Annotated in this window: 59 protein-coding genes and 1 tRNA gene (1 of these 60 cut by a window edge); 32 read left to right on the forward strand and 28 right to left on the reverse strand. The window is 49.2% G+C overall.

Annotated elements, in window-relative coordinates:
* Positions 1-591: 591 nt before the first annotated feature.
* Together AC04MQ_RS13875 and AC04MQ_RS13880 are read left to right on the forward strand one after the other, a co-directional pair.
* Positions 592-1,029, forward strand: a complete 438-nt coding sequence (locus tag AC04MQ_RS13875) for a DMT family transporter (RefSeq protein ID WP_080602369.1) — start codon at positions 592-594, stop codon at positions 1,027-1,029.
* Positions 1,030-1,375: 346 nt separating this feature from the next.
* Positions 1,376-2,140: a tail fiber protein gene (locus AC04MQ_RS13880; RefSeq protein WP_475392363.1), complete on the forward strand. Its 765-nt coding sequence runs from the start codon at positions 1,376-1,378 to the stop codon at positions 2,138-2,140.
* A gap of 129 nt (positions 2,141-2,269) precedes the next feature.
* Here the strand turns inward: AC04MQ_RS13880 and AC04MQ_RS13885 are convergent, their stop codons facing one another.
* Both AC04MQ_RS13885 and AC04MQ_RS13890 read right to left on the reverse strand, forming a co-directional pair.
* Positions 2,270-2,881: an NADPH-dependent FMN reductase gene (locus tag AC04MQ_RS13885; RefSeq protein ID WP_041577475.1), complete on the reverse strand. Its 612-nt coding sequence runs from the start codon at positions 2,879-2,881 to the stop codon at positions 2,270-2,272.
* A 221-nt stretch (positions 2,882-3,102) separates the two neighbouring features.
* The gene (locus AC04MQ_RS13890) at positions 3,103-3,744 is read right to left on the reverse strand and encodes a chalcone isomerase family protein (protein ID WP_015090876.1); all 642 of its coding nucleotides are present in this window, start codon (positions 3,742-3,744) and stop codon (positions 3,103-3,105) included.
* A gap of 111 nt (positions 3,745-3,855) precedes the next feature.
* Here AC04MQ_RS13890 and AC04MQ_RS13895 point away from each other — a divergent pair, with 111 nt between their 5' ends.
* Positions 3,856-5,229 carry an HD domain-containing phosphohydrolase gene (locus AC04MQ_RS13895; protein WP_475392364.1) on the forward strand — a complete coding sequence of 458 codons (1,374 nt, stop codon included), beginning with the start codon at positions 3,856-3,858 and terminating at the stop codon, positions 5,227-5,229.
* Here the strand turns inward: AC04MQ_RS13895 and AC04MQ_RS13900 are convergent.
* Positions 5,226-5,855 (reverse strand): L,D-transpeptidase family protein, encoded by a 630-nt coding sequence (locus tag AC04MQ_RS13900; protein ID WP_475392365.1) that lies wholly within the window; start codon positions 5,853-5,855, stop codon positions 5,226-5,228. The two genes, AC04MQ_RS13895 and AC04MQ_RS13900, sit on opposite strands and share 4 nt — an antisense overlap.
* Positions 5,856-6,002: 147 nt before the next feature.
* On the opposite strand from AC04MQ_RS13900, the gene AC04MQ_RS13905 reads away from it, so the two are divergent.
* The 9 genes from AC04MQ_RS13905 (at position 6,003) to AC04MQ_RS13945 (ending at position 13,023) form a co-directional block, all read left to right on the forward strand.
* Complete coding sequence (locus AC04MQ_RS13905) at positions 6,003-6,491, forward strand: hypothetical protein (RefSeq protein WP_015090880.1); 489 nt, start codon at positions 6,003-6,005, stop codon at positions 6,489-6,491.
* 37 nt (positions 6,492-6,528) lie between these two features.
* Entirely contained in the window at positions 6,529-6,906 is a 378-nt protein-coding gene (locus AC04MQ_RS13910) for a RidA family protein (RefSeq protein ID WP_475392366.1), read from the forward strand.
* Positions 6,893-7,468, forward strand: a complete 576-nt coding sequence (locus AC04MQ_RS13915) for a YdcF family protein (protein WP_015090882.1) — start codon at positions 6,893-6,895, stop codon at positions 7,466-7,468. The genes AC04MQ_RS13910 and AC04MQ_RS13915 overlap by 14 nt, the downstream gene beginning before the upstream one ends.
* Before the next feature lie 71 nt (positions 7,469-7,539).
* Positions 7,540-8,364, forward strand: coding sequence for an MlaE family ABC transporter permease (locus tag AC04MQ_RS13920; protein WP_041577479.1), 825 nt, complete (start codon positions 7,540-7,542; stop codon positions 8,362-8,364).
* The gene (locus AC04MQ_RS13925; RefSeq protein ID WP_015090884.1) at positions 8,364-9,074 is read left to right on the forward strand and encodes a cell division ATP-binding protein FtsE; all 711 of its coding nucleotides are present in this window, start codon (positions 8,364-8,366) and stop codon (positions 9,072-9,074) included. Before AC04MQ_RS13920 ends, AC04MQ_RS13925 begins: the two co-directional genes overlap by 1 nt.
* Positions 9,071-10,021 carry an MlaD family protein gene (locus tag AC04MQ_RS13930; protein WP_015090885.1) on the forward strand — a complete coding sequence of 317 codons (951 nt, stop codon included), beginning with the start codon at positions 9,071-9,073 and terminating at the stop codon, positions 10,019-10,021. The genes AC04MQ_RS13925 and AC04MQ_RS13930 overlap by 4 nt, the downstream gene beginning before the upstream one ends.
* A gap of 134 nt (positions 10,022-10,155) precedes the next feature.
* Complete coding sequence (locus tag AC04MQ_RS13935) at positions 10,156-10,941, forward strand: substrate-binding periplasmic protein (RefSeq protein WP_475392367.1); 786 nt, start codon at positions 10,156-10,158, stop codon at positions 10,939-10,941.
* Positions 10,938-11,735: a substrate-binding periplasmic protein gene (locus AC04MQ_RS13940; RefSeq protein ID WP_015090887.1), complete on the forward strand. Its 798-nt coding sequence runs from the start codon at positions 10,938-10,940 to the stop codon at positions 11,733-11,735. Before AC04MQ_RS13935 ends, AC04MQ_RS13940 begins: the two co-directional genes overlap by 4 nt.
* Positions 11,736-11,772: 37 nt before the next feature.
* Positions 11,773-13,023: an FtsX-like permease family protein gene (locus tag AC04MQ_RS13945; RefSeq protein ID WP_475392368.1), complete on the forward strand. Its 1,251-nt coding sequence runs from the start codon at positions 11,773-11,775 to the stop codon at positions 13,021-13,023.
* 9 nt (positions 13,024-13,032) lie between these two features.
* Here the strand turns inward: AC04MQ_RS13945 and AC04MQ_RS13950 are convergent, their stop codons facing one another.
* The gene (locus AC04MQ_RS13950; protein WP_015090890.1) at positions 13,033-13,854 is read right to left on the reverse strand and encodes a 2,3,4,5-tetrahydropyridine-2,6-dicarboxylate N-succinyltransferase; all 822 of its coding nucleotides are present in this window, start codon (positions 13,852-13,854) and stop codon (positions 13,033-13,035) included.
* Between the two features lie 12 nt (positions 13,855-13,866).
* Complete coding sequence (locus tag AC04MQ_RS13955; RefSeq protein ID WP_015090891.1) at positions 13,867-14,514, reverse strand: M14 family zinc carboxypeptidase; 648 nt, start codon at positions 14,512-14,514, stop codon at positions 13,867-13,869.
* 44 nt (positions 14,515-14,558) lie between these two features.
* On the opposite strand from AC04MQ_RS13955, the gene lysA reads away from it, so the two are divergent.
* Positions 14,559-15,734, forward strand: a complete 1,176-nt coding sequence (lysA, locus tag AC04MQ_RS13960; RefSeq protein WP_015090892.1) for a diaminopimelate decarboxylase — start codon at positions 14,559-14,561, stop codon at positions 15,732-15,734.
* Here lysA and murI read toward each other — a convergent pair.
* The 3 genes from murI to AC04MQ_RS13975 are packed head-to-tail and all read right to left on the reverse strand — an operon-like array spanning position 15,731 to position 18,253.
* Positions 15,731-16,537 carry a glutamate racemase gene (gene murI, locus AC04MQ_RS13965; RefSeq protein WP_015090893.1) on the reverse strand — a complete coding sequence of 269 codons (807 nt, stop codon included), beginning with the start codon at positions 16,535-16,537 and terminating at the stop codon, positions 15,731-15,733. The genes lysA and murI overlap by 4 nt on opposite strands.
* A gap of 2 nt (positions 16,538-16,539) precedes the next feature.
* Positions 16,540-17,589 carry a guanosine monophosphate reductase gene (locus tag AC04MQ_RS13970; RefSeq protein WP_235046321.1) on the reverse strand — a complete coding sequence of 350 codons (1,050 nt, stop codon included), beginning with the start codon at positions 17,587-17,589 and terminating at the stop codon, positions 16,540-16,542.
* Positions 17,573-18,253: a hypothetical protein gene (locus tag AC04MQ_RS13975; RefSeq protein ID WP_015090895.1), complete on the reverse strand. Its 681-nt coding sequence runs from the start codon at positions 18,251-18,253 to the stop codon at positions 17,573-17,575. The genes AC04MQ_RS13970 and AC04MQ_RS13975 overlap by 17 nt, the downstream gene beginning before the upstream one ends.
* 108 nt (positions 18,254-18,361) lie before the next feature.
* Here AC04MQ_RS13975 and AC04MQ_RS13980 point away from each other — a divergent pair, with 108 nt between their 5' ends.
* Entirely contained in the window at positions 18,362-19,240 is an 879-nt protein-coding gene (locus AC04MQ_RS13980) for an SDR family oxidoreductase (RefSeq protein ID WP_475392369.1), read from the forward strand.
* On the opposite strand, the gene AC04MQ_RS13985 is transcribed toward AC04MQ_RS13980, so the two are convergent.
* The 8 genes from AC04MQ_RS13985 to AC04MQ_RS14020 all read right to left on the reverse strand — a co-directional run bounded on the left by AC04MQ_RS13985 (position 19,232) and on the right by AC04MQ_RS14020 (position 25,006).
* The gene (locus AC04MQ_RS13985) at positions 19,232-19,492 is read right to left on the reverse strand and encodes a hypothetical protein (protein ID WP_475392370.1); all 261 of its coding nucleotides are present in this window, start codon (positions 19,490-19,492) and stop codon (positions 19,232-19,234) included. The genes AC04MQ_RS13980 and AC04MQ_RS13985 overlap by 9 nt on opposite strands.
* Positions 19,493-19,603: 111 nt before the next feature.
* Entirely contained in the window at positions 19,604-20,032 is a 429-nt protein-coding gene (locus tag AC04MQ_RS13990; RefSeq protein ID WP_015090898.1) for an SRPBCC family protein, read from the reverse strand.
* Between the two features lie 9 nt (positions 20,033-20,041).
* A complete protein-coding gene (locus tag AC04MQ_RS13995) occupies positions 20,042-20,998 on the reverse strand; it encodes a hypothetical protein (protein WP_475392371.1) in 957 nt (318 codons plus the stop codon).
* A gap of 57 nt (positions 20,999-21,055) precedes the next feature.
* Positions 21,056-21,799 carry a substrate-binding periplasmic protein gene (locus tag AC04MQ_RS14000; RefSeq protein WP_475392372.1) on the reverse strand — a complete coding sequence of 248 codons (744 nt, stop codon included), beginning with the start codon at positions 21,797-21,799 and terminating at the stop codon, positions 21,056-21,058.
* Between the two features lie 87 nt (positions 21,800-21,886).
* Positions 21,887-22,225: an ankyrin repeat domain-containing protein gene (locus tag AC04MQ_RS14005; RefSeq protein WP_475392373.1), complete on the reverse strand. Its 339-nt coding sequence runs from the start codon at positions 22,223-22,225 to the stop codon at positions 21,887-21,889.
* Positions 22,226-23,197 carry a hypothetical protein gene (locus AC04MQ_RS14010; protein WP_475392374.1) on the reverse strand — a complete coding sequence of 324 codons (972 nt, stop codon included), beginning with the start codon at positions 23,195-23,197 and terminating at the stop codon, positions 22,226-22,228.
* A 7-nt stretch (positions 23,198-23,204) separates the two neighbouring features.
* The gene (locus AC04MQ_RS14015; protein WP_475392375.1) at positions 23,205-24,002 is read right to left on the reverse strand and encodes a hypothetical protein; all 798 of its coding nucleotides are present in this window, start codon (positions 24,000-24,002) and stop codon (positions 23,205-23,207) included.
* 248 nt (positions 24,003-24,250) lie between these two features.
* On the reverse strand, positions 24,251-25,006 hold the full coding sequence (locus tag AC04MQ_RS14020) for a hypothetical protein (RefSeq protein WP_475392376.1): 756 nt from the start codon (positions 25,004-25,006) through the stop codon (positions 24,251-24,253).
* A gap of 128 nt (positions 25,007-25,134) precedes the next feature.
* On the opposite strand from AC04MQ_RS14020, the gene AC04MQ_RS14025 reads away from it, so the two are divergent.
* Together AC04MQ_RS14025 and AC04MQ_RS14030 are read left to right on the forward strand one after the other, a co-directional pair.
* Positions 25,135-25,542 carry a GFA family protein gene (locus AC04MQ_RS14025; protein ID WP_475392377.1) on the forward strand — a complete coding sequence of 136 codons (408 nt, stop codon included), beginning with the start codon at positions 25,135-25,137 and terminating at the stop codon, positions 25,540-25,542.
* 10 nt (positions 25,543-25,552) lie between these two features.
* On the forward strand, positions 25,553-26,023 hold the full coding sequence (locus AC04MQ_RS14030; RefSeq protein ID WP_475392378.1) for a hypothetical protein: 471 nt from the start codon (positions 25,553-25,555) through the stop codon (positions 26,021-26,023).
* Here AC04MQ_RS14030 and AC04MQ_RS14035 read toward each other — a convergent pair.
* Positions 26,010-26,420 carry a hypothetical protein gene (locus tag AC04MQ_RS14035; protein WP_475392379.1) on the reverse strand — a complete coding sequence of 137 codons (411 nt, stop codon included), beginning with the start codon at positions 26,418-26,420 and terminating at the stop codon, positions 26,010-26,012. The two genes, AC04MQ_RS14030 and AC04MQ_RS14035, sit on opposite strands and share 14 nt — an antisense overlap.
* A gap of 125 nt (positions 26,421-26,545) precedes the next feature.
* Between AC04MQ_RS14035 and AC04MQ_RS14040 the strand changes: the two genes are divergently transcribed.
* The 5 genes from AC04MQ_RS14040 to AC04MQ_RS14060 all read left to right on the forward strand — a co-directional run bounded on the left by AC04MQ_RS14040 (position 26,546) and on the right by AC04MQ_RS14060 (position 30,181).
* Positions 26,546-26,854: a DUF2834 domain-containing protein gene (locus tag AC04MQ_RS14040; protein WP_475392380.1), complete on the forward strand. Its 309-nt coding sequence runs from the start codon at positions 26,546-26,548 to the stop codon at positions 26,852-26,854.
* Between the two features lie 336 nt (positions 26,855-27,190).
* Positions 27,191-27,829, forward strand: coding sequence for a hypothetical protein (locus AC04MQ_RS14045; RefSeq protein ID WP_475392381.1), 639 nt, complete (start codon positions 27,191-27,193; stop codon positions 27,827-27,829).
* A 6-nt stretch (positions 27,830-27,835) separates the two neighbouring features.
* Positions 27,836-28,600, forward strand: a complete 765-nt coding sequence (locus tag AC04MQ_RS14050; protein ID WP_475392382.1) for a hypothetical protein — start codon at positions 27,836-27,838, stop codon at positions 28,598-28,600.
* Between the two features lie 59 nt (positions 28,601-28,659).
* Positions 28,660-29,130 carry a hypothetical protein gene (locus AC04MQ_RS14055; protein WP_475392383.1) on the forward strand — a complete coding sequence of 157 codons (471 nt, stop codon included), beginning with the start codon at positions 28,660-28,662 and terminating at the stop codon, positions 29,128-29,130.
* On the forward strand, positions 29,120-30,181 hold the full coding sequence (locus AC04MQ_RS14060) for a hypothetical protein (RefSeq protein ID WP_475392384.1): 1,062 nt from the start codon (positions 29,120-29,122) through the stop codon (positions 30,179-30,181). The genes AC04MQ_RS14055 and AC04MQ_RS14060 overlap by 11 nt, the downstream gene beginning before the upstream one ends.
* Before the next feature lie 161 nt (positions 30,182-30,342).
* Here AC04MQ_RS14060 and AC04MQ_RS14065 read toward each other — a convergent pair whose 3' ends face one another.
* On the reverse strand, positions 30,343-30,642 hold the full coding sequence (locus AC04MQ_RS14065) for a hypothetical protein (RefSeq protein ID WP_475392385.1): 300 nt from the start codon (positions 30,640-30,642) through the stop codon (positions 30,343-30,345).
* A 310-nt stretch (positions 30,643-30,952) separates the two neighbouring features.
* On the opposite strand from AC04MQ_RS14065, the gene AC04MQ_RS14070 reads away from it, so the two are divergent.
* The 3 genes from AC04MQ_RS14070 (at position 30,953) to AC04MQ_RS14080 (ending at position 33,795) form a co-directional block, all read left to right on the forward strand.
* Positions 30,953-31,321, forward strand: a complete 369-nt coding sequence (locus AC04MQ_RS14070) for a hypothetical protein (RefSeq protein WP_475392386.1) — start codon at positions 30,953-30,955, stop codon at positions 31,319-31,321.
* 597 nt (positions 31,322-31,918) lie between these two features.
* Complete coding sequence (locus AC04MQ_RS14075) at positions 31,919-32,104, forward strand: hypothetical protein (protein WP_475392387.1); 186 nt, start codon at positions 31,919-31,921, stop codon at positions 32,102-32,104.
* Positions 32,104-33,795: a recombinase family protein gene (locus AC04MQ_RS14080; RefSeq protein WP_475392388.1), complete on the forward strand. Its 1,692-nt coding sequence runs from the start codon at positions 32,104-32,106 to the stop codon at positions 33,793-33,795. Before AC04MQ_RS14075 ends, AC04MQ_RS14080 begins: the two co-directional genes overlap by 1 nt.
* Here the strand turns inward: AC04MQ_RS14080 and AC04MQ_RS14085 are convergent.
* The 3 genes from AC04MQ_RS14085 to AC04MQ_RS14095 all read right to left on the reverse strand — a co-directional run bounded on the left by AC04MQ_RS14085 (position 33,774) and on the right by AC04MQ_RS14095 (position 35,451).
* Positions 33,774-33,865: transfer RNA gene (locus tag AC04MQ_RS14085), tRNA-Leu, on the reverse strand. The genes AC04MQ_RS14080 and AC04MQ_RS14085 overlap by 22 nt on opposite strands.
* Positions 33,866-33,877: 12 nt before the next feature.
* A complete protein-coding gene (locus tag AC04MQ_RS14090; RefSeq protein WP_475392389.1) occupies positions 33,878-34,573 on the reverse strand; it encodes an RluA family pseudouridine synthase in 696 nt (231 codons plus the stop codon).
* Positions 34,570-35,451 (reverse strand): HNH endonuclease family protein, encoded by an 882-nt coding sequence (locus AC04MQ_RS14095; RefSeq protein ID WP_475392390.1) that lies wholly within the window; start codon positions 35,449-35,451, stop codon positions 34,570-34,572. The genes AC04MQ_RS14090 and AC04MQ_RS14095 overlap by 4 nt, the downstream gene beginning before the upstream one ends.
* Before the next feature lie 684 nt (positions 35,452-36,135).
* Here AC04MQ_RS14095 and AC04MQ_RS14100 point away from each other — a divergent pair.
* A complete protein-coding gene (locus tag AC04MQ_RS14100; RefSeq protein WP_475392391.1) occupies positions 36,136-37,581 on the forward strand; it encodes a TolC family protein in 1,446 nt (481 codons plus the stop codon).
* 1 nt (position 37,582) lies between these two features.
* Positions 37,583-40,684 carry an efflux RND transporter permease subunit gene (locus AC04MQ_RS14105; RefSeq protein ID WP_475392392.1) on the forward strand — a complete coding sequence of 1,034 codons (3,102 nt, stop codon included), beginning with the start codon at positions 37,583-37,585 and terminating at the stop codon, positions 40,682-40,684.
* Here the strand turns inward: AC04MQ_RS14105 and AC04MQ_RS14110 are convergent.
* Positions 40,675-42,087 (reverse strand): protein adenylyltransferase SelO family protein, encoded by a 1,413-nt coding sequence (locus AC04MQ_RS14110; RefSeq protein WP_475392393.1) that lies wholly within the window; start codon positions 42,085-42,087, stop codon positions 40,675-40,677. The genes AC04MQ_RS14105 and AC04MQ_RS14110 overlap by 10 nt on opposite strands.
* A 98-nt stretch (positions 42,088-42,185) precedes the next feature.
* Between AC04MQ_RS14110 and AC04MQ_RS14115 the strand changes: the two genes are divergently transcribed.
* Both AC04MQ_RS14115 and AC04MQ_RS14120 read left to right on the forward strand, forming a co-directional pair.
* Complete coding sequence (locus AC04MQ_RS14115; protein WP_015090916.1) at positions 42,186-42,659, forward strand: MerC domain-containing protein; 474 nt, start codon at positions 42,186-42,188, stop codon at positions 42,657-42,659.
* Between the two features lie 193 nt (positions 42,660-42,852).
* Complete coding sequence (locus AC04MQ_RS14120; RefSeq protein ID WP_235046322.1) at positions 42,853-43,236, forward strand: high-potential iron-sulfur protein; 384 nt, start codon at positions 42,853-42,855, stop codon at positions 43,234-43,236.
* 55 nt (positions 43,237-43,291) lie between these two features.
* Here AC04MQ_RS14120 and AC04MQ_RS14125 read toward each other — a convergent pair whose 3' ends face one another.
* Positions 43,292-44,956 (reverse strand): AMP-binding protein, encoded by a 1,665-nt coding sequence (locus AC04MQ_RS14125; RefSeq protein WP_475392394.1) that lies wholly within the window; start codon positions 44,954-44,956, stop codon positions 43,292-43,294.
* A 113-nt stretch (positions 44,957-45,069) separates the two neighbouring features.
* On the opposite strand from AC04MQ_RS14125, the gene AC04MQ_RS14130 reads away from it, so the two are divergent.
* The gene (locus tag AC04MQ_RS14130; protein ID WP_475392395.1) at positions 45,070-46,218 is read left to right on the forward strand and encodes a hypothetical protein; all 1,149 of its coding nucleotides are present in this window, start codon (positions 45,070-45,072) and stop codon (positions 46,216-46,218) included.
* Complete coding sequence (locus AC04MQ_RS14135; RefSeq protein WP_015090920.1) at positions 46,208-46,678, forward strand: peroxiredoxin; 471 nt, start codon at positions 46,208-46,210, stop codon at positions 46,676-46,678. The genes AC04MQ_RS14130 and AC04MQ_RS14135 overlap by 11 nt, the downstream gene beginning before the upstream one ends.
* 104 nt (positions 46,679-46,782) lie before the next feature.
* On the opposite strand, the gene htpG is transcribed toward AC04MQ_RS14135, so the two are convergent.
* Positions 46,783-48,660: a molecular chaperone HtpG gene (gene htpG, locus AC04MQ_RS14140; RefSeq protein ID WP_475392396.1), complete on the reverse strand. Its 1,878-nt coding sequence runs from the start codon at positions 48,658-48,660 to the stop codon at positions 46,783-46,785.
* A gap of 305 nt (positions 48,661-48,965) precedes the next feature.
* Here htpG and thrS point away from each other — a divergent pair, with 305 nt between their 5' ends.
* Together thrS and AC04MQ_RS14150 are read left to right on the forward strand one after the other, a co-directional pair.
* Complete coding sequence (gene thrS, locus AC04MQ_RS14145) at positions 48,966-50,216, forward strand: threonine--tRNA ligase (protein WP_015090923.1); 1,251 nt, start codon at positions 48,966-48,968, stop codon at positions 50,214-50,216.
* 98 nt (positions 50,217-50,314) lie between these two features.
* On the forward strand, positions 50,315-51,403 hold the full coding sequence (locus AC04MQ_RS14150) for a DUF748 domain-containing protein (protein WP_015090924.1): 1,089 nt from the start codon (positions 50,315-50,317) through the stop codon (positions 51,401-51,403).
* Here AC04MQ_RS14150 and AC04MQ_RS14155 read toward each other — a convergent pair.
* The 4 genes in view from AC04MQ_RS14155 to AC04MQ_RS14170 are tightly spaced (at most 3 nt apart) and all read right to left on the reverse strand, a layout consistent with a single transcriptional unit that may run on beyond the window.
* Positions 51,400-52,479: a tryptophan 2,3-dioxygenase family protein gene (locus AC04MQ_RS14155; protein ID WP_015090925.1), complete on the reverse strand. Its 1,080-nt coding sequence runs from the start codon at positions 52,477-52,479 to the stop codon at positions 51,400-51,402. The two genes, AC04MQ_RS14150 and AC04MQ_RS14155, sit on opposite strands and share 4 nt — an antisense overlap.
* A complete protein-coding gene (locus tag AC04MQ_RS14160) occupies positions 52,476-53,501 on the reverse strand; it encodes a threonine aldolase family protein (RefSeq protein WP_475392397.1) in 1,026 nt (341 codons plus the stop codon). Before AC04MQ_RS14160 ends, AC04MQ_RS14155 begins: the two co-directional genes overlap by 4 nt.
* A gap of 3 nt (positions 53,502-53,504) precedes the next feature.
* Positions 53,505-54,464, reverse strand: coding sequence for a formimidoylglutamase (locus tag AC04MQ_RS14165; protein WP_475392398.1), 960 nt, complete (start codon positions 54,462-54,464; stop codon positions 53,505-53,507).
* On the reverse strand, positions 54,464-55,027 hold the 3' portion of the coding sequence (locus AC04MQ_RS14170; protein WP_235046323.1) for a hypothetical protein. 21 nt of this gene lie beyond the right edge of the window; only the last 564 of its 585 coding nucleotides appear in the window; its start codon lies off the right edge, out of view; the stop codon is at positions 54,464-54,466. Before AC04MQ_RS14170 ends, AC04MQ_RS14165 begins: the two co-directional genes overlap by 1 nt.

A 55,027-nucleotide genomic window follows, 5' to 3' on the forward strand; every position in this document is an offset into this window, starting at 1 on the left:
GCACGACGCCAGCTCTATTTTACTTGAACCCGGGTTACGAAAGTAATCCGGGTTTTTTTATGCCCGAAATCTGACGATAGACTTTTTCCTGCCTGAAACTTTCGTGCTGACGTCGCAGACGGCCCGGATTCGGCTTTATCGCCTCAATCAGAAGCAGAAGTTTATCAACGAGAGTTCTTGCCTGGGTTGGTGAGTGCGCTCGCTGGCGAGGCAACTCGGATCTTTTCTTTCATTTTCACTTCATTCAGAGACGGCGAACTTGCCCTTTGGAGGTCCTTTTTTGTTTCAAAAGGGGAATATCTATAAACACAGAAATGTGTAATCAAACAAAATTTGGACTAAAAATATTCGCTGTGTCTCACCACTAAAGCTATGAAATGACTGCATAATCTCATTGGAGTCGAGTCGTGAGAGCTTTTTTTAAAGGGCTGTGGTATTCTAGTTATATCAAATACAGGAGCTTTCTCCTGTTCGCTTTTTAAGTCTTTTTTGTCGACTGGTTCAAAAAAAGATCTCTCGGAGGTTCATCCGAGACACGGGGTAAACACAATTTAATACGATAGAAAGGGTCGAGATGCGACAGGGTGTCTTATGGCATACGTGTATCTTGCAGCAGCAATTATATTCGAGGTTTTCGGTACGATCACAATGAAGTACTCAGAGGGGTTTACAAAGGTGCTCCCATCCGTGCTCACAGTAGCATGTCATGGAATCTGCTTTATAAGCCTCACTGTGGCGCTTAAATATCTTCCCGTCAGTAACGTGTATGCGATCTGGGCGGGAGTGGGAACAGCCTTGATGGCTTTCCTGGGACTGGTTATTTTCAATGAGCCTTTACCGCTGCAGAAAGTGGTGGCGACGACGTTGATTATTGCCGGCGTGGTCATTCTGAATTTGGGCGAAGGCAAAAAAGCCGAAGAACAAGTGGCGAAAGTTGAAACCACACACATTGAGCCGATTCCATCGGCCGTGGTAGTGCCGGTTCCAGCCGCTCCTGTGGTCTCGGCGGCGCCGCGCAACGCGGGTTGAAGGCTTTTCTCGACGCTGAAATTTAAAAACATTTTAAAAGAAATCAAAAGAGTGGTGAACAACCACTCTTTTTTTATTTCTACAACCCGTCTTTTCAACTTTAAATCAGGTTCATCTTAAGATCAGATGTTTGGCGATCGCGAGTATAAATGGGCCGCAACAGGTTCGGATTAAATTAAAAAGAACTGACGGTTGTTCGGCAGGTGCTGGGACGTCGGCGTATTGGATTGTCGGAAAGTCGGCAGGGCGGCCCTCAAGGCGACGGTGGTGGATTTGGACCTGGATTTTGGATGGCATTGGCTATGCAATTCAGTTAGACATAACCAATCATCACAAAGGTGTGTTTATGAAAAAGAAATTTATGACGGTCTCTGCACTTCTTCTTCTGCAACTGGTGTCCACGGTTTGTCTGGCCTGGGACGACCCTTTCCGCAATGAATGTGACCTGGGGGAAGTGAAGGCGTTTGTGGCCACCGTACAGCCGAATTCAGAAAAATGGGCGAAGGCCGACGGTCGGGTTATTGATTTGATGAGTAACGTCACGTTGTTCTCGATTTACGGAAATAAATTTGGCGGGGATGGAATCAGAACTTTTGCATATCCATTTATTAAGGATGTCACTGCCGATGCTTTGACCTTTTCATATTACGTTTGCACCAAGGGGATTTTTCCAACCACGACTGGCGGCTCCAGCTCTGTTTCCTTTATCAAGCAATACCCGCTGAGCATGCGTTATGATTTGAGTAACTTCAGCAGGCTGGATGATCATAGTGCTCTGGCTGAGAGTTCTGGAGCCTATAGCCTGGCTGTTTTTGATGATTTGAAGTTTACCAATCATAGGGCAGATGACCTGGTTCGTTTTCCGAATGTGATTCTGCCGGGTGGAATTGAGAATAACGATGATGGACGCTCGAAGCTATACAACTATGTGGTTGTGAATGGGGAATGGCCTTCCGGTGGTGCCAACTGCGAAAAAGGGGAAGTGTTGTTTGGTTTATGGAAGCACGATGCTCCGGCTAACACCAAAGAATTTGTGCCTTCGTCTCCGATCACGGCATCACTGGCTGATGGCCAGCTGAGAACGGCTCCACGCATCTTTGTTTGTCAGTAAACTCAGTGAATTATTCACAACGGTGATTCAGAAATATAAAAGGGGATGAGTAAATCATCCCCTTTTTTAGTTTTGCAGGCAGTGCAGGGATTAGATCCCGGGGATGTGGGTCCGTCTTGCGCGAGCGCTCTAGTTGTGTTGTTGGTGGATCTTTTCATCCACAAATTCTGTGAGCTTTTCAAATGGCGTCTCTTTTCTGGAGGCAAAGTGGATAAAATCCGCAATCATTGCCTGCAGCTTTTCAATCTGCTTTTCGTCTTTGAGCTTTCCATCTTTGTCAAAAGCGTCGTCGGCTTTCGCCACGCCAAAGTATTCTGGATACACATAGGATTTTAGAACATGCAAGGGCACACGTGCGTGCAAGTTTCCCCGCACGGCACCTAATGCCCCAGGCGAAGCGCCCAGCAGCAGGATGTGCTTCTTTTCAATGGGTACCGGTTTTAAGCGAGACAGCCAGTCAATGGCATTCTTGAATGTACCAGGAATGCTTCCGTTGTATTCAGGACTTGAAATGATAATGGCGTCGGCCTCGGTAAATTTCTTTCCCAGGTCCTTGGCACCTTGAGGAATGCCCTTGGAGTTTTCCAGGTCAGCGTCATACATCGGCAGGGGAAATTCGTTGAATTCGCAAAGATCCACCTCGCAAAAAGGCAGATCTTGCACCATTTCTGCGGCGACCCGGATCAGTTTTTTGTTGTAAGAACCGTGGCGCAAAGACGCCGCAAACATAAAGACTTTCATGCGCACCTCACTGTCGTGGACAGTGTCTCACTGTGGGTCTGTTAGGCCGATGAAATAGCGGGGAATATTCCAAAATACAAATTGGCCCGGGGGATTTTCGGGAGGAACTTTAGTGATCTTGTAATTTACAGGAGAGCGAATTTTGGGCGAGGCTTCGCGTGGAAAGATCTTTGATGTGGAGATTGACGCCGACCTGCGTGATCGGCCTCAAAAAGATGGAACTATTTTTTCAGGATGGATTTTTTCAAAGTGGCTACACCATCATCAGATGGTTTGCCCAGCCAGATAGAGAACACCTTTTCGATAAATCCTGCAGGACCTTTGATTTCAGAAACGTTGCCGGAAGTTGTTTCGTAAAGAACAGCTTCAGATCCGTCTTTCAATTTAGCACCCAGTACAGTCAGCGCTTTGCCTTCTTTGGCTTCGCCACCTTTTGCCACAGAGTCCAGGAATTGTTTCACGGACGCTTCGTCAGAACTCACGCCATTGGCTTTAAGTGCTTCTTTGAATGACTTTTGCACGTTATCGGCATCCACACCACGCAGGAAGTGCATTTGGATGGCAACGGCTTGCTGATCCTTTAGTGAAGTCAGGGCTTCAGCATCGGTTTTCTTGAAGGTTTCTGGATTGCTGACGAAAAGCTGGCCCACATAAACTTTCACGTTCACGAAAACCACTTTCTTGGCGCGCAGGCCTGCGCCCACTGAAGTCAGTTTCAGGGATTCGCTTTCAACATTGGCAGTCGCGGAAGTGGACAGGGTCACTTTTTCCACTTTTTCGCCGGTTCCTTCCGGAGTCAGCAGGGCTGCCATGGAGTTTACAGACAAAAGAACGGTCGCAAGGGCTGCGATAAGGTGTTTCATACAGGTCCTTTCTCGAATTGGTCCAGATAGGATTGGTTGAGGGGGATTAATTGTCAACCCGGAAAAGTTTTGTTGGCAGCTCCCGTGCGGAAGTTTAGAATTTTTAAAGCAATGACTGACACCCGGACGCAGACCTTATTCAGACAAAAATTGGAACTTCTGATCCTGTCCGAGGATGAGGCGATTTTAAACCGCGCCAAGGAAGTGATTTCCCGTCACTATCTGACCTTCAAACAAATGCCTTATTCTGAACTGGATGCGGCTTCGCGCTCGGACCTGATGCGCGCGCAAATGGTTTTGATGGTGCAAGAGCAGAATGAGGATCTGTCCGCATTTGCGGCGCGAGTGGATCAGGTTTTGAATCTGTTCCCTCGATCCCGGATTGTGACCGTCATGGCGGCTTCCCTGTCGCGCGAGAATCTGGAAGGAACCCAGAATCCGCGCGTGACACCACTTTCGCAAAGTGAATTCAACCGCACCCTGAAGTTTGAGTATATCTGTCTGTATCGTTGCCGGGCCCAGTATTTTGAAATTCAAATCGGTGACTTGTTCCCGATGACCACCATGACATTCCCGGTGTTTGTACGCATGCCGCTGAATCAGCGTTATCTGGCGGTCGTTTACAGCAATTCAGTTCTCAGTGATGAACGCTTCCAGCGGGTCGGGAAAGCCGACAACACCTTTATTCAAAATCGCGACAGTGAAAAGTATCTGGATTACATCACGAATTACTATGACACCTCCGGGCATGGTTTGAAAAAGCGCGCACGTGCGCTGTTTCTGTCCCTGTGCCATGGGGCTTTGTATTTGAATGAAATTCTTCTTTTTGATTTCAAATCACCAGGGCCTGGGACATTCCGTTCCCGTTATGAAGCTCTTCTTAAAACGGCTTCGGATCTTTTGCAGCTGCTGGGAACTGAAGAGGACCTGTGGGATCTTTTCCGCGAAGTGCTGGAAGGAGAGTTCTACGAGATTTGGCGCGCGCCGTGGATTGCGGTGTACGGGGCTATCATCTCGAGGAAAAGCGGACAGGGGGATCCCCTGACGGTGCTGATAGCCGGCCTGCTGACGGATGTGGGGCTGTTTGATATCGACGACAGGATCAGCCGCGAGTTTTTAACTTCCGAAGGCAGAACTGTTTTGGAAGAACAGCAGCGTGAATTTAACAATCATCCGATTCTGTCCATGAATCGCTGCCTTATCAAAGGCTTGCCGTTGACTGAAGAAGTCAAGGCCGTGATGGTTTGCACCCACGAGCGTTTTGACGAAAAGGGATTTCCGAATCAGGTTCCAGCAGACAAGATTCCGGTGGAAGCCCTTATCCTTCAGTTTGCAGAAAAGATCGATCAGGGTGTTTTGACGACAATGAAAAAGAACGGCGTGGGCTTTCGCTTCTTGAAAGAGAAAATCTGGGAAGCCGAGAATAACTCCGGCGTGGCATTCCCGCCAGCGTTCCTGGCAGCCATTGCCGATTCTTTGCTTTAAGGGCAGATTTCGATCATTCCGCCCAAATCCATGTTTGCGTAAATTTCTTCAATTTCATAATCACGAACAGCCATGCATCCCTTGGTCCAATCGCGGGGATGGCGGATGACTTTGCGTTTGACCCAGCTGTTGGGCAGACCGTGAATCAAAATACTGTCGCCCGGATTTTTGATGCCGTTCTTTTTGGCTTCCGCAAGATCTTTGGCATTGGGATAATTGATACGAAGGCCCAGATGATATTCGCTCTTTTCTTTTTTCAGATCAAAGAAGTAACGGCCTTCCGGAGTGCGCTGGTCGCCTTCGTTTTTCTTGTGGCCTTGCGGGTTTCCGCCAAGAGCGACAGCATATGTTGCCAGTACTTGCCCGTGGCGCATCACATGCAGCAGACGGCGTTTTTTATCGACCAGCACGAAATCCAATTTTTGCGAAATGGGGGCGTGATCCCAGCGGGCATTATCAGCGAACTCTTTGGCGCGCGGGCACAGGCTGGGAAGCTCTGAAGATTCCAAGCCCACTTCCAGCATGCGGCTTTCATCAGGGCTGAGCATTTCAAAGCCATCGCCCTTGATGATGGCAAAAGAAGTCGTGGGGGCAAGAATCAGAAGTGCGAACCAAAGGGATTTCATGTCCCTGATTTCCCACGAAGTGGGGGCTTTGCGCAAGGGGGCTTTTGGCAGCTTTGACACTGTCCGTAAGAAGGAAAATCCTTTGCGCCAGCTCGTGGTTTTGCCTTTAATAAGAGGGCTTAAAAATTCGATCACAAGGAGATCAAAGTGCTTAAAAAAGTGGCGTTGGCGCTATGTTTGGTAACAGTTGTTTTTGCAGCTCAAGGGGAGGCCAAGGAATTGACCAACCGTTTGGGTGTGGGTGTTAAAAGTCACTCTGCTTTGGATCTGGCTCAGTTGGCAGCGGTTTATTATATTGCTCCGGATGTTTCCATCGCGGGTGGTTTGGGTATCGATACTCAGGAAGATTATTCCAAATTTGCTTTCAATGCGGGGATTCGCCGTATCGTTTTCAAAGAAGACAACATGAACTTCTATATGGGTGGTACTTTGGGCATCCTGAACAATGAAGTGGCTGGCGATAAAGAATCCGGTTTCGAACTGAATGCATTGTTCGGTGGTGAGTTCTTCTTCACCGGCCTTGATTCCCTGGCATTCACCTTTGAAGGTGGCGTGGGTGTGATCTCTGGCGACAACGTGCGTTTCAGAACCATCGGCGACGGTCCGTTCAGCGCCGGAATCATTTTCTATTTCTAATCCTCAACCAAATTTCCAATCTTGAAAAAGGATATTTATGAAAAAAGTTATTCACACAGGCAACGCACCTAAAGCTGTTGGTCCTTATTCTCAGGCGATTCAGATCGGCGACATGTTGTTCTGCTCCGGTCAGATTTCCATCGATCCAAAAACCAACGAAGTTTTCACTGGCGACATCAAAACCCAGACGGAAATGGTTTTGAAAAACATCGAAGCGGTTCTGGCAGCCTCCAACATGAAATACAGCAACATCGTGAAAACCACGATCTTCCTGACCAGCATGTCGGACTTTGCAGCTGTGAACGAGATCTACGCAAAGGCTTTCACGGACGCTCCTCCGGCGCGTTCCACTGTTGCGGTTGCCGGTTTGCCTAAAGGTGTGAACGTGGAGATCGAAGTCATTGCGCATCGCTAAGTCCCTGTTGAAATCCCGTTCATTCTGGGCTCTGGCATTCCTGAGCGCAGTGGTGCTATACCGCTTTGTCGACGAATATCAGAAGGTGCAGAGTGAGCGGATTCAATCCTGGACGAAAACTCCTTCCGCTGACTGCGCGGTGGTCCTGACGGGCGGCGCAGGCAGGGTGAGGGAGGGGTTTGACCTTCTGGCGAATCAGAATGTCAAAAAGCTCGTTATTTCGGGCGTGTATTCCAATGCGCGTCTGCGCGAGATCATGCCGGTGTGGCCCTTTTATGGGAACCTGAGCGAAAACGATGTGGTCTTGGACCGCCGTTCAGAAACCACTTATGGAAATGCCCAGCAAAGCCTGCCGATTGTGGAGGCGCTGAAGTGCCGGGACATCCTGCTGGTGACATCACGTCTGCATATGTATCGTTCTTACCGGACGTTCCGGGCCACGTTTCCTGAAAACATCTACATCGAAAAGCATGCGATTATTGGCGGCCGCTTTGAGTCTTCCGTCTGGGAGTCGGGGTTTGAGGCTCTGAAATCGCTGTTTTACTCTATCTGGGCCTACTAAAACCAGACCTTTGACCAAGACATCTTTTATCCAAATGAACCGATAAATCCTTGAGAAATCGAGGGTGAATCATGACTTCTTTACTGGCGCAAATAGACTCGCTAGGAAGATCAGTAACAAAGAATGTGGAGTACACGGCACGTGTTCTCCTGATGGTTTATCTTTCTCTGCGTGCCACGGTTTTAGATCGTGCCCAGGGCTTCCGCCAGATCGTCGGCGTTATTTCAGCACAAATCTATTTCACCGGCTGGCAGGCGCTGCCACTGATTTCGGTTCTGGCTTTGGGAACCGGGTCTATCATTTTGCTTCAGTCCCTGTCCAATCTGTCACTGCTGGGCGGCACCCAGATGATCGGAAACTTCCTGATCGTCATGATCGTCCGTGAGGCCGGTCCCTTGCTGGTGGCTTTGGTGGTGATCGCGCGCTCGGGTACAGCCGTGGCTTCAGAAGTCGGGAACATGCGCGCCAATCGCGAGATTGAAGCGCTGGAAAGCATGGGTATCAACCCGCTGAGTTTTATTGTGTTCCCGCGTGTGCTGGGTGGAATCATCAGCGTGCTGGGGCTGGCGTTTTATTTCAATTTTATCGCTTTGATTGGCGGATTCCTGGTCACGAAATTCGTGCAGGATCTGCCCCTGGCTTTTTATACGGATTCATTGATGCGTGCCTTTGCCAAAGAGGACGTGCTGATCTTCCTGCTGAAGAACGGTTTCAGCGGGATGATTATTTTTGTGGTGTGCTGCTATCAGGGGCTTTCTGTGAAGCGCAGTCCGCACGAGGTTCCACAGGTCACGACCCAGGCCGTGGTGAACAGTATCATCTTTGTGGTCGTGTTTAATCTGATTGTGACAGCTTTGTTTTATCTAAATCAACTTCGTAGTTTAGGGGTGGTGTGATGAAAATCGAAAATCTAAAATTTGAAGGCGTGTCTTTCACTCATGAAGGGCAGGAGCCAATTGTTCAGAATGTGGAGTTTGATTTTCCAATGAACGAAATTCTGTGGGTGAAAGCCGATGAAGGGGCGGGGAAGAGCTCTCTGTTGCAGATTCTGGCAGGCCTGCAGATTCCCCAGTCCGGGAAATATCTGATCAACGGTGAAAACGTGGTGGATATGTCCTTTGAAGAATTTTTGCCATTCCGTCTGAAGATCGGCTATTCCTTCGATTACGGCGGTCTGATCAACAATCGTACTTTGTATGACAATCTGATGCTGCCTCTTTTGTATCATAAGGTTTTGACGCCGGAAGAATGCAAAGCCCGCGTCGAAGCGATGATCAAGGAATTTGGCATCGAGAAATTTGCCCACGAAAGACCGGCCCATGTCCCGGGTCGTATTCGCAAGCTGACGTGCCTGATGCGCGCAGTGGTGATGCAGCCGGAAATGCTGCTGTTGGATGATCCAAGCGTGGGCCTGGGGCAGGACAGTGTCTATATCTTTGCTGATCACGTGCACCGTCTGCGCAAAGAGGGGCACCTGAAACATATCTTTATCAGTTCCTATGATGAAAAGTTCATGAATCTTTTCAATTATCAGATCATTCACCTGGATGACGGACAGATTTACTTCCAGGCTGTGGATCCCGAGAAAAGAGTTGTTCACCTATGAAGGTAAAATTCAACAAGTTTGAAAGAGTCGCCGGCCTTTTTGTTGTTCTGGCCATTGTGGGTGTGATTGTCACAGCCATCAGTGCGGCAGTAAAACAAGGCTGGTTTGAGCCGAAGGTGCGCTTCACCACGACCTTTGAGAATGCCGACGGTATTCATCAGGGCACACTGGTGCAGATGGCAGGTCTTCGTGCCGGTGCCGTTGAAACCGTGGAACTGGAAAGTGACAACCGCATTCGTGTTGGCTTCTATGTTCTGGGGAAATTCCAGAATCGCATTCGTGAAAACAGCACGGTGCAGTTGATTCGTCCGTTCATCATCGGTGAGAGGGTGCTGGAGCTGACGGTGGGGAACGAAGAGTTTGAAATGATCCCGGATCACAGTGCAGTGAAGTCCATCGAAACGGTGGATCTGATGACATTGATGAGCGGTAAACACCTGAATTCTTACCTGAGCAAGTTGGGCGGGATTTTAGAGAGTGTGCAGGTCCTTGTGGATGCGTTTGCGGATAAAAGCCGCGCAGAAAGCCTGGTTCGTGTGATTGACCGTTTGGATCCTTTGGTGAAAAACCTGAACACGATGTCAGTGGAAGTGATTAAACTTTCCAAACAGGCCACGCATGATGATGGTGTGCAAAAACTGGTGGGAAATCTTGCCGTGACCACGCGTGAGATTAACAAAATCCTTCCTGAACTGAACGAACAGAATCCGGAAATGGCCAAAGACCTTGCCGTGATGACCCAGAACCTGGCAGTAATGACCAAGGCGCTGGGACCCGCGGTGAAACAAGTCGAAGGCGAGCTTCCAGGGGCCAGTGTGCGTTTGGTACAGGCATTGGACGAAACAGTTGTTGTATTAAAGGCCATGCAAAAAAGCTTCTTCATGAGAAGCAGTGTTAAAGAAGTCAAAGACGAGGAAACTCAAGATCGTCTTCCAGCCGGTAAATAGATCTGAATCGTTGTGATGTGTCTCGCTTTGGGGCACATTACAACATATCAAAAATTCTTTATTACTCTTCAGTAATACTCCGATTCGCACGATAATACTTCAGCTCACAATGTTGAGCATGGGGATGGTTGATCATGCGAAATGTTTTTCGCTTCCTGACAATCTTACTTCTGAACGTATTACCGGTACAAATGGACGCCAAAACCTTGAAGGTTGCTTTTGGAAAAAGCAAGCCGCCTTATATCTATGAGGAAAACGGCGTGGTCCACGGCATCGAAGTGGATCTGGTGCGGGAAATTTTAAAATCCCTGCAGGCTCCGCATGAATTCAAAAGCCTGTCCTATTTGCGTTTGGAAACCGAAGCCACTCATGGCGACACCTTTGATATGATTGTGGGTGTGCGCAATCGTGAGGGCGGCCGCTATTATTCCCAGGCCTTCATGGATCATGAGGTTTGCGCTTTCAGTCTGAAATCCCGGAAGATCACGATCAAAAGTGCCAAGGATCTGCAGTCTTTGAAGGTCGCCGTGTGGCGCGGGGCCTGGAAAGATCTGGGAGCGGATTTTAAAAGAATCTTTGAGCCCGGATTCAACGGGAAAGTTCCGGCGAATCTTGTCGAGTATCCGCAGACCAAAGATCGTTTTGCCAGTCTGTACAAAGGCGAAGTGGATGTGCTGATTATGGATCGCTATATCTTTGAGTGGCTTCGTCTGACGCCGCAAGAGGGGGGCACCTTCACGCAAGATGTGAAGGTGCATGAGATCTTCCCTGAAAACACGCCAGCTTATGTGTCCTTCCGTGAAGAAAAGACCCGTGATGCTTTCAATCGTGAGCTGAAACGTTTGCGCGACAGCGGGGACTATGCCCGCATGGTGAAAGCCTATACGGGTGAGCGCCTGGCAGGATTGGGTAAAAAATGAAATTGATTCTGGCACTTTTGTTTTTCTGTTCAGGTGTTCAGGCGGAAGAGGCTAAATCTTTGTCCGTGGCCTTTGGCAAAGGCCGCCCGCCTTATTCCTTTTCAGAGCGCGGGAACACCCGTGGCATTGAAGTGGATCTGGCGATGGAGATCCTGAAGCGTCTGGGTTACAAGGTCCGCCAGCAGGTGATGTCGCCATATCGTATCGAAGCTGAGGCCAAACACGGCAACACATTTGATGTGGTGGTCGGGGTTCCGCAAAACGGGGATGGTGCTGGTCACTATTACTCCAAACCCTTTGTCGCTTATGAAAATTATCTGATCGCTTTAAGATCCCGCAAGCTCAGCGCCAAGAAGGTCTCGGATCTGTCGGGTGTGCGTGTTGGGGCCTGGCATAATGCCTGGAAAGACCTGGGGAAGGATTTTGCCCGGGTGTTTTCGCCTAAAGCCAACGGCCGGTTGCCTGACAACTATCGTGAGTTTGTTCGTCAGGAAGATCAGGTCAAAGCCCTGTGGGCTGGGGACATTGATGCGTTGGTGATGGATCGGTATATCTTTGGCTGGTTCAGAATGACCATGGCTTCCCAGGTGAACACCGGAGCGGATGTGGATGTTTTTGATCTGTTCCCGGTGGTAAATCACAGCCATGTGGCCTTTCGGGATGCTAAATTACGATCGGCTTTCGATAAGGAACTCGAGCGCATGCGCCAAAGCGGCGAATACGACAATATCGTGCGAATTTACGTGGGCGAGCGCCTTGCCGCCATGCTTAAAAGTGGTCCGAAGCCCCATTGAGGCTTGAATCCAGGTCCCCAGGCTCTATTATGGGGGGATGTTGGTAGGCCACCTTTTCCGTCATTTTATATTTTCTCCGCGAGCGGGTTCTTTGGTGAAACGCATCGCCTGGTTGTCCATGGTTGGGATCACAATCAGTGTGACGGCGTTCCTAGTGGTTTTGTTTGTCATGAACGGAATGAATGCCAGCATTCATAAGCGCATTCTGGGGCTGGAGCCGCATCTGTATGTGCAGGTGGCCGGAGCCGACACCGCACAAAGCCTTGAATCCAGTCCTGCGTTTCAACGTCTGCAGGAAGATCCGGCCAATCGTGCCTATGTCTATGAAACCATGGATATCATCATCCGCAGTCAGGATGGACAGTTCCGTGGTGGCATCGCGCGCGGTGTGACCCGGGAAAGTCTTGAACACTTCATTGAACAGCTTCAGCGCATTGATCGCAAAGTCACGGACCGGGATTCTCAAGCCTACTTCTGGGATCCGCAGGATGTTCCGGGGCGCGGGGAAGTGGTGATGGGCGTGGATCTGGCCCAGTCCCTGGGTGTTTTTGAAGGGGACTTCCTGACCGTGGTGTCGCCTTCAGGATTATTGCTGCCTCCGGGGGAAACCCCGAAGTTTGAACGCGTGCGTATCAAGCGCATTGTCACCACCAGTTTGCCGGATCTGGATGGGCAGTATCTTTTTTATCAGCGCGGTGAGGCTTTGAATGCGCTGGTGAATGAGGGCTTGCGCAAAAACGGAATTGAAGTGTGGCTGCCGGATGAGGGGCGCATTGAATCCGTGAAAGAGGATCTGTTGAAGTTTGAAGGTGTCAGTGTTGAAACCTGGATGGATCGCAATTCGGCGTTGTTGTATGCGCTAAAGCTTGAAAAGCTGACCATTGGGATTTTTCTGGGGCTTGCCGGCATGATCGCGGGCAGTTCGATTCTGACCGTGTTGGCGTTGCTGTTGTCGCAGAAAAAACGCGATATCGCGATCTTGCGCACGATCGGTTTTTCTTCGCATCAGACGGTTCGCACGTTCACCCAGATCGGCTTTTTCCTGGCCGGTATTGGTGTTGTGGGGGGCGTGGTTCTGGGAACAGGTTTGAGTCTTTACATTCAAGCCAATCCGATTCAGTTTTTGCCGTCGGATGTTTACTATGATTCTTCCATCCCGGCTTTGGTCAACTATGGCCTGGTCTTTGGGGTCTTGATTGTCAGTGGATTGATTGCTTTGCTGGGCTCTTATATTCCAGCAAGAACGGCTGCAGAAGTGCAGCCGTCCGATGCTTTAAGAATGAAATAATACTAAAAATTAAACACTCACCTGATGGTCGCGAAGGGCGTCGGTCAGGGAAGTTTTCAGGTCTGTGCTGGCTTTGCGTTTGCCGATGATCAGTGCGCAAGGGACGCCATAGGTGCCTGCCGCGAAGTCCTTCATCTGTGTGCCCGGAATCACCACGGAATTGGCAGGCACGCGGCCTTTGTATTCAACAGGGGATGAGCCCGTCACATCGATGATTTTGGTGCTGGCCGTGATGGTCACACCCGCACCCAGAACCGCACCTTCTTCAATCACAGCACCTTCTACCACGATGCAGCGGCTGCCGATGAAGGCATTGTCTTCCACGATCACCGGAGAGGCCTGAATTGGTTCTAGAACGCCGCCGATACCCACGCCGCCGGACAAGTGCACGTTCTTGCCGATTTGAGCGCAAGAGCCCACTGTAGCCCAAGTGTCGACCATAGTGCCGGAACCGACGTAAGCTCCGATGTTCACATAAGATGGCATCAGGATCGCGCCTTTTTCAATGAAGCAGCCTTTGCGGGCCACGGCTGGTGGAACGACGCGCACGCCGTCTTCTTCAGACCAGCGTTTCAATGGGATTTTGTCGAAGAAGGCGATGTCGCCTGCATTCATTGGTTCCATTTTTTGAATACGGAAATAAAGCAGGATGGCTTTTTTGATCCATTCGTTGGTGATCCATTTGCCATCTTGTTTTTGGCAAACGCGCAAAGTGCCGGAATCCAGGCCTTCGATGGTTTCAAAAACGGCTTTCAATTCAGTAGTTGAAAGTTGATCGATCGTTTTTCCGCCTTGAATTTCGGTCCAAAGTTTTGAGACTTGTTCTTGCATGGTGTTCCTTCCTTATTCCAGTACTTTCAAAGATTCGAGGATTGCCGGGACGTGGACTTCGATGATTTTTTCAGCTGAAAGACCGCGTTCGATTTCGTAAGTCAGTGTCGGGCAGTTTCTTTCAAGGCCCGCATAGGTGCCCAGACAGCCCGGAGTTGGGTATCCGATGTCGTCGTCAATTTTGTAACCCGTCAGGCGGGACAAAACTTCCGCCACCGGACGACAGTCGCCGTTGACATTCAAAACCGGATGCCAAGAGTGCAGTGATAAAACATAGACAGGCTTTTTTTTATCCAGATAAGTCATTAGCCCGTGATTTTCTTTTTCGCTGCCCGCAGCCGGTCCCGGGTGATAGCGCGGAGTTTTTACTTCCGGAGACCAGTCCTTGGTTGGCAGGTTGCGGTTCAGATCCACGCCGTTGCCGTTGCCGCGGGTTTTGAAGATCACACCTTCAAGATTGAATTGCGGCACCAGGGTGATGTTAAGTTTGTAGGGGTTGGAGTTCATGAAGTGCTTCAGCAGCTCTTGGGCTGCGATAACACCTTCGACCTCGTCACCATGAACGCCGCCCAGGATCAGAACTTCAGGGCCGTTGTTGTTGAAGTGCCAGGCCGGTACCGGCAAACCTTTGGAAGTGTAAGTAAAAATAGAAGTTTTCATGACAAATCATCCTTCATGGGCCATCATACTAGCACGAGGTTTTCGTGGAATACATCAATAATGAATTGTGTCTTGGTCCGTTAAAAAAGCCACTTTTGCCCCTGGTGGCCAATTACATGCGCCCCATTTATGTCTACGATCTTGATTCTGTCGCCCAAAGGTATCAGGCGATGTCTCAGGCCTTGAAGGGGACTCGTCTTTTTTTCGCGGTGAAATCCAATCCCAATCCTGGTGTTCTGCAAAAACTAAAAAGCCTCGGCGCCGGGGCGGACGTGGTTTCTTTGGGAGAAATCAAGCGCGCCCTGGAATGTGGTTTTTCCCCGCAGGACATTGTCTATAGCGGCGTGGGTAAAACCAAATTTGAAGTGACTGAAGCCCTGAAGCTCGGCATTTATCAAATCAACGTGGAAAGTCTGCCGGAACTTGAACGCATCGGCATGTTGGGTCGTGAACTGAAAAAGAAAGCCCAGGTGGCTTTGCGTCTGAATCCTGATGTGGATATTAATACGCATCCCTACATTGCCACGGGTTTGAAGGACAACAAATTCGGCATGGAGCGTTCCATGGTTCCGGCTTTGGTGAAATGTCTTAAAAACTATTCTGATTCTATCGATCTGGTGGGTGTCAGTCTGCATCTGGGATCCCAAATGTTGGAGTTCTCTGGATACGACGAAGCATTGAAAAGGCTTAAGACCGTTTATCTGGAACTGCAGGCTGAATTCCCGACGCTGAAAAAGTTCGACTTTGGCGGAGGCTTGGGGATTTTCTATGACCGTGTGGATCTTCAGCTGGAAGAGTCCCTGTTACAGAAATACGCGCAAATCACTATGGAAAATCTGTCAGATCTAAACTGCGAACTGCAGGCCGAACCCGGCCGCTGGCTGGTGGCCCATTGCGGGGCTTTGATCACGCAGGTGCAGTACATCAAAGAAACCAGCGCGAAAACTTTTGTAATCGTGGATGCGGGGATGAATCACCTGATTCGACCGTCGTTGTATGAAGCCACTCATCGCATTGAGCCGCTGAAAAGAAAAGATGCGGCTTTTGTGGTGGATGTAGTGGGCCCGATTTGTGAGTCTTCGGATTTCTTTGCCAAAGAGATTTCACTGACGAAAGTTCAAGAGGGCGACTTTGTGGCGATTATGGATTCCGGGGCCTATGGGTATTCCATGGCCAGTGTCTATAATCTGCAGGAACTGCCTTTGGAGATTTGTATCTAAACGTCGACGACCGCGTATTGATCGGCTTTGGCGGGTTTTAAAATCCGCTGAGCCATTTCAGTGAAGTGCGCGGAAGAATCCGTCGTCATTATATCAATGCGACGGGGTTCATTGCTTTTATTCGGGCCCAGTCGGCCGCTCTTGAAGTCGCGCGACAACCATTGTGCAATCGCTTCGCCGGAGTCCACCAGTTCAATCGAGCTTCCAGTCACCCGGGCAATGGAATTTTTCAGAATCGGATAATGAGTACAGCCCAAAATCAAAGTGTCGATATGGTTCTGCAGCAGCGGGCTTAAATAACGGAACACAATCAGATTGGTTACGGGATCAGCGTCCCAGCCTTCCTCGGCCAGTGGAACAAACAATGGGCAGGCTTGATCAAAAACCTGAGCCTGCGGATCCAGGGCGTGAATTTTGTGAGTATAAGCCTGGCTGTTCACCGTGGCACGCGTGGCCAGTACGCCGATGCGTTTGCCGGAGGAAAGCTCCAGGGCACGTTGGGAACCAGGCTCAATCACGTTGTAAATCGGCAGGCCATCGATTTCGCGTTCGGACACCTGGCTTGAGGCCGTGTTACACGCAATCACGATGGCTTTGACGTTTTGTTTTTCCAAAAACTGAATGATCTGTTCAGAGTACTTGCGAATGGTTTGCGGGGATTTCGAACCATAGGGAAGGCGAGCGGTGTCGCCTACATATAAGAAACTTTCATGAGGAAACTGCAGCGCCAGCTCTTTTAGAACTGTCAAGCCGCCGATACCTGAATCAAAGACGCCTATGGGACGGGAATCCTGGTCTGCCATTCTTAGTTTTTCACTCCGTGTGCGCGAGACTCAGCAATACCATTGGAAGACATTTCCATAAAGAGGGCTTTGTCTTTAATTTCGGCAATGCTTGTTGCATTGACGTAGCTCATGCCGCTGCGGATGCCGCCAGTGACTTCCAGGATCACGTCTTTAACGTGGCCCTTGACGCTGACTTGGGTGGATTCCCCTTCGGGAGCCATACCCTCAGGCACGCCACCGCGCCATGAATCCTGAGCGGATCTGGAGGCCATGCCACGGTATTGTTTTTTACCGTTTTTGATTTCCCCTGGGGTTTCGATCGTGCCAGACAGCATGCTTCCAAGCATCACAGTGCTTGCGCCCGCAGCAAATGCTTTCACCATGTCGCCGGATGTGCGGATACCACCGTCAGCGATCACAGGCACACCGTATGATTCACCGATCTCTGCGCACAGGCCGATTGCTGTCAGTTGTGGAACTCCGCAACCGGTGATGATACGCGTGGTGCACATGGAACCAGGGCCGATGCCCACTTTGATTGCATCAGCGCCGGCTTCGATCAAATCGCGAGCCGCATCCGGGGTCGCCAGGTTTCCGGCAATCAGATCCACCTGCGGGTATTGGTCTTTCAACCACTTCATGGTTTCCATCATCTGCACAGAGTGGCCGTGAGCGATGTCGATCGTGATAATGTTCACTCCGGCTTCGACCAGTGCTTTTGCACGGGTTTTGAATTCTTCACCAACGCCCACGCTGCCAGAAATAACTTTTACGCCATTTTCTTTCAGGCGACGGGCTTGCGCGGCTTGTTCTTCAATATCCAGGAAGCGGTGAAGAATCCCCATGCCACCCAGTTGGTTCATCGCAAACGCCATGTCGTATTCAGTGACCATGTCCATGTTCGCACTGACGATCGGAGTTTCAATCGTGAAGTTCTTGGTCACTTTGGAAGTCAGACGCGGGTCACGGCGGGAACGTACGTCAGATCTTGCCGGGATGATCAGCACGTCATCGAAGGTCAGGCCTTTGCCGCGATTCTTGATATCTTTCCAGTTAAACATGAGCGTCATGACGTCTTACCTCGCTTCTAAAAATATTGAACAGAATGTGAGTTGAAACCAAAAGCAAATAAGTATCCAGGGCGGAAAGCAGCAGGCTTTGCACCGGAGTCTTCCAGATCAGGCGATAGGCATCAAAGACGGTGGTCAGGATGCCCGGAATGAAAAGGTGGAATAAAACCAAAATCGACAAAATCACAAACCAGCGGCGGCGCACGACTTGCGCGGAACCTTTCAGTGCATCGATCCTGCCTTCATCATAGACCTGGCTTGAGGTCACCACAAAAGGCACCATGGAAAGCTCTACGTACTTCCAGATCCCTGGCAGAATCAGCAGGATTGTCCACTGCAGGGTCTTTCCCCAGGCGCGCAGGGTTTCGATGTACATTTGATTCAGGTGCTTATCCCAGAAATCCTGAAGAGTTCGCGTCGTGGAATCCAAGTTGTTCAAAGCATACAGGGCGATGCTGATCAGCAGAACCGGAAACAGAACGCTGCTTAAAATAGAAAAGAAGCCATAGTAAATCACCTGGGTTTGAACTCCCAAAGGGTCACGAAGGGCGGTTTCCATTTTAAGATTTAGGTACTGGTCTATGTTGCTCGACAGAACGACCAGCGCGAACAGGGGCAAGAAAACTTTTTTAAAGACCTTCAGGTTCTCGGCAAAAAAATTCACTTAAGTATTTACATCCCTAAAGCCTGTTTGAGTCAAGCGGACTCTTGCTAAGAAACAGATGACGGTCCGAGCGAAGAATTTGTCATAATAAAGGCTCTGGGAGGCTTTATGGAACTGCGAATTATGGTGACGGGCGCCACCGGAACCATGGGGTCGGAGTTGGTGCGCCAACTGCATTCAAAAGGCGCAGAAGTCGTGGCTATCAGCCGGGATTTGGAGCGCTTGCCAAAGGATATCAAGGGGATGCAGGTCCCACTTGAGAACCGCTATCTGTTGGAGCAGGCTTTCCGGGATGTCGATGTTTTGGTTTTTATCCAGCCTCTTTGTGAAAATATGATTCAGCAGGCCGAAAACGTGATAGGCGCCGCCCGAGCTTCGGGGGTGCAGTTTGTCTTGAAAGTCTCAGGTTTAGGGGCGTCACCGGTGTCTCGCTATTTATATCAACGGATACAAGGTGAGGCTGACGACATCTTGATGCAAAGTGGTCTGCGCTATTGCCTGCTGAAACCCAATATCTACATGCAATGCTTCTTAAAGTCGCATTATGAGTCCCTGATGGCCGGCACGCTGTATCTGCCTCAAGGGGAGGGGCGAACGTCTTTTGTGGATGCCCGGGACGTGGCCGACGTTGCAGCCCTTTTACTGCAAAACCCCTGGCGCTATCAAAAACGGGAACTGGTGCTGACCGGGGAAAGAGCCCTGTCCAATGCGGAAGCCGTGTCGATTATTTCTCATTATGCCCGAAGAAGGGTTTCGTATGTGCCTGTGACCGAGGATGCGGCCCGGAAGACATTCAACCGGGAGCAGTCGCCGTGGATGATGGAGGCCCAGATGAGTCTGCACCGAGCGGCCCGGGAAGGGGCGGCGGCCGAAGTGTCGGGGGCCGTCGAAAAGATACTGGGTCGGGATCCTCGCAGCTTTGAAGAGTTCTGCGAGGATATGAAAAAAGCCTGGGTTTTACCCGAGCCTCAGGAGGGCTTACTCTGACCAAAGTTCGCGAACATCCAGAATTTCACAACGTGGGCTGGTGGTCACTTCAGAAGCGGCATCGCCACCATGATAGTTTGTGCGCACATGGTAGACCTTGTCGCCAGTTTCCAGTTCTTTTTGGAACTGCACCAGGCGAACCTGATAACCCTGCTGAAGGAAGTGAGTTTCAATCTGCCAGGAGCAGGATTTCGATTTTGCGAAAGAAACAGAGGATAGCAAAAGAGTTGCGATAACTGCGAATGTCTTCATGAAAAGCCCCTTATTACTTGTGTGAAGTGACTTGGTTTCGGGGCTTTTATAAGAGGCCTTGCGGCCGTTTGCCAGTTAGGATTTTGTTTGGAAAACGTTTCCAAAAATCCTTCAATCATCCAGATACGATTTAAGCTCTTTCAGGTGATAACCCCAGCCTACTTTGAAGTCCTTGATTGTTTTGGTGCGGATTTCTGCTGGCAGGGTGTCCCAGCCGGAGTGTTCCAGTGACAGAACACGTTCTTTGCCATTGTCTTCAATGGTGAAGGTGCATTCCGTGGTGGCGGTTTTGGGCCAGCTTTTTTCCTTCCAGGTGAAAGTGATGAACTGTTCTTTTTTCAGTTTCACCACTTTGCCCGAAGCCATTTGTTTATCGCCTTCGTCATCGATCCACGGCTCTTTGAAGGCACCGCCGACTTTGGGTTCAAGGACAACCGATTCACTCCACCAGTTTTCAAGTTCCCCGCGATCAGTCAGGGCATTCCAGATCCAGCCGCTGCTGGCTTTAAGTTTAATGGATAATTCAATGCTGTCTTTCATCGGGAACTCCTAAGGTGAGGAACTGCATTGATCTTGCGACAGATATTCCTGAGAGGCAAACACCTGTTTTTTCAGGAACTGGTATTTTTGCGGCTGATGTTCCTTCAGACGTTGCCCGGTGAAGCGATAGGCCACCACGGATTCGGCAAAGTCTTCAGAAGGGTTCAGTTTGCCGTATTCAGAAACGGCTTTGGAAGGATCCGTCAGTGTGTATTCACGGTAAAGAACGCCTTTGACCGTGCGGCGGGTTTCTTGCCAGCCCCCCAGGCGCAGCCATTCTTCCGAAGTATCGAGCTTTCCACGGTAAGCCAGGGTGTGTCCCAGTTCGTGCAGGAAGGTCTGCTGGCGTTCCGGGGCGGAAAGTTCATTCCACAGATCAAAGATTTCCATGCTGGCATTGGCGACGATGTCCTGGCCGAAACCATAGCGTGCACCGCGCGGGAAGTGGATCAGACGTTTGTTGTATTCCACCGGGTAAAGATGCAAGGGATAGTCCGCCAGGGCCTGCAGAATCTCGTTCAGTTCATCGGCGCGCCACGGGGAAGCAAGGTTCGTGCGCAGGTGCGATCCATTAAAGCCGAAGGTCTTTAGCAAATACAGCAGTTGAACGCCTTCGCTGTCGCCAAATATTTTTTTAACGGCGCAAAGAACCTTGTCGCAGGGAACAGTGAAAGTCAGTTCCGGGCGGCCACGCAGGCTGATGTCGAGCTTATGCAGATCCGAGAAAAGCTCCAGCAGGCGGGGGCTTTCGTTTTTGAAGCTGATGCCGTTAAGAACTTTGGAAGCCCGGGCACCCGGCAAAGCCAGCAGGGTGGATTCCATAGCCGCCAATGAGGGGGCGCTTTGGGTTTTGCATGGCGCCTTTTCCACATCTTCGGCGGTGGCCGCCCACCAAGTCAGCTCCTCGGCGCTGGCAGAGCCGGCGACGGTTAAAACTAGGGCTGTCAGGAGCAAAAGGACTTTCATAGGACCTAGATCGCAGGAAGCCCGCTTTGAGTCAAGAAAGGGTCCGAGTCAGCGGGGCTAATTGTAGGATTTGAGGATTTTTTCCAAGGTGCCGTTTTTCTTGATGTTGTCGATGGCCCGGTTCAGCTCGTCAAGGGTGATAGGGGCTTTACGCGAAAGGGCGCACTTGGTGATAATTTCGTCCATCCCGAGGTCGGCGGATTCCAGGCTGGGATAGACTTTTTTGTAGTACTCAAATTCCAGGTTCGACATGATGACATAATCGATGCGCCCGTTGAGCAGCTTTTGGATATTGCTTTCGTTGTTCGGACCGTCTTCACGCAGGATCAGGCCCTTTTTGAAGTAGTCATCCATGTACTGATAAATGAAATTCAAGACTCCGCCCACGCGCTTGCCATAAAGGTCTTTGGCTTTCAGAATGGGCTTTCCGCCAATGTACACAATCAGATTTGAACTGCGATAAAGATCGTGGCTCCAGAAAACAGCCTCACGGATCGCCGGCTGCCAGACTTCATTCAGATGACAGACCAGATGCACATTACCCGAGGTGAGGTTCGAGGCGACCCGGCTTTTTGGTAAAAGGATCCACGTGGGGGTGAGGTTGAGTTCTTTAAACAGTGCTTGTCCCAAGTCCCGCAACAGTCCGCCTTCGAGCTTGGGGGTGTTCTGAACGCGTTCTACGTTTATCAAAGGCATGGCGTAATTGGAGTTGATGCCATAGCGAATGGCCTTTGGCTCCGGAGGTTTTGCCAAAGAACATAATGGGGTCAGAATGAAGGCCAAAGCCATCAACGCGTTCATAGAGCTAAGGTCATACACCCACTGACTGTTGTCACTGCCTTTTTCGGGGGAGAAACTATTACGATTTGGAAATTTAGGACGGCTTTGTTAGCGCAAGTGAACGAAGCGAAGAAAACGTTCCAGCAAATTAGCTGGAGGCGCGGATTTCACAAGAATGTCGATAATTTCCTGTCGGTTGAAGGCTTTGGCGGCCTGTAACGGGGTCATATTGTCGAACTCGGACAACAAAGTCGGGTTGGCTCCATGCTCTAACAGGAACTTGGCGATTGCCAGATGTCCATAGGTGATGCTGGCGACCAGCGCGGTGGACAGGATTTCGGGATGTTGATAGTTGGGATCCACACCGTTTTTGATGTGGTATTGAACCAGCTCCATATTGCCGGTGGCGGCGGCGTTGTACATTTCTTTCCAGTCCCCAGCTGACATTTATTCTCCGATACTGCCTTGTGGAAGGCCCAGAGCGCTTTCGATACGGGTTTGCATCACGGCGCGCTCGGCAGGTGTGGGCTCTTCGCCCCACTTCATCTTAAATCCTTCCAGGGCCTGGCGGAAGGCATTTTTTCCTTCTTCCAGTTTTACCTGAGGCAGAGCCTTATCCAGGGACTCGCGCTGCTGTTGCAGATCCTTGATCATGGTGTCGACAGCGTTATTGATTTCGTCCTGATACTGGTCGTAAGAGCGTTCGATGATAAAAATAAAAATCAAGGCAAAGACCACGGGTTTGTAGATCTTGGCAAAAGTGCTGTAAGCGTCCCGGTAATTCTGGGACTTCAGAGCGATGGCGACCTCTTTTTGATGAGCGGTGTAGCCATCACGGATGACCTTGAACATCAGCTCTTTGCTGATGGCTTTGTTGGGCATTTTCGGCAGCCAGTAAGGAATGCCGGCAAATTCCATGATGCGACTGTGCTGAAAGCGCCAGACACGGTCCATGACTTTGGAAAGAGCACTTAAGGTGGCAGCGTCGTGAGTCTGGCCCCAGGTTTTAATCAGGCCTTCTTTCAGAAGCTGTTCTTTGACGATCAGAACGGCGGATTCCTCCAGGCGTTCCTGACCATTCTTTTTTATCCAGCGGGAGGGGGCGTCTTTGGCGCCAAACATCAGGGTGCCCAATTCCACGGCCTGTCTTTCCAGGGTGACTTGGGACGGGACATTTTCGATTTCCAGTTGATTCAGAATTTTACGGATTTTTCTTTTGCGGTTCCAGGACAGGGTGGACGTGTGTTCCTGAACTGATTTGCCATTGAAAAGATACTGCGAGTTTTCGCGGTCAATGGTCTGCAGAACTTCTTTCAGGCTGGGAATGAAAACGGACTCGCAGCGCAAAGCCGCGGCTGGGGCCTTCACAGGAAGGCCCAAAGACAGTGCCAGAATAAAGCACAAAGTCCGCTTCAGCATCAGAGATTTATTCCAGTACGGTGGCTGCTGTGCGCAGGCTCATACGGGTGGCTTCGATTTCTTTCAAGACGGATTCAGCCTGAGAATCACTGAGTCCGGCCACAACACGGGTCAGGTTCCCGGCACTTAACAGAAGACCGCCGACAAGTGTAGCCTTGTTGCTGTTATGCTGAGTCAGAGAATAGAACAGCAAAGCCGTGCCAATCCCCTGAGTCAGGTGGGCCAGCATTTTAGTGCGATCGGTGTCGTCTTCAGCCTTTTGATATTCTTTCAGCGAGGCTTTCATGCCAGAAACAGAGTCGGAAAGTTGATTTAGAATTGCGGAGGCCTCTTTGCTTTGTCCAGCTCTGTTTGCCGCGATTTCTTTTTCGATGGCTTCAAGCTGGTCAGAAAGTGCTTTGGTGTCGACATCTTTTTTCAGCAGTGAACTGCCCGTGCCGGTAACAATGGAGGTCATTGAAGCGATCAGAGAACCAGCCACGCTGAACATTCCCAACAAGCCGGATCCCGTGGTGCGGGAATTCACGGCGAAATAAGAAATAACAGAAAGTCCCAGTCCGGCGGCAGCACCTGCAATAGTCAAAGCGTTGGTGATACCACCAGAGTTGTCGCGAGCATCAATGGTTTTTGCGGTTTGTTCAAGTGCTGAGTCCAGCTGAACCAGATTGGTTCTGAGGGCCGTGATATTTTGCTGGGCCTGATTGATGGCCTGTCCGGTGACTTCGGCGGTGCGGTCCACTTGTGCAAAGGCAACGCTTTGGGAAATCATAACTGCAGCAACGGACAGTGTGATTGTTCTTTTCATGGGTTTCTCTCCTTTTATTTGTTCTTTTCTCTGTCTCAGAATGAGACGTGCGAGGGCTCTCTCTGCCAATGCGATAAAGATTCAAGCTTTGGACCAGCTGCTTTGCATTCAGTAACATCTGGCCAGGTTGTTTGAGATCGATGGACAAAAAGTGCAACCGGCTGAAAACTTGCTTTTCAGCGATTGCTGTAATGGGAGTTGTGGCAGGTTTGAAAAAGAAAAAGCCGCTTTGGGGGCGGCTTTTGTCGTTAAGGCAATTTGTCGAAGGCTTCTTTGAGTTTTTGTGATTCCACCATCAGCTGATGGCTGAGGGGATAGTTCTCCGGGGACCTTTCGCGGGTCAACTGTTCCAGGCGTCCTTGGATGCCTGCAATATTCTGTCGCCATTCGATCAGGGATTTTTTTACGGCTTTATGGGGCAGGCCGTATTCCACCAGCACTCGCGCGCTGTAACACTGGCCGGGGTTGCCGACAGTGTTTTCCCAAATCATCACGGCCGGGGCTGCGATGGTTTTTTGGGGTGCGGCCTGATACTGGGGGGTGTAAGCATCGTAGTTAAAGTAATCAGAGTTCACTGTGTAGGCAGAGCTGGGACTGGCGTTGATCGCCAGGGAATATCCGCCCATTTGCAGGCTGCCGATACCCAGCGAGCTCATCTGGCCGCACAGCTGCCACACGTTCACACGGTTGATCACCAGACCGACTTGAGCGCTGTCAACACGAAGAGTTTGCCTGTCGGTCAGAGAGTCATAGAGATGGGCGTCGGTCATGCCACGCAAAGGGATGATGGCCTTAAGTTCGTTCAGCTGGCGATTTAGGAATTCCTGCTGGGTAGGGGCCAAAGTGCTTTCGCGGTCGTGGGTGCGAATGGTGGAATCAAATGAGGCCATGACGAATTCATACTTTTGCTGGAATTCAGCTTTGATGGACGGGACTTCTTCTTCAACCTTGGTGCAACCAGTAAGTGTCAAAGCCGCGATCAGCAGCAGGTGATATGTCTTCATGTTGTTCTCCCTGTCTAAAACTATAGGCAAAGGATGGGGCGTTGAGCAACTACTTGTGCCAGGAAAACGCAGGGAATAAACTTTGCCGTAATAAGGAGCTTTTATGAAATCTGTTGTGGGGGCGGTCTGTGATTAATCTGTCTTCGGGGTCCTGCCTTTGTCAAAGTGTGACTTTTGAAGTGACAGGCGCCTTTGAAAGTTTCTTTCTGTGTCATTGTAAGCACTGCCAGAAGGACACAGGCTCTGCCCATGCGGCAAACTTGTTTTCTTCCAGTGCCAAGCTGAACTGGCTTTCTGGTGAAGATCAGATCACCACCTACAATCTGCCGTCGACAAGACACGTAAAGAGTTTTTGCAAGCAATGCGGAGCGGCCGTTCCCAACTTGCAAATGGATGGAAAGTTGCTGGTGGTTCCCGCGGGAAGTCTGAATACAGAGGTTTCGATCAAGCCCACGGCACATATCTTTTGTTCAAGTCAGGCCAGCTGGACCGTGGATTTGGACAAGATTCGAAAATTTGATAAACTTCCTTCGTAAGGTGCGACGTATGCTTTCTTTGATGTTTTCTTTATTGATGGGTGGCGGCGCTTTTGCCGCTGATGTTCCCGCAGGTTGTGTGTCTTCTCGCAATTTTACGGCGGAAGCTTATAAAATCTGGATCAGCGAGGGGACAAAGGTGTCTGCGAGTGTCGAGCAGGTGCGGGGGCCCGTCGTTGCCACGGGCCAGAGGATCGATCTGCAGTTAGTGTCGGGCGAATCCAGTTCGAATGGGTTTGTGAAGTTTGAGGTCGCGACACCTGGATCGTACGTGATTGTATCTGATGCCTATCCACGCATGGATGTGACTGAACTTGCTTCTGGCGCTTCTTTTAATCCGGTGGATTTTGGCAAGATCCGCGACTGCGGAACTGTCATCAAAGCCCTGCGATTTGAATTCGCCAAGACCGGAAGCTACAGTCTGGGTTTTGTAACCAGTCAGGGGCCGGGTTTGAACTTTATGATTATTAAAATGCCTTAGACGAGTCCGCAGTTTTACCAAAGAAACTGCGGTACACCGACCATTCGATCAGGATGACGGCAAGCAGGACTAGAATTTCTGCCACCAGAAAGGAATAGCCCCACACGGTGATTCCCTGAACCGTCAGCATCACAGCCCCTGAAACAAGAACATAAAGTGCATTGGCAAAGAGGATGGTTAAAAGCATCCATGGCTTTTGGTTTCGCTGTCTGTAGCAGATAAAAGAAAACACACAGTAAAGAAGCGGGAACGCCGCTAAGAAATAGAGAACACTCGGCTGCAACCCTGTCCATGTCGACAGGAACGGCAAAATCCCCGCCGTCAGGGTCAGGCTTAATAAGGCGCCCACGGCATCCATCAGAAAGATGTTCTGAACATTCAAAAATCTAAGATTCACGCAAGACCTCTTTGGATATTTATAATGTATTCGATTCCAAAAATTGTTGAGTGCAAAAATAATTTCTGACCTGCGATGTCGGATTTTACTCTTGTTTGCAAGTTGTGAGCCCGATAGCATGAGTTATGCGACAAACTTGGATTATCCTGGCTGTTTTGGGGACCGTTGTCCCATTTTATTTTCTGGTTCCGTTCTTTGCAGAGCCGGGCGCGAGTGTTTCTCTTTTTCTTGAACTGCTGTTCGCAAACAGTGTTTCCAGATTCTTCGCGGTGGACTTGGTCATTTCGTCCCTCGCATTTCTGATCTGGTCGTTCGTTGATTCCAGGAAAAACAGCATCAACGGTTGGTGGATGGTTCTGGCAGCCAATTTGATGGTAGGCCTGTCACTAGCCCTACCACTGTATTTCTATAAGCGCAGCTCTTCCCAAAAGTAGCCAAGCATCACGCCTTCCGCTCGCAAGCTGAGTGGAAGCACCATTCCCTCTCCAAATTTCAAGTTCCGCAGGCCTTTGTAGCCACAACGAAGCCACAGAAAAACCATTGAACCAATCAATCAACAGAATGAAACAGAAGAAAAAAAGAACGAGGACTGTCCGAAGAAATTTGGAGAGGGAATGGTGCCCCTTGCTCGAAGATTATCGAACTGCGGTCTTATCTCAAATTGGTTAGAAATGAAGCAATGTCTCTATGCGTTGTGTGTCTTAAAAACAAAGCTGTGTGGACTTTTTGTAAGTATTCCTATAAAGAGCTGCGTATCTAGGAGGCATATAATGAAAAAGAACGTTGATGCAAAACCTGCTTCTAAAAGTAAAATGACCGTCATGCTCCTTCAGTTAGAAGGAAGTGATGACACAATTCAACAAGGTTTCAAAGCGCTCGAAACCGCTTTGGAAAAGATGAGCCCTAAGGTCATCACAGTTGGCGGCGCGAGCTTTAAGACACTTGCTCAAAAGGCAAACGCAAACTCTTCTCATGCTGAAGGGCCAGAAACAGATGTGATTGACGCGGAAGTGGCAGATGCTGAAGAGGAAGAACAAGTTGCTGTAGCCGAAAAGAAGGCTGCAAAAAAACGTACTTATGCTACTCCGAAGATTCTTACCGATGTGAACTTTAATATTGGCACTCCCAACTTCAAAGACTACTACGCTCAATTAGGAAGCCCGGCTTCAGACCGTCAGAAATATCTGATTGTTGCAACTTGGTTTAGCCAGCAAGGGACGACAGAGATTTCGACGGACCATATTTATACGGCATTCAGATTTATGGGTTGGTCTGTACAAAAAGATGTTTCTCAGCCATTTAGAACTTTGAAGAACGAAGGTCTGTTTGTTTCGGGATCGACTACAGGAATGTACGCCGTTAATCATGTTGGTGAAGAGGCTCTTCGCAGAGTAACATCAAAGAGCTAAAGCTAAATGGGTCTTCAAGATATCACTCAAGAAATTCCGGGCTTTGGAAAATGGCTTCACGTCGAAAAAATAAAATTTTTCGGATGGTATCTACATACTCAGCAAGGCCTGGAACTCTTTTCGGGAGCACAGTTATTAAAGTGTTACAACGATCTACACTTGGATCCTCCTGGAAATATTCATTCCCAGTTAGCAGATTTAGTTGGTAGACGTCCTCGACAGATTTTGAAGATGAGTGCTGGATACAAACTCGAAGGAAATGTTAGAGAGAGTTTTAATAAGAAATATAGCGTGAATCAAAACACTATAAAACTAACTCAAATGCTTGAAGCTTTACCAGCTTTGATAAAAGATGAAAGCCAACGAGAGTATCTGGATGAAGCGATTAAGTGCTTTAAAGTCGGTTCGCCTCGTGCGGCGATTGTGATGACATGGAATCTTGCGTATTCCCATTTGTGCACTCAGATTTTAAGTGACGCGGTACGATTGGCGGGTTTCAACAAGGCATGGACTGCTAATTATCCCGGCCATCATAAAAACAAGATCCTCGAAATAAAAAAGATAGAAGATTTTTCAGAAGAACTGAAAGAGTCACAAGTTCTTGTGATCGCAAAAAGTGCTGGCGTTATTACTGGCGATTTATACAAGATCTTACACGAAAAACTAGGGCGCCGGAATTCAGCAGCTCACCCATCTAGAGTCGTTATTGGGCAACTACAAGCCGAAGAGTTCGTGGATGATTTGGTAAAGAACGTCATTTTAAAGCTTTGAATTCCTCTCTTTAAACAGTTTATTGTTGAGTGTTGGTGAATTATTTTGTATTCTTGGTCATGGCTTTAAAATACCAAGCGCAACTTCCTGGCACTCCTGAAAAACCATGTCCTTCTCCAACTAAACATTCTCCATCAAATGAAGTGAGGATGTTTAGGTTTATGAATCAGGCGGCTACTTCCAGCGACTTTATTCCACCAGCGATGTTGCCCAATTATACGGGCGACCGAAACTGCGACGCTTACGCTCTTTCATTTTTTAATTCGCTTGAAGCTGCTCAGACTAAAATGAACAGCTTCAGTAAAACTATTAACGCAGCGAAGAGATACGGCACCCATATCGGCGAAATGGACCTTGCAGTTGGAGACGGTCTTGTATCTAGACCAAAAGCCAGTGGGCATGTGAATTTACATCAAAATGAAGACGTCCTATTCTATGATAGAACCATCGTCTACCATGCGCACAGCCGAACACCTCCGGCAGTGTCGATAGCAGCACCAGCGAATGGAGGGAGCGACGATGCTCCATAGATTTCCCGAATCCTATAAAGCGACCCTAAGAAATCTTGAAGTCGTTCGAGTCCTCGAGCAATTCGACGGAGTTATCCTCGCTGAATACAAGGCCGTCGGCACGGGTGGGTTATATTTAAAAAAGTGGTGTGATTCTGAAGGGTCAGTGAATCGTTGGCTTATCGTTCGCTCTGATTATCGTGTGCTTGCGAGGTACCTTGCGGGAAAAGTAACAATGCTCGAACTACTAACCTGTATCGGTGATGGTGGCTGCTTTATCGTGGACGAAGAGGCTTCAAACCAACAGATAATTGAAACTTATTTTACGCGATTTAATGAGCTTCCACATTTGTATCTGCCCGAAGACGGAACTTATCATGATGAAGATTTGCGCCCATATTGGACGATGAGTCCTCAGAGCTTCTTGGTTGGTAGCGATTGGGATGTAGGAATATTTGCAGGAATCGAAAAGAGATATATGGAAGTTTCCTCTTTTGCATATTTCACGATGCCCGGCGCTCAACGACGACTACCCGCAGATATTTTGAATTATTATTACGACGGTGGTTTTGCTGTAGGTATTGCCTACCGCCGAATTAGAAAATCGGTTCCTCAATCAAATCGTGTAAAATCAGCAGGTGTGATTGCCAGCTCACCTGGCGTATTGACTATGGATGTGCCCGCTGAGTTAGCGAATCATGTTGCAACGGTGATCAGCGCGCTCAAAGAAAATATTGATAACTATAAAATTCTACATTCTTGGTCGAAATTAAAGCCAGAGGCCTCAGCACGGGTTCCAGAGGACGCTATGTCCGATCTGCTTAATTTATGTGAAGGCCTAAGCGTTGATATCGAAGCTATCTTTCCGCAGCCGACCGAGCTGGTTCCTAACCCGAAAAGCGATAAAAGATATATCCTTGCCGCTGGAAAACTCATCGCAGCACACTGCCGGCGACTATGGGAAGTTCTCAAGCCTGGTCCGACAGTCGAATATGTAAGTATAAAAACTGAGGCTGAGGAATCTGAGATTCCAGACGAAGTTTATGATTCGGATGACTCGGATGTTGATTGATAGCTGAATAAGCTATCAATATTCCTGGCATCCCAAGTCAGGCTTAACTTACCTTACTTTTAATTACCTTTTAATTGTTTTTAATACCCTTAGTATTCGCAATTCGTTGCCCTCAATATAAGAGCAAGGTCAGATCGCTATCGCTGGTGATTTTTACGAAACTAGCGAAAGAATTCTCGAACTGGCGAAGAACGCATAATCACTATGGAAAATGGCAAGTCAGGAAGAGCACATGAAATTCTTGAAAGCGATACTCTCGAGCCAGCAACTTGATGGCGCAAGTCTGCGATATAATTTAAAAAGACCGTTTGCTGTACTTGCTGAAATGAAGAAAAAAGAGGAATGGTGCGCGAGTCGCCGGAGTAGACGAACCGCTTTTGGGCAATCCCCAAGCTTTGATTGAAATAGAGTTTGATGAGGTTGCAGAACCTAAGGCCCTTTTGCCAGCCGATCTGCTGCATTTGGTTAACGTCTATGGGTCCTATTTAAAGGCGGGAGCGGCTATTGGGGCTTCGGAGGCTTTTGTTCGTCAAAACTGTTTTAAACAGGGCTCCTCCTGATTTTAGTAAAAATCAGGAGGTCTTTGGGATCAGGAAGCCAGTGCGAACCTATTCGTTTTAAGTATTAGAGGCATTACTTTGGTGATCAAATTTGGACAGATAACTATTACATGACAACAAGTTATCAATCGAGAAACTTCCGCACTTTATAGTATAAGTTTAGAAAAACTATCGTGCATATGAAAATATCGCATCTCGTAAGGAAGGAAATTTGAAAATGACTATCGCAATCCTAATTTTATCTCTTATATTCTCTAGCTCGGCTTTTGCCTCAACTTTTAAATGTACTGCAGCGGTTGCCAACAATTCCCACGTTTCAGTGGTCGAAGTGACAATCGATGAAGAAGCCAATTTCGTGAAAGTATATGAATTCAATGGTCAAGAGTATCATTTAGAATCTGGAACTTCAGGGTTTTATGTTAATGACAAACTACTTTCATTTGATAATTTTAGCATTTGTGCAAAAAGAACTGAAAATTTCTGTGAACCTCTAGGTACGACCAAATTAGAGGTCGGAAACTACCTTGCCACTAAAGACACAATCAATCAGGTTGGAATTGCATGTTATATTCTGAAATGACCTAAAAGTTGTTAAGACGCACCTATTTCGAACCCCTTGTGAACTAGCCAAAGTAATTATCGAAACCCGCTGACTTAATAAAAAATCAGCGGGTTTTTTATTTCCCAAATGCGTAAGCAGCATCCTTCAAAAAATTTGAAACCTTTTTTACATGCTAAATTCCTAATTCGTCGCAATAGAAATGAAAAATATTTGAGCTGGAAGTTCCTTCGATCGCGGATTCTCGGCGACACGACGTCCGCGCATTTCATCCGCATGTTTTACTGAGTTCCAAACACTGCGGAAAACTAACGGAAAGCTTCCGCAGTAATTTAATTCGATCTGAAGACGAAAAATCCCCCATAAATATTCAAAATATTTGAAGAACCCGGAGTCCTGTCCATTCCATTTTCCCTCGCGAGCGTTCGTGACCACTCCCCCTCTACGAGCGAAAGTGGTCACGAAACGGGAAAATGGAATGGACAGGATAAGAAAAAATAATAAGAAATTTATAAAAAAATGAAGTAAGAGAGAGGGGAACAAAAGACAGGAGGAAAACGGCAAAAAAACAATCAATCAAAAAACCGGAGGTGTAGTTATGAAGGATAAAAGAAATTGATGCGAGTAGTAGGAATAGAAAACTACGAACTTGAAATGATCGAGGTGCATTTAAAACGAACTGAATACGAAACCAAAGTTGTGCAACTGGTAAAAGCCTTACTCGAAATTGACCGCTTGCTGAAACAGCAGCAGGATCAAGCGAGTGCCCCAAGCACAGCTTCAGAGATGAAGGAGGCTAGCTAATGAAAAGAATCGGAATCTATATCCGTGTGTCCACGGAAGAACAAGCCAGAATCCAAGATGGCTCACTTGTCTCACAAAAAAATCGCCTATTAGAGTACATAGAATTTCAAAACAAAAGAGAATCCAACTGGGGAACCCTGGTTGATATTTACTGTGATGAAGGAAAGTCAGCCAAGAACATGAATGGCCGTCCTGAGTTTTTACGACTCCTCGCTGACGTAAAGCTTGGACGAATTGATCTCATCATAGCGACGGAACTGTCTCGTCTTAATAGAAGCATTAAAGATTTTTGCGAGGTTTGGGATTTGCTCAAGCACCACAAGGCAAGCTTTGTCACACTCAGAGAGAACTTTGATACGACGACCGCTAGTGGCGAGATGATGGTCTTTAATCTCATTAACTACGCCCAGTATGAACGCATGCAAACCTCTGAACGAATCGCCGCTAATTGGCTATCACGATCTAAGCGTGGGCTTTTTAATGGTGGCACGATCCCTTTGGGATACGATCGGAATCCCAAGAACAAAGGCGAGTTGGTCGTTAACAAAGAGGAATCCGAAGTTGTTCAGAAGATCTTTAATTTATTTTTAGAAAAAGAATCTCTTCGTAAAACACAAGTGGCTCTAATCGAGTCCGGAATCTTCAATAAGAAGTTTACGAATAAGCATGGCCTGGAAAAAGGTGGAAAAGTCTTTACCGTTGATACTTTAAATTCTCTTTTAACCAACAAAACCTATTTGGGACTTAGAGAAGTAAAACACAAGAACGGCTCAGCGGAATTTATTAAAGCCGTATGGCCAGCGATTATCGGCGAAGAGACGTTTAGCAAAGTTCAAGAGCGCCTCACTAAAAACAAGAATAGATACAAGCCTGAGACTTGGAAGAAATACCCATTCCCACTCACAGAACTTGTTCAATGTGGTGAGTGCGGCAAATCCCTCGGTGGCAAGTCTGGCACTGGAAGAATCGAAAAGCACTTTTACTACGGCCATCCTCAGCTCAAAAATCCTTTAGCCAAAGAACACGCACATCAGTGCCAAGTAAAAAATGTTAGAGCACCGAGGCTTGAGGAGATCGTGACAAGGTCATTAAGGGCATTGCTCAATGATCCAAGTCTTATAGCTAAGTGGATTGAGATCTATCAAGCCAAGACCACAAGCGATCTTCCAGAAGTACAAATGCAAACAAAGAAATTAGAACTAGAAATCCAAACGACTTCCAAGCGGATCACAAACTTGGTTCAGAGAATCGCAGAACTTCCACCAGAAGTTCCGGCAGATGCCTTCTATGAGCAGATCAAACAGATGACTCAAAGAATGAACGAGCTAAAGCTTGCAAAAGAAACTCTGAAAACAAAAGAGATGGATCTACGTGGTCAAGAAGTCGACCGAGACGCCTTTAAAGCCAAAATCGAAAATGCTTTGCGAAATCTAGAGAAGGCTTCAAAAGAAAATCAAAGACCCATCTTCACAAATCTGGTGAAGTTCATCGAAATCCACCCAACCAAGATCAAAATGGGTCTCTACGCTCCCGCAAAGGAACAATTCAAAGCAACCGGAACCGATACCGCCACAGCGGCGGCAGATTTTGGACATAAAAAAAGCCGACTCGAAAGTCAGCTTTTTTGTCTCAACAGCTCAACCCGTGTGGGTTCGAGTACTGTTGGAAATGGTGCCCCGGGCCGGACTTGAACCGGCACGCCCGTTTAAACGAAGCTCAGGATTTTAAGTCCTGTGCGTCTACCGATTTCGCCACCGGGGCACAAGGGTCAACTCAATCATTTTTAGAGTGAAACGTCAATGTCTTCATGAATTGCGCCATGTCTGCGGGCATTGCACATTCTATACGCACAAATTCATTGGTGAACGGGTGAGTGAACTCCAGGGCATGTGCATGCAGCATCAGCCGTGGAGCCACAGGACTTTTCGGTGCCTGATAGATGTCGTCACCATAGATACCCATGCCGCGATCAGCGAGATGCACTCTGATCTGGTGCATGCGTCCAGTGAGGGGTTGGGCCTCGATCAGCAAAGCTTCGGGGAAGACCTCGAGTTTGCGGAACTTGGTGTAAGCGCGATCACCCCCGGACTGGGTGCGAACCATCTTGGTCTTTTTAAGTTTGTTGTCTTTCATTTCGACCAGATGGTTGTCGACTTCCCAGGCGTCGGCCGCTTTCTGGGTTCGTTTGGTCAGACAAAGATAGGTCTTTTGAATCTTGTGCGTCTTAAACAGGTCGGCCAAAGGTTCGTTGGCTTCTTTGGATTTGGCAAAGATCATCACACCGGAAGTGTCGCGGTCAAGACGGTGATGCAGGGCCAGATAGAAATCATCGCCCCGTTCGCTGCGCAGCTGGTTTTTAAGGGAAGTAAAGAAGTCCAAGCGGCTTTTATCAACAGTGGCTTGGGAAGGCATGCCAGCCGGTTTGGCAGCAGCCAGGAAGTAATCGTCTTCGAACAGGATTTCGATCATCTTTTGTTGATCATGCAGAAATCAAGGTTGGCGTTGATGTTTTCACGCTGGCCCTCAAGTTCGGCTTTGCTGAATTTAAAGTCAGAGGCTTTGCAGCCATAGTTGGTCACCACGTCGTGGATCGCCTGAACTTCATCCATGGTCATGTTAAGCTTCCAGATCAGTTTTACTGCCAGCCAGTCGCGAACGTACTGACAACGGTAAGCCAGATTGGATGGAAGGTATTTGTCTGGAGCACGATCGCCCTTGGACATGTTGGCGCTGGCGTCAGCCGCGACCAGGTGGTTTTTGTAGCCCATGTAGTTCGCATACAGGCAGCGGGTTTTATAATCCCATTGCCAAGCGCCTGACACGTAAGCATTTTTCAAAGGAACCATGTGGTCGATTTGAATTTCTTTGGCTACGACAACTTCTTTGCCGGCATAAGGATCGTTCCAGTGACCGGCATCCACCACGCACTGTCTGTTCCCGCGGTAAGTGACTTCCTGGTTGGACTCACGAACCAGAACTTTTGCACGGGTGTTCATGCAAGTGTCATCCGTAGGATCATTGATCCAGCGGCCGAAGTGAAGTTTGCGCATGTATTTTTCTTCTGGCGTGGGAGGCGCTTCTTCGTGAAGGGTCCATTTCAGAAGGTTGATCACCACTTTTTTCAGACCCTGGATGAACTGATCCGGTCCAAATTCAGGAGTGTACTCCATAAAAGAGTATTCATTTCTGCGGGTGGTGTCTGATTCCAGATTGTCCTCGTCCACTGTGAAGAATTCGTGGGCGGGAGCGGCGGTTGCGGGGGCTGCATAAACAGGAACTGCGGACATTGCGACCATTAACATAGTCACAAACTGCAAGCCGGCTGTCTTCAGTTGTAGGTGTTTCATTCTCGGTTCCCCCTCCGCGAATCGGACCCATTAAGCCCCAGATCGGAGGCAGTTTCAAGAATTCATTTTGTCAGGATTTGGTTCAATTTAGCCACCTTGCATTAAGTTCCCGATGGGACGTTTAAATGCCGTAAGTTTGCGCATTTTTAAGGGAATTTTCGCCTGAATAGCCGGTAAAAACGGAAAAAACTTGGCGCAAATTGTCACTGTTTTTGGGGTTTGAGGACCAGAAGCGGGGGTGTTTGCTTGCCCGCCGCCAAGCCCTGTCGCTAAGCTTAAGGTTCACTATTTTGGAGGATCGGTTCCATGAAAATGCTTTTGCTATCATCTGTTTTGGTTTTGGGTTTGGCTTCTTGTGCACACAAAGCACACAACCACGAAAATTGTGGCTGTGGTGCTGCGAAGGCTGAAAAGTCCGCTTGCTCCGGCACTGAGTGCACTACGAAAAAAGGCGGATGCGCTGACTGTGCAAAAAAAGAAGAGGCTGCTGCAGCAAAATAGGGCAGCGAATGCTCTCATCTCAGTTTGCTTTCAAAACCCCGCCAGGTGCGGGGTTTTTCATTTCTGGCGTATGAATTTACGCACCCCCGTCGGATTGAAATCAAATAATGAAATGTTTTGATTTGGATAGGCCCCTAAATTAGGTTTTCTTCCGTAGTTTGTATTTCGGAAGGAAGTTGAAAAATGAAAAAGGGCGCCCTTGTAGGACTTCTGCTCGGACTGTGGCAACCGCAAGCGCTGGCGATGAATCTTCAGGATTATCTTCAGGCTGTCGTTAATAAAAATAAATCCATTCAATCTTTGGATATCTCAAAAGAGGCCGCGGAAGACCGCCGCATCTCTGGCGATGTAGAGCTGGTACCAGTCTTTACCGCTGGTGTGAGCTACCTTAATGACAAAAGCCCTCTGGGGCAGTTTGCTCAGCTGGGGGGAACTCAAACCACGGCGACAGATCTGAAGCTGGGTCTTGCGAAAAGATTCTCTTCTGGTACGGATGTGTCTCTGACCGCCAACGCCACGGAAGTCGATAATGAAGGGGCGCTGTTAAATCCCAATTTCCAGAAATTCTCTTACGGCACTTTGGGGCTGGGGTTGAGCCAGTCTTTGTGGAAGAATTCTTTCGGTCATGCGACTCGTCTTCGTCAGGATCGTCAGGAAGCCGTGGCCTCTGCCGAGGTCGGTAAATTTGATCTGCAGAAAAAAGCCCTGCTGGTCAGTGCGGAAGCGGCGTACTGGGATTATGTCTATCAAAGTGAAAACCTGCGCATTGGCCGTGCTTCCTTGGAACGCGCCCGTCGTATCGAAGCCTGGACCAGTCGTCGTGTGAACGACGGTATCAGTGAGCGTGCTGATCTGTTGTCAGCGCAGGCCCTGGTGGCGGCTCGTCAGCTTCAGTTGGTTTCTGCAGAAGATGATCTGGCGGCGGCGAAACGCCAGATTCGCGATTATTTGGAGCTTCGTGATGATGAAGCTTTGCCGGAAATCTCGGGCGACATTTCCCGTTCCCGCACTTTGAATTCGATGGTGGATGGCAACGGCGGCAAGGTCGTGGCTTTGGATGCTTACTTGTCTTCGCTGAATGCCAAGGCCATGTCCTTGGTGGCTAAAGAAACGGAAGACGTCTATCGTCCGGATCTGGTTTTGGGCGGGTCTTATAACACCAACAACTTCCAGCCGGATAAAAGCATCCCGGATGCGACATCAAAATGGACCGACAACAAGCTTCCGACCTGGAAGGTGGGGTTGAATCTGATTTATATGTTCGACACCGATGTGAAGGGCTCTGCAAAGTCGGCCGCACGCAAAGACGCCTTGGCTGCCCAGTTGCAAAGTGAAAGAAAGATCCTGGACAGCGAAAGCGCGTGGATCGAGTTGAACCGTCGTTATTCTGAAATGAACAAACGCATTGATTCCGCCGGCGAAATTGCCCGTTTGCAGTCAGGTGCCGCCAAAGCCCAGGCTGATTTGTTCAACAAAGGCCGTTCGATCACCGCCAATGTGATCAATGCCGAAGAAGATGCCGCCGATGCGGAACTGAATTTGACCAAACTGAAATCTGAGCAGAGAAAAATGGAAGCTCAGGCCCGCTTGTTCGTCACTTTGGATGAAAACAAACGGGAGGAGAAATAGTATGAATTTGCCTGGTCTATCGATTAAACGACCTATTTTTATTTCCTGTATCGTGATCCTGATGCTGATCCTGGGTGCTTTTTCTTTGAGAAAAATGCCCGTGGACATGTTTCCGGATGTGACCTTCCCGATTTTGTTTGTGCAGGTGACTTATCCGGGGGCTTCGCCTTTGGATCTGGAAAAGCAGGTCTCAAAGCTTATTGAAGATGAAGTCGGCAGTATCTCGGGTCTTAAGAACTTAAGATCCAACAATCTGGACAGTGTGGCCATCGTCATTCTGGAATTCCAGTTGGGGACGGACATCAAAGAAGTCGAGCAGGAGGTGCGCAACCGCATCGGCAACATCCGCCGGGACCTGCCGTCCGAGATTTATGAACCGGTGATCCGCCGTTTTGACCCGGCCGATCAACCGATTGTGACCCTGGCCGTGACGACGGAAATGGACGAGGGGGCCGCTTATGATCTTGCGAACGAAGTGATTAAGCCGCGCTTTGAACGTATCAAAGACGTGGGCCAGGTGGACATTTTCGGTGGTCGTAAACAGGAAATTCACGTTCTGGTCGATAAGAACAAGCTGCAGGATCGCAAGATCTCGATGTTGCAAGTGTCTCAGCGTGTGATTGACACCTCCAAAGACATTCCCATTGGGAAAATTGAAAACCCGATTGATGAAACGACCTTAAGAACCAACGGGGAGTTTGAATCCCTGAAGCAGATCGAGGAAGTGAACGTCAACTTCGTGGGTTCCGACAAGGCCATCCTGGTGAAGGATGTGGGCCGCGTTGTGAAAAGTCTGGAAGACCAGAAAACCATGGGTCGTGTGAAGGGCAAGCGCGCCCTTTTGATGAACGTGTACAAACAGCGTGGTGCCAACACCGTGGCTGTGTCTGATGCGGTTAAAAAGAACATTGAAGCCGTCAATGCGATGCTAAAAGAAAAAGGCCTGAAGGGCACCGTGACAATGGTGCGAGACACTTCTCGTCCGATTCAGATGAACGTGTATGACGTGAAAGAGTCCATCATCATCGGTATCATCCTTTGCGTGATCGTGGTGTTTTTCTTCCTGGGGTCGGCGCGTTCGACCTTCATTACGGCCATGGCTTTGCCAAACTCCCTGTTGGGTGGTTTTGTCATTATGTGGGCCATGGGCTTTTCCATCAACTTGATGACTTTGCTGGCGCTTTCTTTGGCGGTGGGGCTCCTGATCGATGATGCGATCGTCGTGCGGGAAAACATCTTCCGACATCTGGAAATGGGCAAAAAACCCAAAGACGCCGCTTTGGATGGAACCAAAGAGGTGGCGATGGCCGTTATTGCCACGACCCTTGTGGTGATTGCGGTGTTTGGTCCGATTTCCTTCCTGCAGGGGATCGTCGGACAGTTCTTCAAGCAGTTTGGTCTGACGGTCGTGTTCACGATGCTGATTTCCCTGTTTGATGCCTTCACGGTGGCGCCGATGCTGTCGGCTTATATGGCGCACCCGAATGAACACGTCAAAGGCACCGGCGTTGTCGGTCGCATGCTGACGGCATTTGATAATTTCCAGACATGGCTTGAAGACTGGTATGAAAAAGCCCTGAAGTACACGCTGGGGAATCCGAAAAAGATTCTGGCCGGCGGGGTTTTGATCTTCGTGTCTTCTTTGGGCACGCTGGCCTTTATTCCGGCGACCTTCCTGCCAGCGGCGGATAACGGCGAGTTTGTGGTGAACGTCGAGCTTCCGGTGGGAAGCTCCCTGATGGCGACAAGCAAGTTCACGGAAAAAGTTGAAAAGATCTTTGAAAACGATTCCGCGGTGGACATGGTGATGACGATTGTTGGTAACTCCAACAATGAATCGAATAAATCCATGTTGTTCATCCGCCTGGTGGAACGCAAACACCGCAGCATGAACACGACTGATTACAAAGAATCTTTGCGTAAGAAATTCCCGCAGTTTGAAAAAGACGCCAATGTTTCCATTGGCGATATCGATGCGGTGAACTCGGGCGAAAAACCGCTGAATGTGAATATTCAGGGTGAGGATCTGGATCAATTGAACGTCTATGCCACCAAGCTGGTGGAGCGTATGAAAAAGATCCCGGGTCTGGTGGATGTGGATACGAACTTCCGGTCCGGAAAGCCGGAATTCCATGTCGTGTTTGATCGTAAAAAATCCGAAGCATTGGGGGTTTCCACGGTGATCGCGGGGGCGGAACTGCGCAACCGAACCGAGGGTAACGAGCAGGCGATTTATCGTGAAAACGGTATCGACTATAAAATCCGTGTGCGCTTTGAGGAGATGTTCCGCGATCTGCGCAGTCAGTTCAAGACAACCCTGGTGCCGAATGCCAACTACAACATGATTCCGCTTTCGCGCATTGCTCAAGGGGAAAACGCGTCGGGCTTTTCTCAGATCAACCGTATGAACAAAGGCCGCTACATTCAGATTTCCGGAAACCTTGCCAAGGGCGGGGCTCTGGGGAACGTTTCTGCGGAAGTTGAAAGAATCATCAAGAAGGAAATGCCACCACCTCCGGGCGTGGACTTTGCCTTCAAAGGTCAGGCGGACGACTTTAAAGAGCTGATTGAAAACATGCTTCTGGCGGTTATTCTGGGTGTGATTTTCATCTATCTGGTCTTGGCGAGCTTGTATGAAAGCTTCATCACGCCGTTTACGATCTTGCTGGCATTGCCACTGGCGATGACCGGGGCGTTCCTGGCGTTATTGATCTTTGGCAAGACCATCGACATCTTCTCGCTTATCGGGATTGTGTTACTGCTTGGGGTTGTGGCGAAGAACTCGATCCTGCTTGTGGATTATACCAATCACCTGATCCACGAAGGTATCGAGCGTAATGCGGCAATTATTAAAGCCTGCCGCACACGTCTTCGTCCGATTTTGATGACTTCGTTGGCGTTGATCGCGGGTATGATTCCAATCGCGATCGGCCTGAATGAAGCTTCCGCGATGAGAACATCCATGGGTGTTGCCATCATCGGCGGTTTGATCAGTTCGACATTGCTGACGCTTTTGATCGTTCCAGCGGCCTTTGGCTTCGTGGAAGATTTCAAAGCATGGTTCCGCGCAAAACTTGCGAAACTTGCCGGCTATCAGCCGTAAAGTCCCCGGAAGCTGCGAATTTCAACCAGCTTTCTTTCAAAGGGTCCCCAGTCGTCTTGTTCGGCGATGGGGGCCCACAGTGCTTCCAGTTCATCAATGACCAGGGCACAGGCCTTGCCGGTTTGCAGATAGCTGTGGCGGGCTTTTTCTTCATCATCAATTTCAAAACAAGACAGCGTCTCGCTTAATTTTTTGAAGGACTCTTTTTGGTAAAGGTCTCTTTGAACGGATCTTTGCAGACGCTCTGGCAATGCGCCCGAGTGCAGATCATACAGAGTTTGTTCAAAGGCGCATTTTTCAGTGTCCATGAACTGGAAAAGGCCTGATACCAGTTCCGCGTTGAGGTCATGAATCGCGCCGATGTCTTGCAAAGGATTTTTCAGATTCAGTCGTTTCAACAGACGGTTTTGCACTTCCAGATTGAAGGCGTCGCCAAAATCTTCCAAAAGCTCCGGCACCGGAAGTTCCGGATAAGCCACTTTCAGCGCGCCACCCAGTTGGTGCAGATTCCAGAGCACGGCTGAGGGCTGGCGGCCAAAGCAGTAAAGGCCTGACTGATCAAAGTAAGCGGCCGTAAAGGCCGGATCGTAAACCGGAAGGAAGCGGTAAGGGCCGTAATCAAAGCTTTCGCCAGTGATGTTCATGTTGTCGGTGTTTAGAACCCCGTGAACAAAGCCGGCCATCATCCATGCGGCGACAGTCTCGGCTTTTTTCTGAGCCACGGCACGCAGGAATTCGGCAGCCAGTTCAGCTTCGCTGAAGCCTGCAAGGCTTGGATAGTAATGGCGCACGCAATACTGAATTATTTTTTTGATGTTGTCTGTCTGATTGAAAAACGCCAGTCGCTGGAAAGTTCCAAAGCGAACGTGACTGTGGCTAAGACGCACTAAAACGCCCGCGCGGGTCGGAGAAGGTTCGTCATGTCTTTCCAAGTTTTCGCCGGTTTCAAACACCGAGAATGTTTTGCTGGTGTTGACGCCGTAAGATTGCAAAAGTTCAGTTGCCAGGATTTCGCGAAAGGCGCCTTTCAATGTCAGGCGTCCGTCTCCGCGGCGAGAATAAGGGGTGGTTCCGCTGCCCTTGGTGCCCAGGTCCAACAGACGGCTGTGGTCGCGGACTTGTGCGAACAAAAAGCCTCTTCCGTCACCCAGGTCTGGATTGTAGCTGCGGAACTGGTGGCCATGGTAGCGCAAAGCCAAGGGTGTTTTGATATTCTGAGGAAGGCTCTCAAAGGCCCAGAAATGATTTTGCCATTCTTGGGGGGTCAATAGACCCAATCCAACGCTTTCTGCAGCGTCTTGGTTGCGATATCGCAACAGGGCCTTGGGGAATTGGGCAGGGCGGACTTCGTCGTAGAAATCAGGCCCCAGTTCGTAAATAGGTGGAATGAATGGAGTGCTCACTTGTTCCTTATCTTCTTTTCCAAGGGGAAACGCAAAAGGTAATCTAGTTGACAGTAACTTGCATCTAGGAGACAACTGGGACTCCAAAGGCGGTATCCGTGGACGAAATCCTGAATCCAAATTCTGTAAACTCCGGCAAATCACATGATTCCTGCTGTGAGGTGGATCACACTCAGCACGAGGTCTTTGAAGAAAAGACGCTGACTTGGGATCGGATCGGGATTGTGCTTTCTTCGCTTTGTGCGATTCACTGTCTGGCGACGCCGCTGTTGATTCTGCTTCTGCCAGTGATGGGTGAAGTGTTTCATGCCGAATGGGTGCACATCCTGATGGCGGTGGTGATTTTGCCGGTGGGTCTGTTTGCGTTCTGGAGTGGTTACAAACATCACCGTCAGGTGAAAGTTCTGTCAATGGGAGTGCTGGGGCTAAGCATGATCTGTGCGGCATCTGTGCTGCCGCATGAGTGGGTGGAGGTGATGGAACACGACGTGGTGACCATCGTTGGAAGCTTCATTTTGATCGCAGCCCATATTCTGAATCGTCGCGCGTGCCTTTGTCACAAGCATGCCTAGAATCTTAGGGGTGACGGTCTAAAGTCGCCCCTGTCAATGCCGCTTTTTGCGGCGCCATATGCAACATTTCGTTGCGATTTTCATAACTTAGGTCAGATTTTTTCGCCGCAGGGTCGTTATTTGCCTTCTTTCTAATTGAAAACCAAGTGATTTCAGGTAGTGTCTAGTTGAAAACCAAATGATGGAGGCATCAATGACTGAGACGAATATGAATCGCCGTGGTTTCTTCACGACCCTTGCGAAAATCACCGGTGTGGCGGTAGTTGCACCAACTATGTTGAACGCTATTTTCTCTTCTTCCGCTGAAGCTCAGAAAAAACGTGGAGCTCCTGCTGCAGGTGGCGCGGCCGCTGGTGGCATGGCTTTGGTTGATCCAAATGACTCTGTAGCAAAAGCAGTGAAGTACATCGAAGACTACAAGAAAGCTCCAGAAGCTAAAGGCAATCACTGTGTGACTTGCGGCTTCTACGCGAAAAAAGAAGTTCGTAACGGCAAAGAAGCCGGCACTTGCACAATCTTCGCTGGCAAACTTGTTCTAGGCGACGCATGGTGCGCATCCTGGAATAAGAAAGCGTAAATTAAAAAAAAGCCGGGTTTTGACCCGGCTTTTTAGTTTTTAAATCTGAAGTTTTTTATTTTGCATTATCGCGCAAAGCACGACGCAGGATTTTTCCGACATTCGTTTTCGGAAGCTCTGTGCGGAACTCCACCAAACGCGGAACTTTATAGTTTGTCAAACTCTTGCGGGCGTGAGCGATCACATCTTCAGCAGTCAGGTTTTGATCTTTTTTCACCACGACAGCTTTTACAATTTCGCCAGAGTGCTGATCAACCACACCAATCGCCGCGACTTCCAGAACGCCAGGGTGGGACGCGATCGCCTCTTCCACTTCGTTTGGATAAACGTTGAAGCCTGAAACCAGGATCATGTCTTTTTTGCGATCCACGATTTTGAAGAAGCCATCATTGTCTGCCACAGCCACGTCGCCGGTTTTCAACCAGCCGTCATTCAATACCTGTGCTGTTTCATCCGGACGGTTCCAGTAACCTGCCATCACCTGAGGGCCACGGCAAACCAGTTCGCCGGGCTCGCCCATGGCGACTTCCTTACCATCGTCATCAATCAGCATGATGTCAGTGCTTGGGAATGGCAGGCCGATAGTGCCCACGCGGTCCGTGCCATCAATAGGGTTGCAGCACACAACCGGCGAAGCCTCCGTCAAACCGTAACCTTCAACAATCACGGACTTGGTCAGTTCCATCCACTTTTCAGCCACTGGTTTTTGCAAGGTCATTGCGCCAGCGACGCTGACTTTCACGCGCGTGAAATCAATCGTGGTGAAGGCTGGATTGTTCATCAAGGCGTTGAACAGCGTGTTCACACCGGCCATCAAAGTGAACGGAGTGTTCTTAAGTTCTTTGATGAAGCCAGGGATGTCGCGTGGATTCAGGATCAGTACGTTTTCGCTTCCATAGCGCAAAAGACCCAGGCAGTTCAGAGTCAAAGCAAAGATGTGATACATCGGCAAAGCCGCAATTGCGACCTCTTCACCTTCGCGAAGCTTTGGTTTCATCCAGTCGCAGATCTGCAGCATGTTTGCAGCCACGTTTCTGTGTGTCAGCATCGCGCCCTTGGCAACACCTGTTGTACCACCGGTGTATTGCAGGAAGGCGATGTCTTCCAGCGTTGTAGGAACTTTCGAGGAAGGTTTCATTGCACCCAGTTCCAAAGCCTGACGGAAAGTGTAGGCTTGTGGCAGGTGATAAGCTGGAACCATTTTCTTGATGTATTTTACAACCGAGTTCACCAGGATTCTTTTCGGAGTCGGGAACAGGTCGGCCACTTCGGTGATCACAACACTTTCAATGTCTGTCTCTTTCAGGATTTCCTGAAGCAGATGAGCATAGTTCGCCAGAATCACGATGGCTTTTGCGCCCGAGTCCTTGAACTGGTGACGCATTTCTTTTGCTGTGTACAGCGGATTGGTGTTCACGATGGTCAGGCCCGAGCGCAAAGCTGCGAAAGCCACGATCGGGAATTGCAGAAGGTTCGGCATCTGAATGGCGATGCGATCGCCTTTTTTCAGTTTCAGTTCGTTTTGCAGGAATGATGCAAACTGATCCACTTTGCGATCCAGCTCGCTGAAGGTGAGACTGACCCCCATGCTGGTGAAAGCTTTTTTGGACTGGAATTTACCGATGGCTTCTTCGTAGACATCCACCAGTGATCCATATTTGGAAAGATCCACCTCGTGGGGAACGCCTTTCGGGTAATTCTTAAGCCAAATTCTTTCCATGAGAACCTCCTGCAAAAGTGCTTCAATTTGATTCTTAGAAAGTTTAGAGTAAAGATTCAAACGAGGTAAAGTAAATTCTTGTTTTCACAGGGCCTATTTGCAAGACTCTAGATATGAAGCTTTGCCGCCTGAATATTCTTTTTTTTGCTGCACTTATTGCCGCACTGGGGCTTTCCTCCTGTTTCTGGAAGAAAGAAGAAACGCCCGTCGTAAAAGAACAAGCCGCCAAAGTGCCTACTCCGAAGGCAGAAGACACCTCGCACAGAGATAAAAGTCTGGATCTTCTGGTGCGCTACCTGGCTGAGGCCGACGGTATTCACCGTGAAGCGTGGTGGGTTTTGACCGCAGCACGCCCACCGGTCAGCAAATCTCCATTCGGAAAAGTTCAAAGGGCTTTGTTGGCCTCACAAAACATCAAATTGACCAACAAGTCGATGTTCCGCTGTGACCGCTACGTCGTAAAGCGCGATATCCTGGGTCTGTTGGGCTACCCGCAAAAGGGCGAGGTCTTTGAAAAATGCAGCGACAAAGCCGACGCCAAACGTCTTGCCAGTTTTGATGTTCCGAAAGAGGGCGAGCTGAATCTGGTTTTCTATCCTGAAAATCTGCAGGAGGTCCTGGGTCTGGGGGCCGGTATTTTGAACCGTCAGATTCACTGTTCACTAAAAGGTAAAGAAAAACTGGAAAGCATGAATTGTAAAGACTGGGCACAGGATCGCACGAAAGAACAAATGATCCGCCTGGATGTTTATGACTATCAGAAATCCGGTAAAAATCTGATCAAATTGCGCGGAAAAGTTTATGAGAATCTGACCGACATCCGCAAAATCGAAGCCGATGTTCCCATGGAAGGAAAGATCACCGTCACGGAAACTGAACTGTATGCTCCAGAAGAGCCGCCTGTGGCTCCGGCGCCAGCACCGGGGGCTGCTCCGGCTCCCGGTGCTCCGAAAGCCGGTGGGCCTGTGCCAATGCCGTCAGGCCCTGCTCCTGCGGGCAGCGAACCTCTGCATCCGGGAAATCCAGAGCTTGGAATGCCCGCAGGTCGGGATGTGGATCCGGATGTATTGTTGCAGCGTCAGCGCAGTCAGAATCCCGGGATGGATATGATTGAAATGCCTGAAGATGCGGATCCATCGAATGAAGGTTTCCCGGAAGGATATGATCCGAACAATCCGCCGGAGCCTGAGCCTCAGGACGAACAGCAGCAACAGCAATTGCCACCGCAAGAACAACCACAAGGAATTCCAAATGGCCGCTAAAATTGAACTTGGTAAAAAAGTCCCGAACTTCAAAATTCCATCCTCCAGCGGAGAGACCTTGAGTCTTTCTTCATTGAAGGGGAAAAAGGTCGTGCTTTATTTCTATCCGAAAGACAGCACGCCGGGCTGCACGACGGAAGGAATTGAATTTAATGACCTGCTGGCGCAGTTTAAAAAACAAAACGCCGTGGTCTTCGGTGTTTCTCGTGATAGTTTGAAATCCCATGACAAGTTCATCTGCAAGTATGACTTTAAGTTTGAACTTTTGTCTGACGAAGAAGAAGAGCTTTGCCAGCTGTTTGATGTGATCAAAGAAAAAAACATGTACGGGAAAAAAGTGATGGGCATCGAACGCAGCACTTTTGTGATCGACGAGGATCAGAAACTTGTCGGGGAGTTCCGTAAAATCAAAGCACAGGGCCACGCGGCCGAGATGCTGAAGTTCATCAAAGATTTGTAAAGTTGAAATGAAAAAGGGCTCCTGATGGAGCCCTTTAAGTTTTAATCTGCTTCAGCTTCGCTCTGCCCGCACGGCGGAGCTTCGCTCTGTCCGGCAGGGCCGGCTTAATGCTTCGTGCTGTCTGCGGCCTGCACCATCAGTTCAGCGATTTGCTGAGAGAACTTCACAGGGTCTGGCAGGTTGGAGCCTTCGGTCAGCAAAGCCTGGGCATAAAGGATTTCCGCCCATTTGGTTTGCTGTTCCGGAGACGCTTTCAGCATTTTTTCAAACACCGGGTGATTCGGATTGATCTCCATGATGCGTTTGACCTGCTGGCCTGCGTACTCTTTGCCCATTTGCGCCATCAGCTTTTGCATGTGCGCGGATGGGTCCGCAGAAGAAGCCACCAGACACGCTGGGGTGTTGGTCAGGCGGTCAGAAAGAACCACGTCTTTCACATCGCTTTCCAAAGTCTTTTTCATGGATTCCAAAACAGGTTTCAAGGTGACTTCGGCCTGCTTCTTTTCCTGTTCTTTTTGCTGTTTTTCTTCAGCGGTATCCAGGTCCAGACCTTCACGCATGATCGAATGCAATTTCTTGCCTTTGAATTCGCTCAAAGCATCCACAACCCATTCATCCACAGGATCCACCAGCAACAGAACCTCAAAGCCTTTTTCTTTCAGTTTTTCAAGGTACGGGCTGTTTGAAACCTGAGACAGGGAATCACCCGTGATGTAGTAAATGTCCTTCTGCGCTTCCTTCATGCGAGAAACGTATTCATCCAAAGTCGTCATCTTGTCAGAGGACGTGGAATGGAACAGCAGCAGATCCTGAAGTTTTTCTTTGTTTGGAGCATCAGATGGCAGACCTTCTTTCAAAGTCGCACCAAATTCTGTCCAGAAGTCTTCATAAGCAGAGCGTTCTTTGGTCAAAAGATCTTTCAAAGTGGAAAGCGCCTTGTTGGTCACGTTCTTGCGAATCTGCGTGACCTGACGGTCCTGCTGAAGCAATTCACGGGACACGTTCAAAGACAAGTCACTGCTGTCCACCAGGCCTTTTACAAAGCGCAGGTAAGGCGGCAGCAAATCCTTACAGTCAGCCATGATGAACACGCGCTTGATGTAAAGGCTCAGGCCGTATTCCATGTCACGCATGTTGTAGTTCCATGGCTTTTTGCCTGGAACATAAAGCAGAGCATTGAACTCCATCGTGCCCTCAGCGCGATAGTGAACGGTGCGCAGAGGCTCGTTCCAGTCTTGCGTCAGGTGCTGATAGAAGTCTTTGTATTCTTCCTTGGTCACATCAGACGGGGATTTCAGCCACAGAGCTTTTTGCGAGTTCAGGGTTTCTTCTTCGGTTTTGCCCATCATCTTGATCGGGTGAGCGATAAAGTCAGAATATTTTTTCACCAGGGATTTTAGAACCCACTTGTCGGTGAAGTTTTGAACTTCGTCTTCTTCTTTGAAGTCCTTCATGTGCAAAGTGATGGTGGTACCGGTGCCTTCCGGGCGAGGCACGTTGTCCAAAGAATAAGTGCCATCACCCATGGATTCCCACACCGTGCCGTCATTGCTGCCAGCTTTTTGAGTGTGCAGGGTCACACGGTCTGCAACCATGAACGCAGAATAGAAGCCCACGCCGAACTGACCGATCAGTTCCGGTTTGGTTTTCATTTCGGCATTCATCTGCATAAAGGCTTTGGCGCCAGAACGGGCAATGGTGCCGATGAACTCGACAACTTCTTCCTGAGTCATGCCGATACCGTTATCGATGATTTTCAGGGTTTTGGTTTCAGAGTTTGGTTCCAGGCGGATCGCGGGCTGCCAGTTTTCCGGAAGCAACGACGGGTGAGTCAATGAATTGAATTTCAGTTTGTCGATAGCATCAGATGCATTGGACAGAAGTTCGCGCAAAAAGATCTCTTTGTGCGAATAAAGGGAGTGGATCACGATATCCAGAAGTTGTTTGATTTCAGCGTTAAAGTTTTGAACCTGCTTGGCCATGGTTTCTCCTTAATGCACTCAATTTGGGGCCGCGAAGCGGGTTTGGCAAGGTCGGTGCGGGTGTTTCTTATGGGAAATCTAAAAAAGTTCGATTGGTCCGGGCAGGAAGCTTTGTGTTATTGTCGTTTTTATGAGCTTTGACCCGTCTTTCAACCTCATTCTAGCTTTCACCACCCCGGCGACCACCCCGTAGGGGTCTATATTCTATTGGCTGCCCAGTTCGCAGCACCGACGCATTTTTTCCCTATTTTTTAATTTATTGAATCGGCCTCTGCTTTATCTGAAGTGCCGAAAGAGAGCTATTTATGTCTTCCTTAAAAAAAGGACAGGCCGGGGCCTGTCATGTCCAAAAAGATCATCGTGAGTTGAATCAGGATCTTTCGTATTTCCATAGTGATGAATCCATCGGCGCGGGCCTGCCGTTATGGCTGCCCGCCGGGGTGGTGATTCGCGATGAACTTGAAAAGCTGGCGCGGGAAATGGAATTCCTGGCCGGGTACCAGCGGGTGGTCAGCCCGCATCTGGCCAAAGAGGATCTGTATCATCAGTCCGGGCATTTGCCGTATTATGAAGATTCCATGTATCCATCGATGGATCTGGAAAATGTGCGCTATCGCTTAAGGCCCATGTGCTGTCCGCATCATCACAAAATATTTTCAGCCAGGCTGCGCAGCTATCGCGAACTGCCTTTGCGGTTGGCGGAATACGGTCAGGTCTATCGTTACGAGGGCTCCGGTGCGCTTTCCGGGCTGATGCGGGTGCGTGGCCTCTGTCAGAACGACGCGCATCTTTATGTGCGGCAAAGTCAGGTGAAAGCCGAAATTCACAAGGTGCTTGAAATGTATCAGAAGGCTTACCGGATTCTGGGGATCTCGAATTACCGTCTGCGCCTGTCGCGCGGGGTGGAGGCTGGCGAGGCTTCACAAAAGTATGTCGCCAATCCGCTGTGGGACTGGGCCGAAGGAATTTTGCGCGAGGTTTTGATTGAAAGCGGCCTGCCATTTTTTGAAGCGCCGGGTGAGGCGGCATTTTACGGCCCGAAGATTGATGTGCAGATCATGTCCGTGCATGGAAAAGAGGAAAGTGCTTCGACTGTGCAAGTGGATTTCATCAGTGCCGAGCGCTTTGATTTGTCCTTTATAAATGAAGACGGCCACAAAGAGCGTCCGGTGATTTTGCACCGGGCTCCGCTGGGTTCACATGAACGCATGGTGGCTTTGTTGATTGAACAGTATCAGGGGGCGTTCCCATTGTGGCTGTCGCCTGAACAAGTGCGCATTGTGCCCTTGGCGGACCGGCATCAAGAGGCGGCAGAAAGTCTTCGCTTGCTGTTACATAATTCTTTTATTCGCGTCAGTGTCGATGACCGCGCGGAATCTCTTTCGCGCAAAGTGGCTGAATGCTGGCAGGCGAAGGTGCATTCGGTGGTGGTGATCGGAGACAAAGAACTGCAGGCGGGTAAGTTCAGTTTGCAGCGACGGGGCGTGGGTGCGCAAAGTGTGTCGTCTGAAGAACTGCTGTCCCTGCTGCAGAGTGAAATTCGCGACAGGAAATAGTGTCATTGCTCAAAAACGGGATCGGATTCTTTCGCATTGTGGCTGGCAAAGTCATAATGATGTTTTGGGTCTTGATCCCGTGACTTGGAGGTTTAGCAATGAAGTATTTCAACAGACTGGGTACGACGGGCAAAGTGATTCTGGGAATAGTTTTATTGCTGGTGGTGGTGCGCATCTTTCTGCCCACGGGGATGAAGTATGCCATCAACTGGTATCTCGGGAATAAAATGGAAAACTATGAGGGTCGTATCGAGGATTTCGATCTGGCCTTGTATCGTGGGGCTTATCAGATTGAAGGTCTGAAGATCTGGAAAAAAGGCACCAGCCCCGAGCAGGCTTTGATTTCGACGGATCAAATGGATTTATCGATCGCCTGGCGGGGGATATTGAAAAAAGAATTTCTGGGGGACTTGTCCATTCACGGTGCCAAGATCAGCTTGAGCGACAGCAAGGATGAAAAGAAAGAGGATCTGGGGCAAGGACAGGACTGGCGTACGGTGTTTAAGAAATTGATTCCGATCACGCTGGAATCAGTGAAAATTGCCGACAGTTCTTTTCATTTTCTGAACCGTGATTTCAAAGTTCCAGTGGATGTGAAGGTCGACCGGATTGAGGGGCACATCGATAATATTCGTAACACCGACGACAACAAAGATCCCTTGCCCACGCGGGCCGCCGTGGTGGCGCGCATGCAGGGGCATGCTGATGTAAAGGGCAAAGCCCGTCTGAATCTGCTTTCAAAAGTTCCAAGCTTTGATACGGATGCGCAGTTGCAGAACTTAAAACTGCAAACCCTGAATGACTTCTTTATGGCGTATGGGCCATTCACGTTCACCAAGGGTCAGTTTAGTCTTTATGTTGAAAGTGTCAGTCGCGATGGACGGATTAAAGGGTATGCGAAGCCCTTTATAAAAGACCTGGATGTTATTGATGACAAAGAATCGTTCAAAAGTATGGGCCGTGCATTTAATGAAGTGGGTCTGGCATTGGTGAATCTGATTTTACGCGACGGGGACAGCAAGACCCTGGGGGCCAAGATCGAATTTGAAGGCGCTTCCAAAGCGCCCAGCATTGATAAATGGGGCGCTTTCTGGTCTTCAGTTCAAAACGGTTTCTTCGATGCAATCAAACAAAGCCTTGAACATTCCATTTCTCCCAAAGACCTGAAAAAACAGAAGTCGCCTTAATAATGGAAGCTCATGCGGTCAGCAATAGCCTTTGGCAGTGGGGGCACCTGAGAACGCGGGATGAAGAACGTCGTCAGGTTGAAGAAATCGCCAAAGATCTTGTGCTTCGCTGTCGCATCGGCCAGATACTTGTGACCGCTGGAACCACCGGTCCCGATTTTTTGTCCCAGCATACGCATCGCCATCAAGGCGTGGCGGTAACGCCAGGTTGTCATGGTTTCATCGATATCCAACAGCGCCCGGATGATGCGGAACGGGGTCTGCAAAATCGGCTGGTCACGGTGAAGCTGAATCAACAGGGCTGCGTGCATCGCTTTATAACTCAGACGGAACTGACCTTCGGCGCGAAGCTTGTTGAAGGCTTCTTCGTCAAACAAGGCATCAAAGCTTTTTAGCGTCTGTTCAAGGCCAGCCACTGTTCTGGCTTTTTCCTCGTCTGGCAGGCGCGGATTGTTTTTCACGGTGCTGATGTCATCCTGGAACATTTTGTTCACAGCTTCTTTGTAAGAATCCCAGAAGTTGAAGTTTTCACCCTGCAGGAATGGAGTGCGCTCCAGCCATTTTTCAACGGAATCATGCAAAGAAGGCTGGTTCATGATGTTCATCATTTCACCCTGCTGGGATTCGCTCAAAGACTTATAGAACGGGGACTGGTTGTAAGCCAGACGGTCTGTGATGCGCAGACCCAGTTTGGTTTCAATCAAACGCCATTGGTAACTTTGGAAGCCGGAGGCAGGATAAAGCATGTCACGGAAATCCAGGAAATCCAGCGGAGTCATTGTTTCCAGCACGTCCACCTGACCGATGATCAGTTTCAGGATGCTGACAATTCTTTCCAGTCGCGCGCTGGCGATACCCATTTCAGATTCCGCCACAGTGGGTTTTTGGAAAGTGGAAAGAACGGAATCCAATTCAAAAAGGATCTGCTTGAACCACAGTTCGTAAGTCTGATGCACGATAATGAACAGCAATTCGTCATGCGCCGGTTTTCCGTATTCGGTGCTTTTTGGGTGCTGGGCATTCAGAAGGGGGTTCAGCCCCAGATAGTCGTGATAATGAACCGGAGGGTATTTCATAGACGTTGCTCCTTTAAAAGTGCGACGAAACCATCGATATCCGATTTTTGCGTGTCCCAGGAGGTCATCCAGCGGCACTCAAATGTGTTTTCGTCCCAGACATAGAAAAAATATTTTTCCCGCAAAGGTTTCACCCAGTGGCTGGGAATTGTCGCAAAGACGGCGTTGCTTTGCGGGATTTCACGCACGGTCACACCAGCAAGTCCTTTGCACTGTTCATACAGATACAGCGCCATCTGGTGGGAATGATCCGCAATCTGCTGCCATAGACCATCTTTGAAGTAAGCTTCAAACTGACAGGCGATAAAACGCGTCTTGGAAGGCAGCTGCGCACTTTGTTTGCGGATGTATTTAAAATCCTGCGCCAGATCCTTATTCAGGATCACAACGGCTTCGCCCATCATCAAACCATTTTTGGTGCCGCCGAAAGAAACCACATCCACACCGAGGTCGGTGGTGATTTCTTTCAGGGTCTTTTTCAAGTACAAGGCCGCGTTGCCAAGTCGTGCTCCATCAATGTGCACCAGCAGCTTTTTGCTCTTCGCCCACGCGATCAGGGATTTAAGTTCTTGTGCAGAATAAGTTGTTCCCAGTTCTGTGGGTTGAGTCAGGCTAAGAACCTGAGTCTGCGAAAAATGCTGATCTCCACGGCGGATGAAAGCTTTTTCAAGTTCTTCCACAGACAGTTTTCCGTTGTGGGAAGGCAGTGGCAGAAGTTTGCAGCCACTTAAAAATTCCGGTGAACCGCATTCATCCACATTGATGTGGGCGACGTCTGAACAGAAGACGGATTGCCAGGGACGGGCCATGGCTCTTAAGGCCGTGACATTGGCGGCCGTGCCATTGAACACAAAGAACACGTGGGCGTCTTTGCCGAACTGGTTTTTGAATTCAGCAACGGCGCGTTCGGTCCATTCGTCGGTCCCATAGGCGGGGGCGTGTTCGGTGTTGGCGTCCAGGATAGATTGCAGAATCCGTGGGTGGACACCGGCATGATTGTCGCTGCCAAAACCGCGTTTCATGCTTTAGCCTTTTTTAAGTGTGGCGAAAATGAAGTTGTGACAGATCAAGGCCGCCAGTTTGCTGGTGCGATTGTCCTGATCCAGAGGCGGTGATACTTCATAAATACCAATCCCGCGCACATCGAATGTTTCAATCATCCACAGGAAGCTTGTCATGAACTCTTTCGTGAACAGCCCCGTCGTCCAGGACTGACTGCAGCCCGGTGCTTCGCTGGAAGTGAAGGCATCGATGTCGATGCTTAGGAAAATCTTTTTCTTTTCTTTGCCCTTAAGATAGCCGGCAAGGACGGACTGCAAGCCACGTTCATTGACGTCATCCAAAGTGAAAACATCGGCGCCGTGATTCTTCGCCCATTGAATGTGGGCTTTGCTGTTGCATTGGTTTTGGATGCCGACTTCGGCAAAATCCACCTGGCCTTTAAACTCAGACAAAACACGGTGGAAAGGGGTGCCGGAATTAAAACCCTTGTCCGTCGGGCGCACGTCCATATGGGCATCAAAGTTGATCAGAACGGCGTCGTTTTTAAAGACATCCAGGAAGCCTGCGCCATCGCAGTAACCATAGTCATGACCACCCCCCAGGGAAATCCAGTGTTTGCCACTGGACGCCAGTGTGCGCGTCGCCTCGCGGGCTTTTTCATGGCGTTCAGCCAAAGGTTTTTCTTTGTCGACCAGATCACCCATGTCCAGGATTTTTGGCAAGCGGGTGCTTTGCAGGTGCGGAGTCATTTTGTAAAGATAAGTGCGAATCTCGCGCGGAGCGACCTGGGCGCCGACGCGGCCACCGTTCAGGCCAATGCCTTCATCGTCCGGGAAACCCAGAACTGCAAAGTCGAAAGTGTGATCAGGAAGGGTATTCAGGTCACCTTTATGAAGGAGCTGGACGCATTCTCCAAGACGCGGATCTTCTTTGTCGTTTTTGGTGAAAAGAAGATGTTTGTCGATGGAATGAAACCAGCTCATTATTTCAGGTTGCCCCACTTATTAAGGTAAAGAGTGCGCGTGACATTGCCCGTGTCAGAATCATAGATCTTCATGGTCGCGCGGGATTTGTTAAAACGAATGGTCGCAAACGTCGTGCTGGTGGAATCAGACAGGAATAGCACCCAGTCTTTGCCATCAGAAGGAGTCATGCTGTAGCGATAAACAATCGGATCCACTTCACTGTAAGACTGACCGTTTTGGAAGTCTTTCATTGTGATCGGGTAGAAGCTCAGATTGTTGAAGTCACGAACAGTGATCAGACCGTCAGAGCTGTGCCAGTAACCCAGCATTTTTCGCAAACCCACATAATCAACGCTTTCGATGATTGCTGCGCAAGTGTTTGATTCAAGAACGCCGGAAGCAGTCAATGTGTCGCCCGTTGTAAGTTTGCGAACGCTGACTTCTGCGTCGTTGGATTTAGTGATGATCATGTATCGAACACAAGAGGAATCAGCTCTCAGATAAACGCCCGAAGCATCACGTTCCACTGTGCCGGAAATCGGACGAGCAGAATGCGCGGCGAAGCCTGAAATCAGAATGAG

This window comes from Bdellovibrio sp. MYbb2 (assembly GCF_056175685.1).

Bases quoted from the DNA above. Each gene is read 5' to 3' on its own strand.
- AC04MQ_RS13875 (WP_080602369.1), top strand. From the start codon at position 592: ATGGCATACGTGTATCTTGCAGCAGCAATTATATTCGAGGTTTTCGGT.
- AC04MQ_RS13880 (WP_475392363.1), top strand. From the start codon at position 1,376: ATGAAAAAGAAATTTATGACGGTCTCTGCACTTCTTCTTCTGCAACTG.
- AC04MQ_RS13885 (WP_041577475.1), bottom strand. From the start codon at position 2,881: ATGAAAGTCTTTATGTTTGCGGCGTCTTTGCGCCACGGTTCTTACAAC.
- AC04MQ_RS13890 (WP_015090876.1), bottom strand. From the start codon at position 3,744: ATGAAACACCTTATCGCAGCCCTTGCGACCGTTCTTTTGTCTGTAAAC.
- AC04MQ_RS13895 (WP_475392364.1), top strand. From the start codon at position 3,856: ATGACTGACACCCGGACGCAGACCTTATTCAGACAAAAATTGGAACTT.
- AC04MQ_RS13900 (WP_475392365.1), bottom strand. From the start codon at position 5,855: ATGAAATCCCTTTGGTTCGCACTTCTGATTCTTGCCCCCACGACTTCT.
- AC04MQ_RS13910 (WP_475392366.1), top strand. From the start codon at position 6,529: ATGAAAAAAGTTATTCACACAGGCAACGCACCTAAAGCTGTTGGTCCT.
- AC04MQ_RS13920 (WP_041577479.1), top strand. From the start codon at position 7,540: ATGACTTCTTTACTGGCGCAAATAGACTCGCTAGGAAGATCAGTAACA.
- AC04MQ_RS13925 (WP_015090884.1), top strand. From the start codon at position 8,364: ATGAAAATCGAAAATCTAAAATTTGAAGGCGTGTCTTTCACTCATGAA.
- AC04MQ_RS13930 (WP_015090885.1), top strand. From the start codon at position 9,071: ATGAAGGTAAAATTCAACAAGTTTGAAAGAGTCGCCGGCCTTTTTGTT.
- AC04MQ_RS13935 (WP_475392367.1), top strand. From the start codon at position 10,156: ATGCGAAATGTTTTTCGCTTCCTGACAATCTTACTTCTGAACGTATTA.
- AC04MQ_RS13940 (WP_015090887.1), top strand. From the start codon at position 10,938: ATGAAATTGATTCTGGCACTTTTGTTTTTCTGTTCAGGTGTTCAGGCG.
- AC04MQ_RS13945 (WP_475392368.1), top strand. From the start codon at position 11,773: ATGTTGGTAGGCCACCTTTTCCGTCATTTTATATTTTCTCCGCGAGCG.
- AC04MQ_RS13950 (WP_015090890.1), bottom strand. From the start codon at position 13,854: ATGCAAGAACAAGTCTCAAAACTTTGGACCGAAATTCAAGGCGGAAAA.
- AC04MQ_RS13955 (WP_015090891.1), bottom strand. From the start codon at position 14,514: ATGAAAACTTCTATTTTTACTTACACTTCCAAAGGTTTGCCGGTACCG.
- murI (WP_015090893.1), bottom strand. From the start codon at position 16,537: ATGGCAGACCAGGATTCCCGTCCCATAGGCGTCTTTGATTCAGGTATC.
- AC04MQ_RS13970 (WP_235046321.1), bottom strand. From the start codon at position 17,589: ATGACGCTCATGTTTAACTGGAAAGATATCAAGAATCGCGGCAAAGGC.
- AC04MQ_RS13980 (WP_475392369.1), top strand. From the start codon at position 18,362: ATGGAACTGCGAATTATGGTGACGGGCGCCACCGGAACCATGGGGTCG.
- AC04MQ_RS13985 (WP_475392370.1), bottom strand. From the start codon at position 19,492: ATGAAGACATTCGCAGTTATCGCAACTCTTTTGCTATCCTCTGTTTCT.
- AC04MQ_RS13990 (WP_015090898.1), bottom strand. From the start codon at position 20,032: ATGAAAGACAGCATTGAATTATCCATTAAACTTAAAGCCAGCAGCGGC.
- AC04MQ_RS13995 (WP_475392371.1), bottom strand. From the start codon at position 20,998: ATGAAAGTCCTTTTGCTCCTGACAGCCCTAGTTTTAACCGTCGCCGGC.
- AC04MQ_RS14000 (WP_475392372.1), bottom strand. From the start codon at position 21,799: ATGAACGCGTTGATGGCTTTGGCCTTCATTCTGACCCCATTATGTTCT.
- AC04MQ_RS14005 (WP_475392373.1), bottom strand. From the start codon at position 22,225: ATGTCAGCTGGGGACTGGAAAGAAATGTACAACGCCGCCGCCACCGGC.
- AC04MQ_RS14010 (WP_475392374.1), bottom strand. From the start codon at position 23,197: ATGCTGAAGCGGACTTTGTGCTTTATTCTGGCACTGTCTTTGGGCCTT.
- AC04MQ_RS14015 (WP_475392375.1), bottom strand. From the start codon at position 24,002: ATGAAAAGAACAATCACACTGTCCGTTGCTGCAGTTATGATTTCCCAA.
- AC04MQ_RS14020 (WP_475392376.1), bottom strand. From the start codon at position 25,006: ATGAAGACATATCACCTGCTGCTGATCGCGGCTTTGACACTTACTGGT.
- AC04MQ_RS14030 (WP_475392378.1), top strand. From the start codon at position 25,553: ATGCTTTCTTTGATGTTTTCTTTATTGATGGGTGGCGGCGCTTTTGCC.
- AC04MQ_RS14040 (WP_475392380.1), top strand. From the start codon at position 26,546: ATGCGACAAACTTGGATTATCCTGGCTGTTTTGGGGACCGTTGTCCCA.
- AC04MQ_RS14045 (WP_475392381.1), top strand. From the start codon at position 27,191: ATGAAAAAGAACGTTGATGCAAAACCTGCTTCTAAAAGTAAAATGACC.
- AC04MQ_RS14050 (WP_475392382.1), top strand. From the start codon at position 27,836: ATGGGTCTTCAAGATATCACTCAAGAAATTCCGGGCTTTGGAAAATGG.
- AC04MQ_RS14055 (WP_475392383.1), top strand. From the start codon at position 28,660: ATGGCTTTAAAATACCAAGCGCAACTTCCTGGCACTCCTGAAAAACCA.
- AC04MQ_RS14060 (WP_475392384.1), top strand. From the start codon at position 29,120: ATGCTCCATAGATTTCCCGAATCCTATAAAGCGACCCTAAGAAATCTT.
- AC04MQ_RS14065 (WP_475392385.1), bottom strand. From the start codon at position 30,642: ATGCAGCAGATCGGCTGGCAAAAGGGCCTTAGGTTCTGCAACCTCATC.
- AC04MQ_RS14075 (WP_475392387.1), top strand. From the start codon at position 31,919: ATGCGAGTAGTAGGAATAGAAAACTACGAACTTGAAATGATCGAGGTG.
- AC04MQ_RS14080 (WP_475392388.1), top strand. From the start codon at position 32,104: ATGAAAAGAATCGGAATCTATATCCGTGTGTCCACGGAAGAACAAGCC.
- AC04MQ_RS14090 (WP_475392389.1), bottom strand. From the start codon at position 34,573: ATGATCGAAATCCTGTTCGAAGACGATTACTTCCTGGCTGCTGCCAAA.
- AC04MQ_RS14095 (WP_475392390.1), bottom strand. From the start codon at position 35,451: ATGAAACACCTACAACTGAAGACAGCCGGCTTGCAGTTTGTGACTATG.
- AC04MQ_RS14100 (WP_475392391.1), top strand. From the start codon at position 36,136: ATGAAAAAGGGCGCCCTTGTAGGACTTCTGCTCGGACTGTGGCAACCG.
- AC04MQ_RS14105 (WP_475392392.1), top strand. From the start codon at position 37,583: ATGAATTTGCCTGGTCTATCGATTAAACGACCTATTTTTATTTCCTGT.
- AC04MQ_RS14120 (WP_235046322.1), top strand. From the start codon at position 42,853: ATGACTGAGACGAATATGAATCGCCGTGGTTTCTTCACGACCCTTGCG.
- AC04MQ_RS14125 (WP_475392394.1), bottom strand. From the start codon at position 44,956: ATGGAAAGAATTTGGCTTAAGAATTACCCGAAAGGCGTTCCCCACGAG.
- AC04MQ_RS14130 (WP_475392395.1), top strand. From the start codon at position 45,070: ATGAAGCTTTGCCGCCTGAATATTCTTTTTTTTGCTGCACTTATTGCC.
- AC04MQ_RS14135 (WP_015090920.1), top strand. From the start codon at position 46,208: ATGGCCGCTAAAATTGAACTTGGTAAAAAAGTCCCGAACTTCAAAATT.
- htpG (WP_475392396.1), bottom strand. From the start codon at position 48,660: ATGGCCAAGCAGGTTCAAAACTTTAACGCTGAAATCAAACAACTTCTG.
- thrS (WP_015090923.1), top strand. From the start codon at position 48,966: ATGTCTTCCTTAAAAAAAGGACAGGCCGGGGCCTGTCATGTCCAAAAA.
- AC04MQ_RS14150 (WP_015090924.1), top strand. From the start codon at position 50,315: ATGAAGTATTTCAACAGACTGGGTACGACGGGCAAAGTGATTCTGGGA.
- AC04MQ_RS14155 (WP_015090925.1), bottom strand. From the start codon at position 52,479: ATGAAATACCCTCCGGTTCATTATCACGACTATCTGGGGCTGAACCCC.
- AC04MQ_RS14160 (WP_475392397.1), bottom strand. From the start codon at position 53,501: ATGAAACGCGGTTTTGGCAGCGACAATCATGCCGGTGTCCACCCACGG.
- AC04MQ_RS14165 (WP_475392398.1), bottom strand. From the start codon at position 54,464: ATGAGCTGGTTTCATTCCATCGACAAACATCTTCTTTTCACCAAAAAC.